Origin of the sequence: Massilia eburnea (genome assembly GCF_009720745.1) — a bacterium.
GTDB classification, from domain to species: Bacteria; Pseudomonadota; Gammaproteobacteria; order Burkholderiales; family Burkholderiaceae_D; genus Rugamonas; species Rugamonas eburnea.
Genome location: NZ_WNKX01000006.1, coordinates 55,469 through 113,139, shown reverse-complemented (window position 1 = coordinate 113,139; position 57,671 = coordinate 55,469). Strand labels below are relative to the sequence as shown.

49 protein-coding genes and 1 other RNA gene (2 of these 50 running past the window's edge) are annotated in these 57,671 nt (G+C 61.7%); 28 read left to right on the top strand and 22 right to left on the bottom strand.

Annotation, left to right across the window (positions count from 1 at the left end; translation table 11 throughout):
* On the top strand, nt 1–541 hold the 3' portion of the coding sequence (gene lgt / locus GM658_RS09790) for a prolipoprotein diacylglyceryl transferase (protein ID WP_229416844.1). 284 nt of this gene lie to the left of the window's left edge; 541 of the gene's 825 nt are visible here — the last part of the coding sequence; its start codon lies beyond the left edge, outside the window; the stop codon is at nt 539–541.
* On the opposite strand, the gene GM658_RS09785 is transcribed toward lgt, so the two are convergent.
* The 8 genes from GM658_RS09785 to GM658_RS29520 all read right to left on the bottom strand — a co-directional run bounded on the left by GM658_RS09785 (nt 506) and on the right by GM658_RS29520 (nt 4,005).
* Nucleotides 506–1,045, bottom strand: a complete 540-nt coding sequence (locus tag GM658_RS09785; RefSeq protein WP_155453830.1) for a chromate transporter — start codon at nt 1,043–1,045, stop codon at nt 506–508. The two genes, lgt and GM658_RS09785, sit on opposite strands and share 36 nt — an antisense overlap.
* Nucleotides 1,042–1,677, bottom strand: a complete 636-nt coding sequence (locus tag GM658_RS09780; RefSeq protein ID WP_155453829.1) for a chromate transporter — start codon at nt 1,675–1,677, stop codon at nt 1,042–1,044. The genes GM658_RS09785 and GM658_RS09780 overlap by 4 nt, the downstream gene beginning before the upstream one ends.
* Before the next feature lie 55 nt (nt 1,678–1,732).
* A complete protein-coding gene (locus GM658_RS09775) occupies nt 1,733–2,536 on the bottom strand; it encodes a sulfite exporter TauE/SafE family protein (protein WP_155453828.1) in 804 nt (267 codons plus the stop codon).
* Nucleotides 2,536–3,000: an EVE domain-containing protein gene (locus GM658_RS09770; protein ID WP_155453827.1), complete on the bottom strand. Its 465-nt coding sequence runs from the start codon at nt 2,998–3,000 to the stop codon at nt 2,536–2,538. The genes GM658_RS09775 and GM658_RS09770 overlap by 1 nt, the downstream gene beginning before the upstream one ends.
* Before the next feature lie 65 nt (nt 3,001–3,065).
* Nucleotides 3,066–3,246: non-coding RNA, 6S RNA (ssrS, locus tag GM658_RS09765), on the bottom strand.
* 47 nt (nt 3,247–3,293) lie between these two features.
* Nucleotides 3,294–3,596 (bottom strand): cell division protein ZapA, encoded by a 303-nt coding sequence (locus GM658_RS09760; protein WP_155453826.1) that lies wholly within the window; start codon nt 3,594–3,596, stop codon nt 3,294–3,296.
* Nucleotides 3,593–3,814: a hypothetical protein gene (locus GM658_RS09755; protein WP_155453825.1), complete on the bottom strand. Its 222-nt coding sequence runs from the start codon at nt 3,812–3,814 to the stop codon at nt 3,593–3,595. Before GM658_RS09755 ends, GM658_RS09760 begins: the two co-directional genes overlap by 4 nt.
* A gap of 65 nt (nt 3,815–3,879) precedes the next feature.
* Nucleotides 3,880–4,005, bottom strand: coding sequence for a hypothetical protein (locus tag GM658_RS29520; protein WP_267874969.1), 126 nt, complete (start codon nt 4,003–4,005; stop codon nt 3,880–3,882).
* A gap of 135 nt (nt 4,006–4,140) precedes the next feature.
* Here GM658_RS29520 and GM658_RS09750 point away from each other — a divergent pair, with 135 nt between their 5' ends.
* The 5 genes from GM658_RS09750 to pepA all read left to right on the top strand — a co-directional run bounded on the left by GM658_RS09750 (nt 4,141) and on the right by pepA (nt 9,155).
* Nucleotides 4,141–4,821: a response regulator transcription factor gene (locus GM658_RS09750; protein ID WP_155453824.1), complete on the top strand. Its 681-nt coding sequence runs from the start codon at nt 4,141–4,143 to the stop codon at nt 4,819–4,821.
* Nucleotides 4,818–6,200 (top strand): sensor histidine kinase, encoded by a 1,383-nt coding sequence (locus tag GM658_RS09745; RefSeq protein ID WP_155453823.1) that lies wholly within the window; start codon nt 4,818–4,820, stop codon nt 6,198–6,200. Before GM658_RS09750 ends, GM658_RS09745 begins: the two co-directional genes overlap by 4 nt.
* A gap of 193 nt (nt 6,201–6,393) precedes the next feature.
* Nucleotides 6,394–7,125: an N-acyl amino acid synthase FeeM domain-containing protein gene (locus tag GM658_RS09740; protein ID WP_229416843.1), complete on the top strand. Its 732-nt coding sequence runs from the start codon at nt 6,394–6,396 to the stop codon at nt 7,123–7,125.
* A gap of 5 nt (nt 7,126–7,130) precedes the next feature.
* Nucleotides 7,131–8,033 (top strand): ThiF family adenylyltransferase, encoded by a 903-nt coding sequence (locus tag GM658_RS09735; RefSeq protein ID WP_155453822.1) that lies wholly within the window; start codon nt 7,131–7,133, stop codon nt 8,031–8,033.
* Between the two features lie 300 nt (nt 8,034–8,333).
* On the top strand, nt 8,334–9,155 hold the full coding sequence (gene pepA, locus GM658_RS09730; protein WP_155453821.1) for a flocculation-associated PEP-CTERM protein PepA: 822 nt from the start codon (nt 8,334–8,336) through the stop codon (nt 9,153–9,155).
* A 72-nt stretch (nt 9,156–9,227) separates the two neighbouring features.
* Here the strand turns inward: pepA and GM658_RS09725 are convergent, their stop codons facing one another.
* Nucleotides 9,228–9,593: a PKD domain-containing protein gene (locus GM658_RS09725; protein ID WP_155453820.1), complete on the bottom strand. Its 366-nt coding sequence runs from the start codon at nt 9,591–9,593 to the stop codon at nt 9,228–9,230.
* Nucleotides 9,594–9,786: 193 nt separating this feature from the next.
* Here GM658_RS09725 and groES point away from each other — a divergent pair, with 193 nt between their 5' ends.
* From groES to GM658_RS09695, 6 genes are all read left to right on the top strand, one after another.
* On the top strand, nt 9,787–10,077 hold the full coding sequence (groES, locus tag GM658_RS09720) for a co-chaperone GroES (protein WP_028101749.1): 291 nt from the start codon (nt 9,787–9,789) through the stop codon (nt 10,075–10,077).
* 42 nt (nt 10,078–10,119) lie between these two features.
* Nucleotides 10,120–11,766, top strand: coding sequence for a chaperonin GroEL (groL, locus tag GM658_RS09715; protein ID WP_155453819.1), 1,647 nt, complete (start codon nt 10,120–10,122; stop codon nt 11,764–11,766).
* 89 nt (nt 11,767–11,855) lie between these two features.
* Nucleotides 11,856–12,596, top strand: coding sequence for a DUF6882 domain-containing protein (locus GM658_RS29255; protein ID WP_229416842.1), 741 nt, complete (start codon nt 11,856–11,858; stop codon nt 12,594–12,596).
* Nucleotides 12,597–12,807: 211 nt separating this feature from the next.
* A complete protein-coding gene (locus GM658_RS09705) occupies nt 12,808–13,275 on the top strand; it encodes a hypothetical protein (protein ID WP_229416841.1) in 468 nt (155 codons plus the stop codon).
* Nucleotides 13,276–13,278: 3 nt separating this feature from the next.
* A complete protein-coding gene (locus tag GM658_RS09700; RefSeq protein ID WP_155453818.1) occupies nt 13,279–13,908 on the top strand; it encodes a glutathione S-transferase family protein in 630 nt (209 codons plus the stop codon).
* A gap of 3 nt (nt 13,909–13,911) precedes the next feature.
* Complete coding sequence (locus tag GM658_RS09695) at nt 13,912–14,532, top strand: hypothetical protein (RefSeq protein WP_155453817.1); 621 nt, start codon at nt 13,912–13,914, stop codon at nt 14,530–14,532.
* Here the strand turns inward: GM658_RS09695 and GM658_RS09690 are convergent.
* Both GM658_RS09690 and GM658_RS09685 read right to left on the bottom strand, forming a co-directional pair.
* Nucleotides 14,510–15,745 carry an MFS transporter gene (locus GM658_RS09690; protein WP_155453816.1) on the bottom strand — a complete coding sequence of 412 codons (1,236 nt, stop codon included), beginning with the start codon at nt 15,743–15,745 and terminating at the stop codon, nt 14,510–14,512. The genes GM658_RS09695 and GM658_RS09690 overlap by 23 nt on opposite strands.
* A 10-nt stretch (nt 15,746–15,755) precedes the next feature.
* Nucleotides 15,756–16,286, bottom strand: a complete 531-nt coding sequence (locus tag GM658_RS09685; RefSeq protein WP_229416840.1) for a PadR family transcriptional regulator — start codon at nt 16,284–16,286, stop codon at nt 15,756–15,758.
* 159 nt (nt 16,287–16,445) lie between these two features.
* On the opposite strand from GM658_RS09685, the gene GM658_RS09680 reads away from it, so the two are divergent.
* Together GM658_RS09680 and GM658_RS09675 are read left to right on the top strand one after the other, a co-directional pair.
* Nucleotides 16,446–17,864: a homospermidine synthase gene (locus GM658_RS09680; RefSeq protein WP_155453815.1), complete on the top strand. Its 1,419-nt coding sequence runs from the start codon at nt 16,446–16,448 to the stop codon at nt 17,862–17,864.
* Nucleotide 17,865: 1 nt separating this feature from the next.
* On the top strand, nt 17,866–19,173 hold the full coding sequence (locus GM658_RS09675) for an NAD(P)/FAD-dependent oxidoreductase (RefSeq protein WP_155453814.1): 1,308 nt from the start codon (nt 17,866–17,868) through the stop codon (nt 19,171–19,173).
* Nucleotides 19,174–19,233: 60 nt separating this feature from the next.
* On the opposite strand, the gene GM658_RS09670 is transcribed toward GM658_RS09675, so the two are convergent.
* A complete protein-coding gene (locus GM658_RS09670) occupies nt 19,234–21,108 on the bottom strand; it encodes a glucokinase (RefSeq protein ID WP_155453813.1) in 1,875 nt (624 codons plus the stop codon).
* A 99-nt stretch (nt 21,109–21,207) separates the two neighbouring features.
* Entirely contained in the window at nt 21,208–22,815 is a 1,608-nt protein-coding gene (locus GM658_RS09665; protein WP_155453812.1) for an alpha-amylase family glycosyl hydrolase, read from the bottom strand.
* A gap of 195 nt (nt 22,816–23,010) precedes the next feature.
* Here GM658_RS09665 and GM658_RS09660 point away from each other — a divergent pair, with 195 nt between their 5' ends.
* The 9 genes from GM658_RS09660 (at nt 23,011) to GM658_RS09615 (ending at nt 34,611) form a co-directional block, all read left to right on the top strand.
* Nucleotides 23,011–24,639: a POT-type proton-dependent oligopeptide transporter gene (locus tag GM658_RS09660; RefSeq protein ID WP_229416839.1), complete on the top strand. Its 1,629-nt coding sequence runs from the start codon at nt 23,011–23,013 to the stop codon at nt 24,637–24,639.
* Between the two features lie 171 nt (nt 24,640–24,810).
* Nucleotides 24,811–25,779, top strand: coding sequence for an ABC transporter substrate-binding protein (locus tag GM658_RS09655; protein ID WP_155453811.1), 969 nt, complete (start codon nt 24,811–24,813; stop codon nt 25,777–25,779).
* 13 nt (nt 25,780–25,792) lie between these two features.
* Nucleotides 25,793–26,614 (top strand): ABC transporter permease, encoded by an 822-nt coding sequence (locus tag GM658_RS09650; protein ID WP_155453810.1) that lies wholly within the window; start codon nt 25,793–25,795, stop codon nt 26,612–26,614.
* Between the two features lies 1 nt (nt 26,615).
* Nucleotides 26,616–27,413, top strand: a complete 798-nt coding sequence (locus GM658_RS09645; RefSeq protein WP_155453809.1) for an ABC transporter ATP-binding protein — start codon at nt 26,616–26,618, stop codon at nt 27,411–27,413.
* 113 nt (nt 27,414–27,526) lie between these two features.
* The gene (locus GM658_RS09640) at nt 27,527–29,218 is read left to right on the top strand and encodes a sensor histidine kinase (RefSeq protein WP_155453808.1); all 1,692 of its coding nucleotides are present in this window, start codon (nt 27,527–27,529) and stop codon (nt 29,216–29,218) included.
* Nucleotides 29,215–30,708 (top strand): sigma-54-dependent transcriptional regulator, encoded by a 1,494-nt coding sequence (locus tag GM658_RS09635; protein ID WP_229416838.1) that lies wholly within the window; start codon nt 29,215–29,217, stop codon nt 30,706–30,708. Before GM658_RS09640 ends, GM658_RS09635 begins: the two co-directional genes overlap by 4 nt.
* Before the next feature lie 62 nt (nt 30,709–30,770).
* Nucleotides 30,771–33,506, top strand: a complete 2,736-nt coding sequence (locus GM658_RS09625) for an alpha-1,6-glucosidase domain-containing protein (RefSeq protein ID WP_155453807.1) — start codon at nt 30,771–30,773, stop codon at nt 33,504–33,506.
* Between the two features lie 26 nt (nt 33,507–33,532).
* Complete coding sequence (locus GM658_RS09620) at nt 33,533–34,045, top strand: O-acetyl-ADP-ribose deacetylase (protein WP_155453806.1); 513 nt, start codon at nt 33,533–33,535, stop codon at nt 34,043–34,045.
* 23 nt (nt 34,046–34,068) lie between these two features.
* The gene (locus tag GM658_RS09615) at nt 34,069–34,611 is read left to right on the top strand and encodes a DUF488 domain-containing protein (protein WP_155453805.1); all 543 of its coding nucleotides are present in this window, start codon (nt 34,069–34,071) and stop codon (nt 34,609–34,611) included.
* Here the strand turns inward: GM658_RS09615 and GM658_RS09610 are convergent.
* The 4 genes from GM658_RS09610 to GM658_RS09595 all read right to left on the bottom strand — a co-directional run bounded on the left by GM658_RS09610 (nt 34,574) and on the right by GM658_RS09595 (nt 41,670).
* Entirely contained in the window at nt 34,574–36,208 is a 1,635-nt protein-coding gene (locus tag GM658_RS09610) for an alpha-amylase family glycosyl hydrolase (protein WP_155453804.1), read from the bottom strand. The genes GM658_RS09615 and GM658_RS09610 overlap by 38 nt on opposite strands.
* Nucleotides 36,209–36,216: 8 nt before the next feature.
* Entirely contained in the window at nt 36,217–37,851 is a 1,635-nt protein-coding gene (locus GM658_RS09605) for an alpha-D-glucose phosphate-specific phosphoglucomutase (protein ID WP_155453803.1), read from the bottom strand.
* A gap of 77 nt (nt 37,852–37,928) precedes the next feature.
* Nucleotides 37,929–39,254: an MFS transporter gene (locus GM658_RS09600; RefSeq protein WP_155453802.1), complete on the bottom strand. Its 1,326-nt coding sequence runs from the start codon at nt 39,252–39,254 to the stop codon at nt 37,929–37,931.
* Between the two features lie 109 nt (nt 39,255–39,363).
* Nucleotides 39,364–41,670, bottom strand: coding sequence for a glycoside hydrolase family 31 protein (locus GM658_RS09595; protein ID WP_229416837.1), 2,307 nt, complete (start codon nt 41,668–41,670; stop codon nt 39,364–39,366).
* A gap of 134 nt (nt 41,671–41,804) precedes the next feature.
* Between GM658_RS09595 and GM658_RS09590 the strand changes: the two genes are divergently transcribed.
* A complete protein-coding gene (locus tag GM658_RS09590) occupies nt 41,805–43,610 on the top strand; it encodes a M2 family metallopeptidase (RefSeq protein ID WP_155453800.1) in 1,806 nt (601 codons plus the stop codon).
* A 43-nt stretch (nt 43,611–43,653) separates the two neighbouring features.
* On the opposite strand, the gene GM658_RS09585 is transcribed toward GM658_RS09590, so the two are convergent.
* A complete protein-coding gene (locus tag GM658_RS09585) occupies nt 43,654–46,386 on the bottom strand; it encodes a TonB-dependent receptor (RefSeq protein WP_155453799.1) in 2,733 nt (910 codons plus the stop codon).
* A 315-nt stretch (nt 46,387–46,701) separates the two neighbouring features.
* On the opposite strand from GM658_RS09585, the gene GM658_RS09580 reads away from it, so the two are divergent.
* Nucleotides 46,702–48,525: a glycoside hydrolase family 13 protein gene (locus GM658_RS09580; RefSeq protein ID WP_155453798.1), complete on the top strand. Its 1,824-nt coding sequence runs from the start codon at nt 46,702–46,704 to the stop codon at nt 48,523–48,525.
* Nucleotides 48,525–51,680: an alpha/beta hydrolase-fold protein gene (locus tag GM658_RS09575; protein ID WP_155453797.1), complete on the top strand. Its 3,156-nt coding sequence runs from the start codon at nt 48,525–48,527 to the stop codon at nt 51,678–51,680. Before GM658_RS09580 ends, GM658_RS09575 begins: the two co-directional genes overlap by 1 nt.
* On the opposite strand, the gene GM658_RS09570 is transcribed toward GM658_RS09575, so the two are convergent.
* The 4 genes from GM658_RS09570 to GM658_RS09555 all read right to left on the bottom strand — a co-directional run bounded on the left by GM658_RS09570 (nt 51,677) and on the right by GM658_RS09555 (nt 55,779).
* Nucleotides 51,677–53,311, bottom strand: a complete 1,635-nt coding sequence (locus GM658_RS09570; RefSeq protein WP_155453796.1) for a methyl-accepting chemotaxis protein — start codon at nt 53,309–53,311, stop codon at nt 51,677–51,679. The two genes, GM658_RS09575 and GM658_RS09570, sit on opposite strands and share 4 nt — an antisense overlap.
* Before the next feature lie 104 nt (nt 53,312–53,415).
* A complete protein-coding gene (locus GM658_RS09565; protein ID WP_155453795.1) occupies nt 53,416–53,925 on the bottom strand; it encodes a GNAT family N-acetyltransferase in 510 nt (169 codons plus the stop codon).
* The gene (locus GM658_RS09560) at nt 53,922–54,485 is read right to left on the bottom strand and encodes a GNAT family N-acetyltransferase (RefSeq protein ID WP_229416836.1); all 564 of its coding nucleotides are present in this window, start codon (nt 54,483–54,485) and stop codon (nt 53,922–53,924) included. Before GM658_RS09560 ends, GM658_RS09565 begins: the two co-directional genes overlap by 4 nt.
* The gene (locus GM658_RS09555; RefSeq protein WP_155453794.1) at nt 54,478–55,779 is read right to left on the bottom strand and encodes an amidohydrolase family protein; all 1,302 of its coding nucleotides are present in this window, start codon (nt 55,777–55,779) and stop codon (nt 54,478–54,480) included. The genes GM658_RS09560 and GM658_RS09555 overlap by 8 nt, the downstream gene beginning before the upstream one ends.
* A 175-nt stretch (nt 55,780–55,954) precedes the next feature.
* Here GM658_RS09555 and phaP point away from each other — a divergent pair, with 175 nt between their 5' ends.
* Nucleotides 55,955–56,533, top strand: a complete 579-nt coding sequence (gene phaP / locus GM658_RS09550; protein WP_155453793.1) for a TIGR01841 family phasin — start codon at nt 55,955–55,957, stop codon at nt 56,531–56,533.
* 186 nt (nt 56,534–56,719) lie between these two features.
* A protein-coding gene (locus tag GM658_RS09545; protein WP_155453792.1) for an ABC transporter ATP-binding protein crosses the window boundary here: on the top strand, nt 56,720–57,671 show its 5' portion. It continues 800 nt past the right edge of the window; the window shows 952 of its 1,752 coding nt (coding positions 1–952); its start codon is at nt 56,720–56,722; its stop codon lies off the right edge, out of view.

The following is a 57,671-nucleotide window of genomic DNA, read 5'->3' as shown; positions in this document are numbered from 1 at the left end:
GGAAGGCGGCATGAGCTACCACGGCGGCTTCCTCGGCGTGCTGATCGGCATGGCGCTGTGGGCCCGCAAGCGCAAGCGCAACCTGCTGGACGTGTATGACTTCATTGCCCCGCTGGTGCCGCTTGGTTATGCCGCCGGCCGCATGGGCAATTTCATCAACGCCGAGCTGCCGGGCCGCGTGGTCAGCGATCCCAACCTGCCATGGGCGATGATCTACCCGAACCTGCACGACAACCTGCCGCGCCACCCTTCCGCGATCTACCAGATGCTGGTCGACGGTATCCTGGTGTTCTGCATCATCTGGCCGTTCGCACGCAAGGCGCGCCCGCGCCTGGCAGTTGGCGCACTGTATGTGCTGCTGTATGGCTGCGCGCGATTCTTCACCGAATGGTTCCGCACCCCGGACTGGGAAATCAATGTGGCAGGCCTGCCGGTTACCTCGGGGCAGATGCTGTCGCTGCCGATGATCATCGGCGCCATCATCATGCTGGCGTGGGCGTACCGCTCAAACCAGCCCAATAGCGCCAGCCAGCGCACCTAAGGCAATCAGCCACAGGGGATTCAACTTGGTCGCATAGGCCGCCGCAGTGGCGGCCAGCGCCAGCAAAATGCCGCGCCATCCGGCGCCGGCCACGCTCAGGAAAGTCCAGGCGGCACCGCCCAGCATGCCGGCCGCCAGCGGCGACAACGCATCACGCAGCGCGCCCGTCCAGCGCCCTTTCCCGCCGCCATGGCGGTTGATCACCGATCCCAGGGCAAGCACCAGGCAGCTGGATGGCACGATCGCCGCCAGCGTCACCACGACGGCGCCCAGCCAGCCCTTGATCATCCAGCCGATCAACGTTACGAACAGCAGGTTCGGGCCCGGCGCCGCCTGCGCCAGCGCGTACATGGCGGCAAACTGCTCGTCCGTCATCCAGTGGTTCTGCACCGAGACATAGTGGTGTATGTCCGGGGCCACCAGCACCACGCCGCCGCCAATTGCAGTCAAGGACAGGAATGCCAGGTGCCAGGCCAGCCCGCCCAGTTTGACGTCGTCGTTCATGGCTTCCTCCAGACGAAAGCGAACAGCAGGAAGCCAATCGGCACCAGCGTTGCCACCACCGTGATCAAGCCGACCTTCGCCACGCCAAGGCCGATGAAGGCTGCCACCAGCAGTGCGACCTGCACGACGCGCCGCCAGAACACGGTGCGCGCCACGTCAAGCGCCTCGGCATTCGCGGAGCCTTCCGCAGCCGGAACAACCGCCTGCTCCGGCGCTGGGCTTCGCAACATCCCGAGCGCCAGCTTGAGTGCCGTAGCCAGGATCAGCCCTGATGCCGCAGCAGACATGCCGCGCATTGCATTGACAAAGATTGGATGATGCACCAGGCCCTGATAGGCCACTCCCATCGCGATGACGATGAAAAATGGTGCGATCAGCATTCCCGCCAGCGCGGAGAGGCCGCCGGCCACGCCGGCGTAGCGCTGGCCAACCATGACCGCGAGGTTGCAGATGGTGGGGCCGGGCAGCAATTGGGCAATGCTCAGGAGCTGGCTGAATTCGCTCGCCGTCAGCCATTTCGTGCGTTCGACCAGATGGCGATAGGCAAAGGGCAGCACGCCGCCAAATCCTTGCAGCGCCATGTGCGAGAACACCTTGAACAGCGCCCAGCACCCAACTCTTGCTTCCTGCATTGCAACCTCCAATCAGCCAGCCCGCGCAGCACAGGGCGGGCGTGCACGCATCCGCTCAAGAGAACGCGTGGTAGAACATATACCCTGCTAGCGCAAAGAGCACCGCGGCAAAGGCGCGCTTGAGCGACGCCACATCCATTTTATGTGCAGTACGCGCACCGAACGGCGCCATCATCACGCTGGCCGCCACGATCACCGCCAACGCCGGCAAGTACACAAAACCCAGGGAATACGCCGGTAAGCCCGGCTCCGCCCATCCATAATAGATATTCGACAAGGTGCCGGAGAGCGCAATCGGAAAGCCCAGCGCTGCACTGGTCGCCACCGCCTGGTGAATCCTCACATTACACCACGCCATGAACGGCACCGAAATAAAGCCTCCGCCAGCGCCAACCAGTCCCGCCACGGTGCCGATCACTCCACCCGCCGCGAACATGCCGGCGGCCCCGGGAAGTTCGCGCCCCGCCGCTGGCCTCTTATTGCGCAGCATCTGCGCCGCCGAAAACGCCACGAAGGCCGCGAACAGCAGCGACAGCGCCGAAGTGTTCATCTGCTTGCCGATCCAGGGCCCGATCCATGAGCCGATCACGATGCCCGGCGCCAGCAGCGCCACAATGCGCCATTGCACCGCACCGTGCTTGTGATGCGCCCGCACCGAAGACAAGGACGTAAACATGATCGTCGCCAGCGATGTCGCAATCGCCATGTGCACGACGAGCTGCGGCGGAAATCCATTCGCCGTGAAGATCATCGTAATGAACGGCACCAGCACCATGCCGCCGCCGATCCCCAGCAAGCCCGCCGCATAACCGCCTCCTGCCCCCATCAGCAGCAGGACGGCGACCAGACTCCAATCCATCAATCGCCCTTCAGCAGCGCCATCACATGCTTCCATTGCGCCGGCGTGACGGGAGTAATCGACAGGCGGCTGCCTTTTTGCAGGACCACCATGTCTTCCAGCTGCGGCAGCGTGCGCATTTCCGCCAGCGACAGCAGGCGCGTCTTACGCACGCCTTTCACGTCGACGGAAATCCAGCGCGGCTGCTCCTGCGTCGCCTTCGCGTCGTAGTAGTGGCTCCTGGGATCGAACTGGGTGGCGTCCGGATACGGCCCGCTCACCACTTCCGCGATGCCGGCAATGCCCGGCTCCGGGCAGGAGGAATGGTAGAACAGGACACCGTCGCCAACCTGCATCGCGTCGCGCATGAAATTGCGGGCCTGGTAGTTGCGCACGCCGAACCAGGGCACGGTCTTGCCCTTGGCGGACATGACGTCGTCGATGCTTACTTCATCGGGCTCAGACTTCATCAACCAATATTGCATGGCGCTCCTCTGGGCGTAAAAAAACGGTTGCGCACCAGGGTGCATGCAACCGCTTTCGCATGGAATGAGGCCCCGCCTGTGCCGTTATGCCGGCATCCCGAACCTTACGGTTCAAGGTGGTTGCAGTTAGTTCAACTTCGGGTTCATCAGACTAGTGACGCTCACGCCCGTCGAACAAATTTCCACAACCGATGCATGTAAATGGTTCAAGGAATATATGGCAAATCTCGAACACCGCAGGGTGACACGAAGTTTACTCCTCAAACGATTTCCGGGAAAGGCCTTTAAGACAATTAGAAGAGATTTTCTTGCGGGGTCAGTGCATTGTCGAGCACCTTGTGCATGGCGCCCAGCTTCTCCTGCACCTCCAGCATCGACGGGCCGCCGCTGGCCGATTTCGACGCGAGGAATTCCGCCGCCATGCCCAGCGCCGCCATCACGGCGATGCGGTCATTGCCCTTGATCTTGCCGGCGTCGCGGATCGCGCTCATCTTTTTATCAAGCAGGTTGGCCGCTTCGCGCAGCGCGCGTTCTTCGTCGGCCTTGCATGCCAGCTTGTAGGGCTGGCCCATGATGGTCACGTCGACATGGATCATTGGGCATCCTCAGGGGTGTCTGCTTCCGCAGCCGGGATCTTGTCCAGCAGCGCCATCACACGCGCGTGAGCTTCACCCAGGCGGCGTTGGTATTCAAGGTTATCGGCCACCAGGGCTGCATTGGCCTGGCGCAACTGAGCGTTCTCTCGACGCAAGGTGTGCGCGAGTTCCGCAAGGCGGTCGATTTTATCGGAAAGTTCTTGGTAGTCTGCGATCATCCAGAAACTATAGTGCCGCACGATTGCACGGTCAACTTGGTGTTAGACATGCCTGGGATTGTAGCTCATTTGGCGCCCCGCCCTGCAATCTTCCGCGCCGCGGCCGCGATGTCGATGCAGACGTCCTTGAATGCGCCGCCGATATCGGCCAGGTCATTGCCAAGTTCCTTGAACCAGATGCCGATGCTCATGGCCGTTCTCCCGTATGTCAACACCGCCATTACAGCAAGCGAAGATGACAGGACAGGCCACGGCTCGATTACAAAGTTGTAATCGGAAGCTCGCCGCATTGACGCAGGTTTTGACTTTCTGGAAGAATGCCGAGGATGAAAGCCCTCCTGGTAGAAGACGAACAGCGAATAGCCAGCTTTGTTTGCAGCGGATTGCGCGAACAAGGCTTCCTTGTGGACCATTGCGAAGATGGGAACCTGGGCTATGACTACGCCCTGTCACGCCAGTACGACATCATCCTGCTCGATATCATGGTGCCGGGCCGCGACGGGCTGGCGATCCTGAAAGCCCTGCGCCGCGATGGCCGCGATACGCCGGTCATCCTGCTGACAGCGCGCAATGAGCTGGACGACCGCCTGCAGGGCCTGAACCTGGGCGCCGACGATTACCTGGCCAAGCCGTTCTACATGGAAGAACTGGTGGCGCGCATCCACGCCTTGCGTCGGCGCGTCAGCGGCGAGCGGCAGAACGTGCTGTCCGCCGGTCCGCTCAAGCTGGACCGCCTGGCGCGCGTGGCCCATCTGGATGGCCGCGAGGTCGAGCTGACCAGCCGAGAATTCAACCTGATGGAATACCTGATGCGCGCTCCGGGCCGCGTCTACACCCGCACCCAGATCCTGGAGCATGTGTGGGGCTACGACTTCGACCCGCAGACCAATATGGTGGACGTCTGCATCCAGCGCCTGCGCAAGAAGCTCGCCCTGCCCGAGCATGTCGCGATCGAAGCGGTGCGCGGCGTCGGCTACCGCCTGCGCAAGCCGGACAGCGAAGCATGACGCCGGCGCGCCGCCCCTTCATCCGGTCGTTCCGCCTGCGGGTGGCCCTGACCACGGGCGGCCTGGCCATTACGGTGGTGGCTTTGCTGTTTCTCGTCGCCTCCCTGACCCTGCTGAACCGGCGTGCGGCGATCATCGACCGCATCATGTCGGCCCAGCTGGCGGGCCCCGGCTTCGGCGCTTCGCCGGTACCGCTTTGGCCAGCCATCGATGCCCACCTGAACGCCAGTTTCAGCGGCTTTGCCCCCGAAGGAAGCAATGAGCGCTACGCCATCCTGCGCGCGGTCGACCTCCAGCGCGGCGTTGTCTACCAGAGCCCCAACTGGCCCTCCTCGCTGCTGGTGCCGGAAACGGACGACAGCGAACTGCGCAGCTATTACGGCGGCGGCAGCCAGTGGCGTATCGGGCAGGTCCGGCGCGGCACGATGCTGGTGCAGCTTGGCGTCAACACCACGCTGTCGGAAGCGCAGCTGTTTGTCTCCGTCAGGCGCTTCGGCCTGTTCGTGCTTGTCCTCTGTGTGCTGGTGTTCGGCGTGGCGTGGTACCTGGCCGGGCGCGCCATGCGGCCGATCGAGCACCTGACCGGCGTGATGGAGCGCATCCGCGCCAGCGACATGCGGCAGCGCGTGTCGGCTGATGAAGAGGTGCTGGAATTCGAACGCCTGGTCACCGTGTTCAACGACATGCTGGACCGGCTGGACCGCAGCTTCCAGCAGTCGGCGCGCTTTTCCGGCGATGCGGCGCATGAATTGCGCACGCCGGTCTCGATCCTGCAGGGCGAGCTGGAGCGCGCTTTCGAACGCGCCGGCAACGACCCTGAACTGGAACAGGCGCTGGCCGATATGCTGGACGAAGTGCGGCGCCTGGATAACGTGGTGCGCAAGCTGCTGATGCTCTCTCGCGCCGATGCCGGCCAATTGCAGATTCCGATGCAGCCGCTGGACCTGGTGCCGATGCTGCGCGAACTGGCCGATGACCTGGACATGATGGCGCCCGATCGCCCGCTGCGGCTGGACCTGCCGCCGCGCATGGAAACCGAGGGCGATGCCGACCTGCTGCGCCAGGTGCTGCAGAACCTGGCCAGCAATGCCGTCAAATATGGCCTGCCGCAAGGCTGGATCGCCGTCCAGGGACGCCGCAGCGGCGACAGCTGGCAAATCGAAGTTGCGAACGCCTCAGCCGGTATCGCCTTCGAACAGCGCGAAAGGCTGTTCGACCGCTTCTACCGCGCCGACCATGCCTACAACCGCCGCGTATCCGGCGTCGGCCTTGGCCTGGCCCTGGCGCGTGAAATCGCGCGCGCCCATGGCGGCGAATTGCGCCTGGCAGAATGCACGCCGGCGCAGGTGAGCTTCAGCCTCATCTTGCCTGCCGACTAGCAAATCAGTCATATCAAGTTCACAATCATTATCTCCAAGCAGCAACAGCAGAATGAGGCCCGCCAGAGGGCGGCCTGCGCCGCCGGCAGGTCGAATGCCGGCACAAAGGCCGGCTTATTGCGAGAGCGGCTTCGTCTTGTCATTATGGATATTCGAAAGGATCACATTAGCTGACAAGCAATCCGGAGGGCATATGCTGGAAAAGCAGGCTGAACGGGCTGAGGCCATGTTTGATCGCGACGACAAGTTTCGCGATGACCGCTTGCTGGCGCAAATGCAGAACATCGTCACCGGCGAAACCAACTTCGCGATCAGGCTGGTCGATACCCCCGAAGGGCGCAACAAGGCAAGCATGCTGATCCACAAGATGTATGCCTGGCGCGGCCTGGAGGGAACCCATGCGCTGACAGACGACCCCAACCGCATCACGCTGATGGCTTATGGCAAGGACGACCCGGTCGGCACCCTGACGCTGGGCATGGACAACCCTTGCGGCATCCTGGCCGATCAATTGTTCCGCCACGAAGTGGACCGCTACCGCGCCCGCAAGCACAAGGTGTGCGAGTTCATCAAACTGGCCTTCAACATGGGCGCGCAATCCAAAGCCTACCTGGCATCGCTCATCCACCTGGCAGTCATGTATGCCTACGATATCCATCGCCACGACAGCCTGTTCATCGAAGTCACGCCGCGCCATCGCCAGTTCTACCAGCGCTCGCTGGGTTTTCGCCAGCTGGGCGAGGAAGTGGTCAACCCGCGCGTCAACGTGTCCGGCGTGTTGATGCACATCGACCTGCACTACATGAAAGAACAGATCCACCGCTACGGCGGCAAGCCCGATTCCGACGAACGTTCTTTTTATCCGCTGTTCTTCTCGCAGCGTGAGGAAGCGGGGATTATCCATCGCCTTAGAAACCTGGGATGAATGCCATGGCCGAATCCGACAATGAGCTCCGCTTTGACTACGCACAGGCCTTTTCGCGCAATATCGGCTGGGTGACCGAACAGGAGCAGCAGGTGCTGCGCCATCGATGCGCGGCGATCGCCGGCGCCGGCGGTGTGGGCGGCGTACATTTGCTGACGCTGGCGCGCATGGGCGTGGGCGCCTTCAACCTCGCCGACTTCGATACTTTCGACGTCCCCAACTTCAACCGCCAGGCCGGCGCCTTCGTCTCGACGCTGGGCCAGCCAAAGGTCGAAGTGATGGCGCGCATGGCGCGTGACATCAATCCGGAAGTGAAAATCCGCGTCTTCCCTCAGGGCGTCAACCAGGGCAACCTGCGCGAATTCCTGCAAGACGCCGACGTGTATGTCGACGGCCTGGACTTTTTCGCGTTCGAGGCGCGCAGGCAAACCTATGCCATGTGCGAGGAAATGGGCGTGCCCGCCACGTGCGCCGCGCCGCTGGGCATGGGCGTTGCGGCACTGAATTTCGTGCCCGGTGGAATGAGTTTCGAAGATTACTTCGGTTGGGGCAACCTGCCGGAACTGGAGATGGCGATCCGCTTCCTGGTTGGCCTGGCGCCGGCCGGGCTGCACCGCAGCTACCTGGTGCCGGGCGGGATCAACCTGGCCGAGCGCCGCGGCGCGTCCACTGCAATGGCCTGCCAGTTATGCTCCGGCGTCGCCGCCACCCAAGCCATCAAGATGATGCTCAAGCGCGGCAACATTCGCGCCGCCCCGCATGGATTCCAGTACGACGCCTATCGCGACAAGTACGTGCATACCTGGCGGCCTGGCGGCAACCGCCATCCGCTGCAATGGCTGGCCATTCAATTGGCCCGACGCAAAATCAATGCCCTGCTGGCGCAACAGGGTGGCGGCAAGATTTAGTTCCGGATAAATACTCACGCTTTTCTTGACTTAAATAGTCACAGAAAATGGTAAATTCCCCTAAATTTGTCATGCAAGTCATTGAATTTCCTACTTAATTTTTCAAAGTCACCTGTCGGATAAATTTACATTTGGCGTCGCATTCCGCAATGACGTGGTTTGAAAGTTAATGCTAAACAATTGTTTATTTTCCATATTTTAAAAATGGCACGCCAATTGCTTTTAGTAGGGGCATGAGCGGAACAAAAAATATGCTCACTTACCCAAGCGGATGCCAATTTTTTTCAATGGAGACTAGCAATGCAAATTCTCACATCACGGGTTCGACACCTCACAGCCTGCCTGGCAATCGGGCTCGGCGTGCTGGCGGCCGGTAATGCCGCCGCTGCCCCGATCTTCTGGGTCAACCCGAACAGCAATAACCTCGCCACGCAAGGCACCAGCTTCCAGGCTGACGCCATGAACGGCTTCTCCTCTGCCCGCATTGTGTACACGGGGGTCGGGACCGATTACACGAATGACGGCTACATATTCTTCAACGGCTTCTCGCTGAATGCGAATTCCATTTCGACCAGCGATTCCCGCGTCAATTTCGACTACGGCTTGTACGCCACCTTCCACCAGGATGTCACCTGCACCGGTATCCTGGGTCCAGGCGTGACGTGCACGACGAACGCCCTGTCCCTGCAGTTGTGGGCCGATCCGGACAACGACAACGTCTACAATTCGGCGACGCTCGGCAGTGACGCCAGCATCACCATGAATGGCAGCCAGGTGCAGCTGGCGTATACCACCGCAGCATTGAACACCACGGCCGGCATCGATAATCTGGGCGGGGTTTACCAGAACATCACCATGACCTGGTTCCTGACCACCGAGGGCAAGGATTACTTCTTCGATCCTGATCCCTTCTTTACCGCAGCGTTTTCAGCAAACAACAACACTTCCCAAGGTGTGGTCTGCGATGGCGGCCCGCTATGCGCCGGCGCCCACGTCATTGCGATCAACCAGGTAAGCAGTATTATCGATTTCAACGGCCAGGTGCCGGAACCAGGCGTGCTGGGCCTGCTGGGCATTGGCCTGCTGGGCATGGCGGGCGTGTATCGCCGCAAACAGCATTAATCGCCGGGCAAATCGCGGTCTGGACTGGCGCCTGTTCCGCAGCCGCCAGTCGCCTCCTCCGGGGCCGCCGGGTCATTCCGGGCCGGGCGCCTCTACTTCCACGCGCAGGCTGAACGACGCGCTCGCAGATTGGCCATCACGTCCCGTGGCGGTCATGGTCACCGTATGCGCGCCCTGGCTAAGCGTAGAGACGCGCAGCATCACACCAGTCCCCAGCAAGCCGTCCCGGTCCGAATACCAGGCGATGGCATCGCCCGCCAGCACGCCTTCATGGCAATCGTAGGCACTGCCCTCGAAACGCACTTGCTCCTGGACCGCCACGACGCTGCCGGGCGCCGGCGACACGACCAGCAAGTCGAGCGCCGCCTCGCAGGAAGGCTGCGCGCCATCCTCGGTGAGCAAAGCCGCCAACAGCGCAAGCATGATGGAAGTGTGCATTTACCCCTCCTCGGAAGACATATTTGCCCAGTTTAGGGAAAAATTATCACTCTTACATGATTAATATCGAATTAACGATTGAGGGATCGCAAGAAATTCGCTTGAAAAGGGAAAGTGTCGTCCCTATAATTGTTGGCACTCGTTAGCCGAGAGTGCTAACAACTGTCAATAAACCGAGTAAAAGGAGTTTTGTATGAACCTTCGCCCTTTGCATGACCGCGTCATCGTCAAACGCCTGGACCAGGAAACCAAGACCGCGTCCGGCCTGATCATCCCTGATGCAGCCGCTGAAAAGCCGGACCAGGGTGAAGTGCTGGCAGTTGGCAACGGCAAAGTTGCCGACAACGGCACCGTGCGTGCTCTGGAAGTGAAAGTGGGCGACCGCGTTCTGTTCGGCAAATACGCCGGCCAAGCCGTCAAGGTAGACGGCCAGGAACTGCTGGTAATGCGCGAAGAAGACATCATGGCTGTGGTTCAGAAGTAATCACGCCCCCTCTAGATAGACAGAATTCAGGAGAAAACAAACATGGCAGCTAAAGAAGTCATTTTCGGCGATTCCGCACGTGCCAAGATGGTCGAAGGCGTGAACATCCTCGCCAACGCAGTTAAAGTCACCCTGGGCCCTAAAGGCCGCAACGTGGTGCTGGAGCGCTCCTTCGGCGCCCCAACCGTCACCAAGGACGGCGTGTCGGTCGCCAAAGAGATCGAGCTGAAAGACAAGCTGATGAACATGGGCGCGCAGATGGTCAAGGAAGTCGCTTCCAAGACCTCCGACAACGCCGGTGACGGTACCACCACCGCAACCGTGCTGGCCCAGGCCATCGTGCGCGAAGGCATGAAGTACGTTGCCGCCGGCATGAACCCAATGGACCTGAAGCGCGGCATCGACAAGGCAGTTGCTGCCACCGTCGAACAGCTGAAGACCATGTCCAAGCCAACCACCACCTCCAAGGAAATCGCCCAGGTTGGCGCGATCTCCGCCAACTCCGAATCCTCGATCGGCGAGCGTATCGCTGAAGCGATGGAAAAAGTGGGCAAGGAAGGCGTCATCACCGTGGAAGACGGCAAGTCCCTGCACGACGAGCTGGACATCGTGGAAGGTATGCAGTTCGACCGCGGCTACCTGTCCCCATACTTCATCAACAACCAGGAGAAGCAAGTTGCCGTGCTGGAGAACCCGTTCGTTCTGCTGTGCGACAAGAAGATCTCCAATATCCGCGACCTGCTGCCAGTACTGGAGCAAGTAGCGAAAGCCGGCCGTCCACTGCTGATCATCGCCGAAGACATCGAAGGCGAAGCGCTGGCCACCCTGGTGGTGAACAACATCCGCGGCATCCTGAAGACCTGCGCAGTGAAAGCCCCTGGCTTCGGCGACCGTCGCAAGGCAATGCTGGAAGACATCGCTATCCTGACCGGCGGCCAGGTAGTTGCTGAAGAAGTCGGCCTGACCCTGGAAAAAGCCACCCTGGCAGAACTGGGCCAAGCCAAGCGTATCGAAGTGGGCAAGGAAAACACCATCGTCATCGACGGCGCAGGCGAAGCGTCCGCCATCGAAGGCCGTGTGGCACAGATCCGCACCCAGATCGAAGCTGCTACCTCCGACTACGACCGCGAAAAACTGCAAGAGCGCGTGGCCAAGCTGGCCGGCGGTGTTGCCGTGATCAAGGTTGGCGCAGCCACCGAAGTCGAAATGAAAGAAAAGAAAGCACGTGTTGAAGACGCACTGCACGCAACCCGCGCAGCTGTGGAAGAAGGCATTGTGCCAGGCGGCGGCGTTGCCCTGCTGCGTGCCCGCGCCAACCTGAACATCAAAGGCGACAACGCCGACCAGGACGCAGGTATCAAGATCGTCCTGCGCGCAATGGAAGAACCACTGCGCATGATCGTCACCAACGCCGGCGAAGAAGCTTCGGTGGTTGTGAACGCAGTGCTGGCTGGTTCCGGCAACTACGGCTACAACGCAGCCAACGGCACCTACGGCGACATGGTTGAAATGGGCGTGCTGGACCCAGCTAAAGTGACCCGTTCGGCCCTGCAGAACGCAGCGTCGATCGCTGGCCTGATGCTGACCACCGACTGCATGGTTGCTGAAGTCGTAGAAGACAAGCCAGCCGGCGGCATGGGCGGTATGGGTGGCATGGGCGGCATGGGTGGCATGGACGGCATGATGTAATATCAGGCCGGCTCCCGCCGACTCTCAAAAGCCTGCAGGGTTCACGCCTTGCAGGCTTTTTTCATATGCTCCATTAATCGCCGCTTAACATGACATCCGAAACCTTCACCTGCGCCACCCACGGCGAAATCGATCCTGCATGCGTCTGCAAGCATCTTCTCGAGAACCCTGTCCAGCAATGGCATTGCGGTTATCCCGAAGAAGACGAGCCGTGGCCCGATGCCTGGTGTTCCGCTTGCAATGAAATCTTCGAGCGCGAAGGCGAGTGGAATGAGAACAATGAGGATGAAATAAGTGTCGAGATGATTTGCGGGCATTGCTACGAAGATGGGATTGCGCGCAGCGTCGCGCGGCTGGACGATGCGGCACAGGCGGACTGGGACCGTCACTTGAATATTCAGTGCGCAGAGCTCCAAGTGAAGCAGGACGCCATGACGGCGAACCTGAAGATCAACGATTATCCGCGCTGGAACTATTACCAGGAGTCCGCGCAACTGGTCTTTTCCGGCGGCGAATTGCCCGACCTTGTGGCCGACGTTGAATTTGTGGGAACACTCTCGACGTCCAGCAATACCTGGATGTGGTCCTGGGCGAATTTCAGCCTGCTCGAGGAAGTCCGCTCCCGTATCGAAGCCGTGCGCGGCTTCGGCGAAGAACATGACTACCCTCACCTCACCGTTCCCAAATGGGCAGCCGACATGCAGGATGGCTGGCACATGACGGCCATCGCCGCCGACACCCTCGGCGCTTTGGGTGCTTACCGCGTGCCAACGGATAACGGCTTCATCTTCATGGTCATCCTGTCGGCCAAACATCGCTACCCGGCTTGACCTCGCTCCGTGTGCTGCAAACCGCAGCACAGTAAGCTCTCATCTGGGACCGTTCAGGGCGAACCCATCGAAGTAAGCCACCTGGCTGCCCAAACGATATTTGGCAGAATGGGCCAGAATTGGAATCAAAATTGCTGCCGGGCAGCGTGACACAAAAGGCGTTTTGGATCTGTTAGTATGGGCGCACTTTAACCGCTGGGGTGCGCCACGCATGTCCTCTACCCGTAAATCCGCCATCGCCGGCGCCGTTGCCGGCCTCCTGCTCGCCAGTATCGGTGCCTGGTATGTAAGCAATCACAAATCTGTGGCGGCGCCCGCGCCGGCCATGGCGCCGGCGGCGGCTTTGACGGCCGCTGCACCAGCCGCGAAAGCGACGGTGAGCCGTGAGCAGGCGGTGGAAAAGCTGATGGCGTTGCCTGAACTAAAACACTGGGCCGATGTCATCGAGAAGCGCAGCGAAGGCTTGCGCCACGGCGCCTTGATCGAAACGGATTCCAAGCCGCGCGAGGTAAACGGAAAATCGTTCTACCAGCTCACCTTCGTCGAAAACGGCGACGATATGGCGCAGGCCATGGCCAGCTTCCTGGTGTCTTACAGCGATGGCGAAATCCTGGTGGAAGACGATATCAGCGGCGACCTGCTGCCGCTCGATCAATGGCGAAAGACCGTGAAGGACTAGGGCATGTACACCCTCTACTACGGCAAGGGCGCGGCAAGCCTGGCGGTGCACGCGGCGCTGAAGGAAGTTGGCGTGCCTTACGAACTGGTCGAAGTCGACCTGGACGCCGGCCAGCAGCGCAGTCCCGAATACCTGCGCCTCAACCCGCGCGGCAAGATTCCAACCCTCATCATCGACGGCAAGCCGTTCCACGAATCGGCGGCCCTCATGCTGATGCTGGCCGATCGCCACCCGCATTCGAACCTGGCGCCGCCTGCCGGTTCGCTGGCGCGGGCGGAATGGTATGAGCTGGCGGTGACCCTGGCGAATGACCTTGGCAATAATTTCCGCCTGTGGTTTTATCCGTCCGATCTCGGCGCCAGCGACGAAGACCTGGCGTTCCGCAGCGCGATCCAGCTGCGCATCGAATCGATGTGGGCGATGCTCGACGCGCGCCTGGCCGATAACGGCCCTTACCTGCTGGGTGAAACGTTCTCCGGCGTGGACCTGATGCTGGCCATGTACATGCGCTGGTCGCGCAATATGCCGCGCCCTGCGACCGCTTGGCCGGCATTGCAGAAATATGCAGACATGATGCGCGCCCGCCCCAGCTGGCGGCACATCACGGAAACAGAAGCTTTAACTGGATGGTAAAAGATGTTCAAGAAGTTGTTTGCGGCGTTCAGCGCCAAACCAAAGATTCGCGCTGATGCGCCGTACGGCACGGAGGAATTGAACACCGTGCACAATATGCTGTTTGCAGATGATGCAGGCCAGTTGTTCGGCGATTCTCCCGATGTGCGCGTCGTGCAAGCCATTGCGCAGGACCCCAACGAAGAATCGCGAGTGCGCCTGCTGGCGGCGCAATGGCTGCGCGCCAACGGCCACATGCCGCCGTCACCGGAAGTACTGGGTGTGGTGATCGAAGTGCCGCTCGATGGCAGCATGGACACGCTCGCCGCCTACGCTGACGGGCGCGTACGCTACATCAACCAGACCGGACGCATCGCCGTTTTCGAAGGCGCCCCGCCCGACGTGGCGGAACAGGCGAAAGCACTGGTGGCGATGGCGATTCCCGCCTTCATCAAGGCAAAGCAGCCGAAGCCGGCCTTTGCGCCCGGCGCCGGCCAGTTGCGTTTTACCTTCCTCTCCCAGGATGGCAATCGCGTGACGGAAGGTTTTTTCAGCGATATCGTGCGCGACGAGCTGGCCAAGTCCGTGCTCGAACAAGGCCAGCGCCTGCTCGACCTGGTGGTCAAGCAGGGGAACGCGCAGTAAGCGCCGCGGGTGCGCCCTGCACCCGCCCGATCCACCACACCGAGAAGAACATCAGGGCGCTGGCAATCAGGCCGATGGTGTCATAGCCGAGGATGTGCCCGGCCGCATCGGTGTGCACCAGCAGCCCGCCGGCAAAGGCGCCGATGCCCGTTCCCATCTGCTGGATCGCCGCGTTCGCGCTCAGGAAGGCGCCGCGTTTCTGCGGCTCGGGAATGGTGGTCAGCAGCGCCTGCAGCGGCACGAAGCGTCCCGACATCGCCACCATGAAGAATGGGAAGAACAGCATGACCAGCAGCAGCGGCAGCTGCGGCATGTGGGTCATGAACAGGGTCGGCGCAATCGAGAACAGGGCCATCCAGCGGAACACGTACTGTTTGCCTGCGCGGTCCGACCAGCTGCCGATCAGGCGTGAACTGAACAGGGTCGCAATGCCGCCGCATAGGTAGACATAGCTGATTTGCGCCGGCGCTATGCCGAGGTTCCCCACCAGCATCGGCGAGATGAAGGGGATCACCATCATGCCGCTGACCGTGACCAGGAAGGTCAGGAGGAAGCCGCGCAGGTGAGCGCCCACCGTAAACAGGCCGAACAGCTCGGGCAGCACGCGCGCCAGCGGCACCGGTGCATTGGCCAAGTGCGCGGTCATCGAAGGAAGCGAGCGCGTTGCCACCAGCCAGACCAGCATCGACAGCACCACCAGCAGGTAGAACGGCGATTGCCAGCCGAAGTGGGCGCCCAGCATGACGCCGATCGGCACGCCGGCAATGGCCGCCATGCTGAAGGACGTCATCACGACACCGGTGGCGGCGCCACGGCGTTCCTGCGGAATCAGGTCGGCGATGATCGACATGCTGATCGCCCCCAGCACGCCGCCCGTCATGCCGGCGAAAGCGCGCGACAGCACCAGCACGTGGAAGTTCGGCGCCAGCGCGCAGGCCAGGTTGGACAGGTTGAACAGCATGAAGACCGTCAGCTGCAGCTTCTTCCTGTCGAAGCGGTCGGCGTACGTCGCCGCCAGCAGGCCGGAAAGTCCGGCGCACCAGGCGTAGGCCGATACGGCGCCGGAGACCTGGGCGGCGCTGATCGAGAAGGCCCGCATCAATTGCGGGGCGAGCGGCATCATGACCATGAAGTCCATGATCACGGTGAACTGAATGAACGCCAGCAGCCACAGGACTGTACGCTCGCGTTGAGGGGATAGTGTTTGTGTCATCAGGGTGTGATCAACTGAGTTGGTTAATGTCGTTGATTGCGCGCCTGAGGATAGCGCGAATCGCTTCAACGTGCTCGCGGCTGGTCCGCGGCCCCCGGCCACGAGTGATGACGGCGTCTTTCAAGGCATGCATCAAGGTACGCAGGTCGCCGCCATCCTCGCCGCGGGCGTTTTCCACCAGGCGCGCCATGTAGGCGTCCACCATATTGCGGTTCTCGTCGAGGAACTGCTGCCCTTCCGGCAGGATCGAATACAGCTTCTTGTTGCCTTCCTTGATGATGTCCACCTGGCCCATATCGGCCATCATCGACAGCAGGGGGTAGATCGCGCCCGGGCTGGGGGAGTAGCTGCCGCCGGTGAGGGTTTCCAGCTCCTTGATGATTTCGTAGCCGTGGCGCGGCTTGTCGGCGATCAGCTGCAGCACGACGTAGCGCATGGCGCCGGCGTCGAACATCTTCGGGCCGCGACCGCCGCCGCCGCCGCGCTGGTGATGGTGGTGTTCATGGTGCAGCCGGTGATGGCCGCGGAAAAAATGGAACATGGCTTTCTCCTCGATAGTTAAGATATATCGACTTAAGACATATCTTATTAAGACATATCTTAACTCATTTTTGAAGGAATGCAAGCCGCTTGAAATGTTAAATCACGCATGGAAGCCGAGTGAGCGGCGTCACACAATGGGCCTCACCAGGAGGTGGGGATGAATACAGATCAAAAATACGGCGCGCTGCCGGGGCGCTTGGTCATGCTCGGTTTCGGCAGCATCGGGCAGGCCGCCCTGCCGCTGCTGTTGCGCCATTTCGCGCTGGAGCCATCGCAAATCACCGTGGTGTCGCGGGTACCGGACACCAGCGGCATCGCCGAGGAATATGGGGTCGCATTCGAAGCCACGCCGCTACGGGCGGGCAATGTCGAGAGCATCCTCGACCCGCTGCTGCAGGAAGGCGATTTCCTGCTCAACCTGTCGGTGGACGTGTCGAGCCTGGACCTGATCCGCTATTGCTGGCGGCGCGGCATCCTGTACCTCGACACCTGCACCGAACCGTGGAAGGGCTTTTACGAGGACGAGCAGCTAACGCTGTCGCAGCGCTCCAATTACGCGCTGCGCGAGGCGGTGCTGGCCTTCCGCCTCGACAAACGCCACGGCGCCACGGCCGTGGCAACGCAGGGCGCCAATCCCGGCCTCGCTTCGGTGCTGGTGAAACAGGCGCTGATCAATATGGCGCGCGACCAGCACCTCGAAGTGGAGCGGCCCACCTGTTACGAAGACTGGGCCAAGCTGGCGCAAAAGCTGCAGATCAAGGTGATCCACATCGCAGAACGCGACACGCAGATCTCCCAGCGCCGCAAGGAGCGCGACGAATTCGTCAACACCTGGTCGGTGGACGGGTTTGTAAGCGAAGGCCTGCAGCCGGCGGAACTGGGCTGGGGCAGCCACGAAAAGCACTGGCCGGCAGACGCCGCGCGCCACGGCTACGGCAGCGATGCCGCCATCTATCTGCAGCGGCCAGGCATCGCCACCCGCGTGCGCAGCTGGACGCCGCTGGAGGGGCCCTATCACGGCTTCCTTGTCACGCACGCCGAATCGATCTCCATCGCCGACCACCTGACGCTGAGGGAGAACAACGAGGTGGTGTACCGCCCCACCGTGCACTACGCCTACCACCCTTGCGACGACGCCGTGCTGTCGCTGCACGAGGTGGCCGGCAAGAACTGGAAGCAGCAGAACCGGCAGCGCATCCTCGGCAAGGAAATCTGCAGCGGCATGGATGAACTGGGCGTGCTCCTGATGGGTAATCCCAAAGGCGCTTACTGGTTTGGCTCACGCCTGACCATTGAGCAGGCGCGCGCCTTGGCGCCGCACAATTCCGCCACCTCGCTGCAAGTGGTGGCGGGCATCCTGGGCGGCATGGTATGGGCGGTGCGCAACCCCGATTGCGGCGTGGTGGAGCCGGACGATATCGACGACCAGCTGGTGATGGAGGTTGCCGCGCCCTACCTCGGCGAACTGGCCGGCGTGTATGGCGACTGGACGCCACTCAAGGAACGCAGCGAACTTTTCGACGAACCGCGGGACCTGGACGATCCGTGGCAATTCGTGAATTTCCGCGTCAGCTGACATGGGCACGCTGCTGCGCAAGGAACTGGGCGTTATCGAGAACTCCTACTACGAAGCGAGCGTGCAGCGCGCGGCCGCCATGCCGCCCTTAAGAGGCAACACCAGCGCCGACGTCTGCGTGGTTGGCGGTGGGCTGGCCGGCTTGTCGGCTGCACTGGACCTGGCGGAACGCGGCTACTCCGTGGTGCTGCTGGAAGCGCAGCGCCTGGGCTGGGGCGCCTCCGGCCGCAATGGCGGCCAGGTCCTGCCCGGCTTCGGCAACGACGGCGAACAAGCCATTGCGCGCCAGCTGCCACGAGAGGATGCGCGCCGCGCCTGGGACATATCGGTGGCCGGCGTAGAGCTGCTGCGCCGGCGTATCGACAAATACAGCATCGACTGCGACTACCGGCCCGGCGCCCTGAGCCTTGCGGTCAAGGCAAACAAGATGCGCGCGCTCGAAACTTGGGGGCGGCATGTGGAAACGGCGTATGACTATCCGCTGCACTGGATAACGCCGCAGGAGATCGGCCGCTGGATCGACAGCCCGCGCTTCCATGCCGGCGTGGCGGATATGCATGGCGGCCACATTCATCCCCTCAAATACACGCTGGGCCTGGGCCGCGCCGCCATGTCGGCTGGCGTGCGCGTGTTCGAAGATTCACCGGTGTTCCTGCTGGAACGCGGCGCCACCGCACTGGTACACACCGCGCAAGGCCAAGTGGCCGCGCGATTCGTGGTGCTGGCGGCGAATGTCTATCTCGCCGAATATGGCGACCTGGTGCCGCAGGTAAGCGCGCGCATCATGCCCGTCGGGACCTATATCGTGGCCACAGAGCCATTGACGCAAGCGCATGCGGACAGCCTGCTGCCGCGCCGCAGCGCCGTATCGGACACCAATTTCGTGCTCGACTACTTTCGCTTCAGCGCCGACAACCGCCTGCTGTTCGGCGCCGGCGACAGCTACAGCGGCACGACGCCGGCCAATCTGGTGGAACGCATCCGGCGCCGCATGGTGGCGGTATTCCCGCAACTGGCGGACGTGGGCATTGAATATGCGTGGGGCGGCTTCATCGACATCAGCATGAACCGCGCCCCCGACCTGGGGCGGGTCGGGCACAACATCTACTACCTGCAGGGCTTTTCCGGGCACGGCTTGGCATTCACCGGCATGGCGGGGCTGCTGGTCGCCGAAGCGATCGCCGGCCAGGCCGAACGCTTCGACATCTTCGCAAAGGTGAAGCACGCCCCCTTCCCCGGCGGCACACTGCTGCGCACCCCGGCCCTGGTGCTCGGGATGCTTTATTACCAAATGCGGGACCTGTTTTGAAAGCCGGCGGCAGAAAAAGGGGCAGAAAAAGGGGACGTACCCCTTTTTCTGCCCCTTTTTCTAGTTATCGAGGTGGGAGATCTGCAGGCGGCGGCTTTCCTGCACCACGCCGTTGGCCTTGTGCTCCAGGACCAGCTCGGCGTTCTGCGCGTCCAGCGATATGCCGACCGACAGCACGTCGATCAGCAGCAGCTGCAGGATGCGCGAGATCATCGACAGGAAGGTGCTGCTGTCTTCCGAGTGGTCGACCGCCAGGCAGACCGTGGCTTTCTTGGCCAGCGGCGACTGGCTGCTGGTGATGGCGATTACGTCGGCGCCGGCATTGCGGGCTGATTCCACGGCTTCCAGCAGTTCCGGCAGCTTGCCGGAGTTGGAGATCGCAATCACCACGTCACCCGGTTTCAGCAACTCGGCGGCCAGCTTGAACAGGTGCGAATCGCCATACGCCGCGGTCGGGATGCGGAAGCGGAAGAACTTGTGCTGGCCATCCAGCGCCACCACGCGCGAGTTGCCCATGGCGTAGAACTCGACCTTCTTGGCGCGCGACAGCAGCTCAATCGCGCGGTCCAGCGAGTGCACGTCCATCTGGTCGCGGAACTTGAGAATGGCGGAAACGGTGTTGTCGATCACCTTGGCGCTCAGGTCGTGCGTACTGTCTGACACGCGCACCTGGCTGTGGCGCACGGGAATGGCGCCGGTCAGGCTGGAGGCGAATTTAAGCTTGAAGTCGGCCAGGCCCTGGAAGCCGAGCGAGCGGCAGAAGCGGATCACGGTCGGCTGCGACACTTCCGCCAGGCGGGCGATGTCGGCAATCGGCTCATTCAGCACCAGGCGCGGTTGCTCGATCACCAGCTGCGCCACGCGCTGCTCGGCCGGCGTCAGTTCCGATTTGAGCGACTGTACGCGTTCCATCAGTGTGTTGGCGCCGGTGCGGCCGCGCAGGTGTTCGGACAAAATGGTGGCGACGCCGTAGAACGCAGGGTTCGGCGCGGTGATTACATAGGTCGGAATTTCGGCCAGGTAGGACGAGAAGCGGCCCTTGGCTTCAAAGCGGGTGCGGAACGGCGACTCCCTGAACCATTCGCCCATGCGCGGCACGATGCCGCCGCCGATGAAAATGCCGCCGAAGGAGCCCAGCGTCACCGCCAGGTTGGCCGCCGCGCCGCCCAGCATGGCGCAGAAGCATTCCAGCACTTCGATACAAAGTTCGTTCTTGTCCTTCATCGCGCCGGCGATGATTTGCTGCGAGGTCAGGTCGCGTACATTCAGGCCGTTGCGGCGCGCCAGGGCGCGGTAGATGATTTCCATGCCGGGGCCGGAGATCAGGCGCTCGTTGGAAACGTGCGGCCAGGTTTGCCAGGCGTATTGCAGGATCGCGTATTCGCGCTCGTCGGCAGGAGCGAAGTTGGTGTGGCCGCCTTCCGAACCGAGGGTGACGAAACCGTCGGTGGTGGGGATCACGCCGGAGCAGCCCAGGCCAGTGCCGGGACCGAGCACGCCGATCACGGAATTCTGCGCCGGGGCGCCGCCGCCGACCTGCATCAGGTCTTCGGCCTTGAAGCCGGGGATCGCCATCGCCAGGGCGGTGAAGTCGTTCACCACCAGCAGGGTGTGCAGACCCAGTTCACGCCGTACTTCGTCGGTGGAGAACTGCCAATCGCGGTTGGTCATGCGAATGAAATCGCCGTGCACCGGGTTAGCCAGCGCCAGCGCGCCGTGATTGAGGCTGATGTCGCCGTGATCCGCCAGGTAGCTGCGCAGCAGAGGGACGATGCCCGTGAAGTCGTCGCATTGCAGGACGCGGACGGCTTTGAATTCACCGGGGGCCGTTTGCAGGGCCAGGCGGGCGTGAGTAGCGCCGATATCGCCCAGCAGGCGCGGTCCGTCGGCAAAGGCGGAACGGTTGGCTTTTGGGTCTGCCTCTATCTGTTTCATTGTCTTTTTACGTTTTAGATAACACCCTAAAGGCGGGAGGATACCCTAAAACCCGGAGGGCAGGGTCAGACCCAAGGGTCAGACCCAGGTTTGCCGGGTTTAAGCGGCATACCCAAACCACGCCCCATATCCCGGCAACTGCACAACACCGTCAACAACCTCACCCGGCAAGCCAGGCTGTTCCAGCTTCTGCGCGCCCTTTGCCGCTGGCAGCGCAAAGCTCACAGGCGCCGCCCCCAGGTTAAACACAGCGATCACACTGCGCTCCCCTTCCAGGTCACGGCGCAATGCCAGCACCGGCTCCGGCGCATCATAAAACACGATATCCCCGCGCGTCAGCTGCGGCATGGTCTTGCGCCAGGCAATCATACGCCGCGCAAAATTCAGCGGCGAAGAAGGATCGGCCTCCTGCACCGAAGCCGCAATCGCCTTGTGCTCCTCCGCCACCGGCAGCCACGGCGTGCCGGAAGTAAAGCCGCCATGCTCTCCATTGGTCCACGCAATCGGCGTACGGCAGCCATCACGCCCCTTGAATTCAGGCCAGAAGGTCTTGCCATAGGGGTCCTGGATCAATTCATAAGGCACGTCCGCCTCGCTGAACGCCAGCTCATCACCCTGGTACAGGCAAGGTGTGCCTTTCAGCGACAGCTGCATGGCCAGCACCAGCTTGGCGAAGGCAGCCTGGTTGCTCATGCCATTCCAGCGCGTCACTACGCGCACTGCGTCGTGGTTACCCACCGACCAGGAAGGCTGGCCATCCTTCACGCGAGCCTTGAAGTCTTCCACCTGTTTGCGGATATGGCCCGCGCTGCTGTCGGCAGTCAGCAAGTTGAAGCTGTAAGCCATATGCAGCTTGTTGCCGCCGGCAGTGTATTCGGCCATCACGGCCAGCGAATCGTCCGCTCCCACTTCGCCGATCGCGACCGCGCCGTATTCGTCCAGCAGCACGCGCAGCTTTTCCAGGAAGGCCACGTTTTCCGGCTGGCTCTTGTCGTGGATGTGGGCCTGCATGCCGTACGGATTGGCGTCGCTCACGGTGGAAGTATCGCGCACCAGGGCCGGCGGATTGCTGCGCAGCTGGCGGTCGTGGAAGTGGAAGTTGCAGGCATCCATGCGTACGCCGTCGACGCCGCGCTTGAGCCAGAAGCGCAGCGCATCCAGGTGCGCCTGCTGCACGTCCGGATTGTGGAAGTTCAGGTCCGGCTGGCTGACCAGGAAGTTGTGCATGTAGTACTGTTTGCGGCGCGAGTCCCATTGCCAGGAGGAGCCGCCGAACACGGACAGCCAGTTGTTCGGCGGGTTCCCGTCCGGCAGCGGATCGGCCCATACGTACCAGTCGGATTTCGGATTGTCACGCGAAGAACGGCTCTCCTTGAACCATGGATGGTCTTCGGAAGTATGCGACATGACCTGGTCGATCATGATCTTCAGGCCCAGGCTGTGGGCCTTGGCGATCATCTTGTCGAAATCAGCCAGGGTACCGAACATCGGGTCGACGTCGCAGTAATCGGCGACGTCGTAGCCGAAATCGCGCATCGGGGATTTGAAGAAGGGCGAGATCCAGATGATGTCCACGCCAAGCTTGGCGATATAGTCAAGGCGGTCGGTAATGCCATTCAGGTCGCCAATGCCGTCACCGTTGGTGTCCAGGTAGCTGCGTGGATAAACCTGATAAATGATTGCTTCTTTCCACCAAGGTGTGCTCATATGCCCTAATCCCCAAAAAATCTATTATGTAGATAATATACATCATGAATAGGGGAAGTTCAATCACTATGAATCCTTAAAAATCAAACACTTACAATTTTTGACGTAGTTAAACTACATGCAAGTGAAACCAGTAGTTGCCAAGCCCAACCTGTTCGCATAGCATCGCGCCCATTATTCGAAACGGGAGACCTCATGTCGACGCAAGAACTGGAACAGGGTAACGGGCCGATGCCCCGGCAAATCCCGTACATCATCACCAATGAGGCCTGCGAGCGATTCAGTTTTTACGGGATGCGCAACATCCTGGTGCCATTCCTGATCAGCACTTTGCTGCTGTTCATCCCATCGGACCAGCGTGCCGGCGAAGCAAAGCACGTGTTCCATACCTTTGTGATCGGCGTGTATTTCTTCCCTCTGCTGGGCGGCTGGCTGTCCGACCGCTTCTTCGGCAAATACAACACGGTGTTCTGGTTCTCGCTGATCTACTGCGCGGGACATGCCTGCCTGGCGCTGTTTGAGAGCCACCTGCAAGGCTTCTACCTCGGCCTGTTCCTGATTGCCTTCGGCTCGGGCGGCATCAAGCCGCTGGTGGTGTCCTTTGTCGGCGACCAGTTCGACCAGACCAACAAGAAGAAGGCGAAAGTGGTGTTTGATGCCTTCTATTGGAGCATCAACTTCGGCTCTTTCTTCGCTTCCCTGCTGATGCCGATCTTCCTGAAGGATTTCGGCGCGGCGGTCGCATTCGGTATTCCCGGCATCCTGATGTTCATCGCGACCATCGTGTTCTGGTCGGGCCGCAAGAAATACGTGCACGTGGCGCCGGAGGAGCCAAGCAAGGATTCCTTCACTCGCGTTGCCAGGACCGCGCTGGCGTCGGCGGCGCCGGGTCAATCGCGCCCAGGCCTGACGGTCGCCCTGGTTGGCGTGGCAGCCGCCCTGGTTTCGCTGGCCATGGCGCCTTCCTGGGGCTTCGTGATCGCTGCCTGCACCGCACTGGTCCTGCTGATGGCATTCGGCGGCATCGGCACCTCGATGCAACTGGAGCGCGCCCGCGGCAAACATAGCGACGAGGCGGTGGATGGCGTGCGCGCCGTGCTGCGCATCTTCATCGTGTTCGCGATGGTGACGCCGTTCTGGTCCCTGTTCGACCAGAAGGCCTCGACCTGGATCGTGCAGGCCAACGATATGGTGCACCCGACCTATGAATTCCTCGGCTGGTCGTTCTCCTTCGTGCCGGCGCAGATGCAGGCGCTGAACCCATTGCTGGTGATGCTGCTCATCCCGTTCAATAACATCGCCCTCTTCCCGCTGCTGCGCAAGCTGGGCATCGAACCGACGCCGCTGCGCCGCATGGGCACCGGCATCTTCGTCTCGGCACTGGCCTGGGTCGTGATTGGCACGCTGCAAGTGGTAATGGACGGTGGCACGCCGGTCTCAATGGCGTGGCAGATCCTGCCTTATGCCCTGCTGACCTTCGGCGAGGTCCTGGTATCGGCCACCGGCCTGGAATTCGCCTACTCGCAAGCGCCCGCCTCGATGAAGGGCGTGATCATGGCGCTGTGGTACCTGGCGGTCACCGTCGGCAACCTGTGGGTGCTGATCCTGAACGCCGGCGTGAAGAACGATTCCGTTTCGGCCTATATCGCCACCACCGGATTCTCGGTGATGGCCTTCCAGATGTACTTCTTCGCAGGTTTCGCCGCACTGGTCGCGGGCTGCTTTGCGCTGTATGCAATGCGCTACAAGATGGTGGACTTCTACCGCAAGGAGCCGGATCCAAACGTCTGTTACGGCACGACACCGGAACCTCAGAAGGCTTAAGGCGCCGCGGCGAAAATCCGCACAAGCTGTGGCGGGATTCCGGAATTTCGCCACAGCCGCTGAAGGTCCGCACAGTGGCAGACCAATAAAATCAAGCACTTGCAGCATTCCAACATTCTGGCATGGAAGCTGCTAAATGCTGGTCAAAACACCCCTACTGAGGAGACCAGCATGACCAAGCTTAAATTCGCATCCCTCGCCGTGGCCGCAGCTTTCGCCACCGCCGCCAATGCCCAGGAAGTTGTCCGCCTCGGCAACCTGAAGTTCGCGCACTACGGCGCCGTCTCGTATATCAAGGAAATCGCACCGAAGTGCGGCATCAAGGTCGAAGAACACGTCTTCGCCAAGGGCCCGGACGTGATGCAGGCCATCCTGGCGGGCGAGCTCGATGTCGGCGCCACCGCGTCTGAAGCAGCCATCCAGGGCCGCGCCAATGGCGCCCCAATCTACGTCGTCGCCGGTTTCGCCAAAGGTGGCGCGCGCCTGGTCGCGCGCCCCGACAGCGGCATCAAGTCGATCAAGGACCTGAAAGGCAAGAAGGTCGGCGTAACGCGCGGCGGCATCCATGAGGTGCTGCTGGCCGCCGAACTGTCGCAGGCCGGCCTGACCTTCTCCGACCAGCCAGGTAAAGACGTGCAGCTGGTATTCCTGGCCTTCGCAGACCTGAACCAGGCCCTGCTCGGCAAGAACCTGGACGCCATCATGCAGTCGGAACCGCAATCCTCTCAAGCCATCAACAAGGGCTACGGGGTGGAAGTCATGAAACCGTATGACACCCCGATCGGCGAGCCTGTGCGTACCATGGTGATGAGCGAAAAGTTCTATTCGACCCGCCGTGCCACCGCTGAAAAGTTCATGAAATGCTTCGTACAGGCTACCAAGACCTTCATCGACGACAAGCCGACCGCTGAAAAATACGTGCGCAACGTGATCTTCAAGGGCCAGATCACAGCCGACGATTTCCAGGATGCGATCGCCAATTCGCCATACACCTACGACATCACCCCGCAGCACATCCAGGTCACCACCGATGTGATGAACAAGAGCGGCGTGGGCAAGATGCGCAAGGCGCCCGTGGCGACCGAGTGGGTCAAGACCGACCTGCTGGACGAAGCCAAGAAAAGCCTGAACATCAAATAAGTCGAGGCACATCATGGCAAAACTCAATTTGCGCCAGCTGGCCGCGGGCTCCGTGGTGCCGGTTCTGGTGATCGCCCTGTGGCAGGCCAGCGCTTCGCTGGAGTGGATCAACCCGCAAGTGCTGCCCTCCCCCTGGGCCGTTGTGACCAAATGGGTGGAGTACCTGCTGCCGCTGCAGCCTTACGACCCGGCAGCAACTTCCTGGCTGGCGTGGGCCTTCTCCGGCGAGCTGATTGGCGACACCATCAGCAGCATGTACCGCGTGCTGGTCGGCTTTGCCGTCGGCGCCGGCCTGGCCCTGCCTTTCGGCCTGGTGATGGGTTCGAGCAAGCGTATGTACGACTGGCTCAATCCCCTGCTGCAGGTGCTGCGCCCGATCCCGCCGATCGCCTATATTCCGCTGGCGATCCTGTGGTTCGGCCTGGGTAACGCACCGGCCGTGTTCCTGATTGCGCTGGGCGCCTTCTTCCCGGTGCTGATGAATACCATCGCCGGCGTGCGCCAGGTGGACGGCATTTATGTCCGCGCCGCCCGCAACTTGGGCGTCAGCCAGCGCACCATGTTCGTTCGCGTCATGCTGCCGGCGGCTGTGCCTTACATCCTGTCCGGCGTGCGTATCGGTATCGGTACCGCCTTCATCGTCGTGATCGTGTCCGAAATGATCGCTGTGAACAACGGCCTTGGTTTCCGCATCCTGGAAGCGCGCGAGTACTTCTGGTCGGACAAGATCATCGCCGGCATGATCAGCATTGGCCTGCTTGGCCTGGCGATCGATATTGGCATGAACAAGCTGAATAACCATTTGCTGCGCTGGCACCGTGGCCTGGAGAACTGAGATGAGCGCAACCCATATCGACGTCAAGCACGTCAACAAGGTATTCAAGACCGACAACCGTGAAGTGGTGGCGCTGCGCGACATCAACCTGCAGATCCCCCAAGGGCAGTTCGTCTGCCTGCTGGGGCCATCGGGCTGCGGCAAGTCCACGCTGCTGAATGCGATTGCCGGCTTTTCGCTGCCTTCCAGCGGCGAGATCACGGCCGACGGGCAGTTGATCTCCGGTCCAGGACCGGAGCGCGGCATGGTGTTCCAGGAATATGCGCTGTTCCCGTGGATGACGGTGGAGAAGAATATCGCTTTCGGCCTCGAGGTCAAAGGCATGGCTGCCGCGGAGATCAAGCAGCGCGTGGACCAGCTGCTGTCCATGCTGTCACTGTCGGATTTCCGTAACCGTTATCCGAAGGATCTGTCGGGCGGCATGCGCCAGCGCGTGGCGATTGCGCGCGTGCTGGCGCTCGATTCGCCGATCATGCTGATGGATGAACCGTTCGGCGCCCTGGATGCACTGACGCGCCGCAACCTGCAGGACGAATTGCTGCGCATTTGGTCTGAGCTGAAGAAGACCATTATCTTCGTGACCCATAGTATTGAAGAGGCGATTTACCTGGCGGACCGGATTGTGGTGATGACTTACCGTCCAGGTACGGTCAAGCGCGACATGATTGTGGAGTTGCCACGTTTGCGTGATCCGGCTTCGGCGGAATTCAATGCGCTCAAGCGCGAGTTGGGTGCGTTGGTGATGGAGGAGCAGCAGCGGCACCATAACGATGAGATGCGCATGGCTGCGGTTGACTAAAACCGGTAAACCAGTGTCCGACCCGCAGGGTCAGACACCTGATACGCGGCGGCCGCAGACCAGTGTCAGACCCTGCGGGTCTGACACTGCTTTACCGGTTTAAAATGACGCCTATGCGCAAACCCCACCTTCTGCTCTATCCCGCCGCCACCATCATCATCGTGTGCGCCTATCTGCTCGGCGCGCACCGCGCCGGCAACGAGCAGCTGGAACAAGGCCAGCGCCAGCTGCAACTCATGGCGCCCGAACTGCAATCCGTCCTGGAGCGCTTCGAAACCCTCCCCTTCGTGCTGGCCCAGCAACCCGACCTGCCCAACGCCCTGGCTCACCCGAACGACCCGCAAGCCATCGCGCGCCTGAACCAGACGCTGCAAACCATCCAGCAGCAAGCCAAGGTCGGCGCGCTCTACCTGATGGACCGCAACGGACTGACACTGGGGGCCAGCAACTGGGACCAGCCCCTCGGCTTCGCCGGCAAGAATTTCTCCTACCGTCCCTACTTCCAGGCCGCGCTGCACGGCGACGCAGGCCGCTTTTACGGCATCGGCACCAGCACCAGCGAAGCCGGCTACTTCATTGCGCAGCCAGTACGCCGCAACGGCGCCATCGACGGCGTGATCGCGGTCAAGATCAGCCTCGCCGAACTGGAACGCAACTGGAACAGCAGCGAAGACCCGATCGTGCTGGCAGACCGCCACGGCGTCATCTTTCTTGGCAACCGTCCCGCATGGCGCTACCACAGCCTCGGGCCGCTGCCGCCGGAAGCCTTGGCGGAACTGGCCAGCACGCAGCAATACACCGGCCGCAACGTGACACCGCTGGCGCGCAACCCCGGCCCGCGCGTGACGCAGGAAGTGGGCCGCCTGGGCTGGCAGCTGATGATCTTCCCGAACCAGTTGCGCGTGGTACGCAGCGGTATCAACTGGGCGCTGGCCGCCGCCTTGCTGCTTGCATGCGGCGGCGTTTCATATTGGGCCATGCACCAGCAACAGCGACGCCGCGAAGAACGCCAGGCCTTCGACCGTGAACTGGAATCGCGGATATTCCAGCGCACGCAGCAACTGAGCGAAACCAACCGCATCCTGCGCACCACGCAGAATGAGCTGGTGCAGGCCGGGAAGCTTGCCATGCTGGGCCAGATGGCCGCCGGCATGACGCATGAACTGAACCAGCCCTTGGCGGCCATCCGCGCCTTCGCCGATAATGCGCGCACTTTCCTGGAACGCGGACAGCCGGAACAGGCAGCCAGCAACCTGGGTCATATCGGCGACGCCAGCGCGCGCATGGGCGCCATCATCAGCCAGCTGAAGGGGTTTGCACGCAAGGACGAAACGGTCGGCCCAGTGGAACTGGGGCGGGCTGTGCGCAGTTCCGCCTTCCTGCTGGAGAGCGAGTGCAAGCGCTGCAACGTCGTGCTGGAAATCGACACCAGCGCCGCGCCGCTCACGGTGGCGGGCGATACGGTACGCATCGAGCAAGTGCTGATCAACCTGCTGCGCAATGCCCTCGATGCCGTGGAAGGCAGGCCGCAGCCGCGTGTTTCAGTTGTGCTGTCGCGCGAAGGAACCGACGGCGTGGCACGCATCAGCGATAGCGGCCCTGGCATTCCGCAAGAAGTGGCGGCCCACCTGTTCGAGCCGTTTTTCACCACCAAACCTGCAGGGCAAGGCCTGGGATTGGGGCTGGCGATTTCCTCGTCCATCGTGCAGGCGATGAACGGCCGGCTGAGCGCGCACAACATGGACGGCGGCGGCGCGCAGTTTGAGTTACGCTTACCGCTAATTGAAGAAGGAGCAGCGCGATGAAGGCGCTATTGGTTGAAGACGAGGCAGCACTGCGCCTGGCCACCTCGCAAACATTGGAACTGGGCGGCTTCGCCGTGCAGGCTTGCGCCAGCGCCGAGGAAGCGCTGTCCTTGCTGCGCCCCGACTATCCCGGCGTCGTGGTTACCGACGTACGCCTGCCGGGCATTTCCGGCCTGGATCTGCTGTTGCGCGTCGCGGCACTGGATGCCGAACTGCCGGTGATCGTCGTCACCGGTCACGGCGACGTGGACATGGCCGTCGCCGCCATGCACGCAGGCGCTTACGATTTCATCGAAAAACCCTTCTCTTCCGAACGCCTGATGGACGCCGTCAGGCGCGCGCAAGAGCGCCGCAGCCTTGTGCTGGAAAACCGTCACTTGCGTGCCGAGCGCGCGCAGCATCCCGACATGCCGGATCTCGTCGGCCGCTCGGAAGCGATCGAACATTTGAAGGTCGTCATGCGTAACGTGGCGCCGACCGGCGTCGACATCCTGGTCAACGGCCAGACCGGCACCGGCAAGGAAGTCATGGCGCGCCTGATCCATGCCGCCAGCGGCCGCAAGGGCAACTTCGTCGCCATCAACTGCGGTGCGCTGCCGGAGTCCGTGTTCGAAAGCGAAATTTTCGGCCACGAAGCCGGCGCCTTCACGGGAGCGCAGAAGCGCCGAATCGGCAAGCTGGAATTCGCCAACGGCGGCACCGTGTTCCTCGACGAGATCGAGAGCATGCCGCTGGCCCTTCAGGTCAAGCTCCTGCGGGTGCTGCAGGAACGGCGGCTGGAGCGCCTGGGCGGGAATGAATCGGTGGCGCTGGATTGCCGCGTGATCGCGGCCAGCAAAGCCGATCTGCTGGCCCTTTCCGCGCAAGGACTGTTCCGCGAAGACCTGTATTACCGCATTGGCGTGATCAGCATCGATCTGCCGCGCCTGCGCGACCGGCGCGAGGATATCCCGCTGCTGCTGGCGCACTTCGTCGCCGAGGCGTCCCAACGCTACCAGCGCCCGGTACCGCGCTGGACGCCGGAACAGATGGCATCGTGGCAGGCGGCGGATTGGCCGGGGAATGTGCGCGAATTGCGAAATTTCGCCGAGCGCCTTACCCTCGGCCTGGTTCCCGCAGCGGGCGCGGTGAACTACGCCGGGTCGTCTGCGCCGGCAAGTGCGTCGACCGGCGCGGGCATTTCAGCGCCGGCCGGCCTGGCGACGGATGCCGGACTTGAATGGGCCGCCGGCGCGGGATCTGCCGGCAGTGCCGCCATGTCGGCCGGCGCCGCGTCCGCGAGCGGCGTCGCCACCGCTGCGGGCGCGCCAATGGCCGGCGAGACGGAACAGCCTTCGCTTTCGCAGCAAGTCGACGCTTTCGAGCGCGACCTGATCCTGCGTGCGCTGGCCGCCGCCGACAACAACGTGGCGCTGGCTGCCGACCGCCTGCTCCTGCCGCGCAAAACGCTCTACGACAAGCTGAAAAAGCACCAGATCCAGCGCGAGTGAAATGTAGTAGAGCTACATAATTTAGGGTAAGATTTCTGTAGCATCACTACTACGGAGACATCATGAAGCAGCGCACCCTCGTCGCGGCCCTCCTGCCGGCCCTTGCCGCATTTCCCGCCGCAGCGGCGCCGACCACCGCCCTTAGCGCCGCGCCGACCGCATCCACGCCGCCAACGCTGGCCTCCTGCGATGCCCCGTTTGAAACGGTGCTCGCTCCTACCCAGGGTTTCGATGCCCGTGCCTTATGGCTCGATGGCCGCCTCGCCAAATGGACCGGCATCCAGGCGGAAGGCAGCTTCAAACTGTATTACGCCAACGCCGCCGGCATCAGCGCGCCCCTGGGCGGCGCTGTCAGCGGCGCAGAAGGCGCCCTGCCGATGTCAGTGGCGACGGCTGCACCGCCCGCTGCGCTGGCCGAGCGCTTCAAATACACCGGCGACGGAACGCTGCTCGCGCTATCGGACGCTGACCGTGCGCGCCTGCCTGCGCTGCTGGCAAAGCAGCTGGTGCTGGTGCAGGAAAACCAGGACGGCACGGTGCGCGATGCGACAGCGCTGCAAGTGCCGGGCGCCCTGGACCAGATTTACGCCGCCGCAGAACAGGCAACTGACCTTGGCGCCACCATCGCCCAAGGCAATACAACATTCAAGTTGTGGGCGCCAACCGCACAGCGCGTCGCCGTCTGCCTTTATGACACCGGCAGCGGCAAGCCAAAGTCCATCGCCACCATGCACGCCGATGCGAAGACAGGTATCTGGTCCGCCAGCGCACGTGGCGACCTGTTCAGCCATTACTACAAATACGTCGTGGACGTGGTGGCGCCGAAAACCGGCCTGGTGCGCAACCTGGTGACCGATCCTTATTCCGTCAGCCTGACAACCGACTCCGCCCGCAGCTACATCGCCGACCTGGCCGATCCACGCCTGGCGCCACCCGGCTGGAGCAAGGACCAGCCGCCCCCTACGGTCAAGGCCCAGCCCGACATGTCGATCTACGAATTGCACGTGCGCGATTTCTCGATCAATGATTTGTCGGTCAGTGCGCCGAACCGCGGCAAATACACCGCCTTCCGCGAAACCGGCTCCAACGGCATGAAGCACTTGGCCGCACTGGCCAAAGCCGGCCTGACCGACGTCCACCTGCTGCCGGTGTATGACCTTGGCAGCGTGCCGGAAAAGGGTTGCATTGCACCCGTCGTGCATGGCGCCCCGGACAGCGACCAGCAGCAGAAGATCATCAGCGACAATGCCCAGAAGGACTGCTACAACTGGGGCTATGACCCATGGCATTACAACGCGCCCGAGGGCAGCTACAGCACCGACGCTTCCGATGGCGCGCGCCGCATCATTGAATTGCGCGAGATGGTCATGGCCCTGCACAAGACCGGGCTGCGCGTTGGCACGGACGTTGTCTACAACCACACCTTCCGCGGCGGCCAGCAGGAACGCTCGGTACTGGACCGCATCGTGCCGGGCTACTACCAGCGCCTCAACCTGAAGGGCGACATCGAGAATTCGACCTGCTGCTACAACACGGCCACGGAAAATCGCATGATGGCCAAGCTGATGATCGACTCGGCCGAGCTGTGGACCAGGCATTACCACATCGACTCCTTCCGCTTCGACCTGATGGGCCACCAGCCGCGCGCGGCGATGGAGGCCCTGCAGGCGCGCGTCGACAAGGCGGCCGGACGGCATGTGAACCTGATCGGCGAAGGCTGGAATTTCGGCGAAGTGGCAAATGGCGCGCGCTTCGTTCAGGCTTCGCAATTGTCGCTGAACGGCAGCGGCATCGGCACCTTCAGCGACCGCGCACGCGATGCAGTGCGCGGCGGCAGTGCCGGCGACTCCGGGCAGCAGACGATCGCGCAGCAGGGCTACGTGAACGGATTGGTGTATGACCCGAATGCCGGCGCAGGCTTGCGGCCCGTAACCGATCTGCTGGCGGCTTCGGACCTGGTGAAAGTCGGCCTGGCCGGCTCCATCCGCAGCTACCGCATGCAGACGTTTAACGGCCAGACCAGGGAGCTGCAAGCCATTGTCTATGGCGGCAACCAGCCGGCAGGCTATGCCAGCCAGCCGGGCGAAGTAGTCAACTACGTGGAGAACCACGACAACCAGACGCTGTACGACGCCAATGTCTTCAAGCTGCCGCTATCAACCACCAGCACCGACCGCGCGCGCGTGCAGATGCTGGCGGCGGCCATCAATGCTTTCTCGCAAGGAGTGGCCTACTACCACGCCGGTTTCGATATCCTGCGCTCCAAGTCGATGGACCGCAACAGCTTCGAATCGGGCGACTGGTTCAATCGCCTGGACTGGTCGTACCAGACCAATAATTTCGGCGTGGGCTTGCCGCCAGCCGCGGACAACGGCAAGGACTACGCGCTGATGCAGCCGTTGCTGGCCAATCGCGCTTTGCAGCCGGCACCTGCCGATATTGCGTTCGCTCGCGACACCTTCCGCGATCTGCTGCGCATTCGCGCCAGCAGCACCCTGTTCCGCATGCGCACGGCGGAAGATATCAAACAGCGCCTGCATTTCCTGAATACGGGCCCCGACCAGGTTGCTACTGTCGTGGCGGCGCGCCTGGACGGCAGCGGCTATGAAGGCGCCCGCTTCCGCACCATCGCCTACTTCATCAACGTCGATAAGGTCGAGCAGGCCATCGTTGCAAAGAGCGAGGCAGGTAAAGCATACCGCCTCCATCCCGTCCAGGCCGGGTCGCCCGGCCGCTACGACGCTGCGACGGGCAGCTTCACCATTCCGCCCCGGACGGCTATAGTATTTGTTGAATAAACTCCAGGGTCGAATTCCACTTACTCATGTCAACCATTCTTCGCGCGATTCAAGGCGACATCACGACGCTTACTGTGGACGCCATCGTCAATGCTGCAAACTCATCGCTGCTCGGCGGCGGCGGCGTTGACGGCGCGATCCATCGCGCCGCCGGGCCGGAGTTGGTGCATGAATGCCGTCTCCTCGGTGGCTGCAGAACTGGCCAGGCGAAGCTGACAAAGGCTTACCGCCTTCCGGCGAAGTATATTATTCATACGGTCGGACCGGTCTGGCGCAGCGGCACCAACGGGGAGCCTGAGCTTCTGGCGGCGTGCTATCGCAACAGCGTGGAACAAGCATCCAGGAGCGGCGCTGTAACCTTGGCATTTCCCAGCATTAGCACGGGTATCTATGGATATCCCATAGAACTGGCCGCCAAGCTGGCTGTATCGACGGTTCGTGCAGCAGCGGAAGAATTTTCGGTAGTTGAGGAAGTCATCTTCTGCTGCTTCTCACAAGCCGATCTTGTCATCTACAAAGGAATTCTCGAGCAAACTTAGGAACTGCTATCGCGGAGACTCACATGGCTTCGGAACTCGTCTGCACCATCGGCCATTCGAACCGCACAATCGAGGAATTTATTGGATTGCTACGGCAGAATGGCATTGCATGCCTGCTCGACATCAGGACGGTGCCGAAGTCGCGGCATAACCCGCAGTTCGGGCAGGACGAGCTCGCGGCGTCATTGAAAAGCGCGGGAATCGAGTACCGCTACATGCGCGGGCTTGGCGGCCTGCGCCACCCGCGCAAGGATTCGCCAAACACCGGCTGGCGCAACACATCGTTTCGCGGTTATGCCGACTACATGCAGACTGAAGAATTTGCCGCCAACGTCGACCAGGTTGTCGAACTTGGCCGCAGCAAGGCCTGCGTGTTGATGTGCGCGGAAGCGGTACCGTGGCGCTGCCACCGTTCCCTGGTGGCGGACGCCTTGCTGGTGCGCGGCGTACGCGTCGACGATATCATCGACGCGCGCCAGAGGCGCCCGCATAAGCTGACGCCCTTTGCCAGCGTAGATGGCTTGCGAATTACTTATCCGCCGGAAGACGAGCCAGCAAAACCGTAGAACTCTTGCCGCTGGTATGCACAACGCCGTCCTTCACCGTGTACGACGCGCCTGAATAGGCATCCTTCACCCTCGCGCCATCGGCAAACATCCCGCCGACGGAAATATCGACCGGCTGTCCTGTCTTCACATCCAGCGCCACGACAACCTTGTCTTCACCCCGCACGCGGCTGAAGGTGTACGGCGCGTCGGCCAGCTTCTTGTGTTCGCCGGCGCCGATGGCGGGATGCATTTGCCGGAACGCGCCCAGCTTCGCCCAATGCGCGCGCACCTTTGCGTTGGCCTTCATATCGCCCCAGTTCATGAAGGAGCGCAGCTTTGCATCGCCCTTCGCGTCGGCCACGTCGAGACGACGTGAAATTTCGTCGCCGTAGTAAATCTGCGCCACGCCAGGCGCCAGCAGCAGCTTGCTGGCCGTTTCAAACGGCTTCTCGCGCGCCGGATCATAAGGATTGCCATCATCGTGGGAGCCCATGTAGTTCAGCACCGTGTGCCCTTTCAGCGGCCCCGCCAGCTGCGTGGCGTACTTGCTGAAGATCGACTCGTAATCGCCCTTTGCATCGAACACCATGCCGAAGTTGATCAGGGCATCAAAGCCATTGGCATAGTAGTTCGCCTTCGCGCCACCGCCGATATCGAAATCCTGTCCATGCGCGATATTGTAGTTGTACACCTCGCCCAGCATGAAGAAACGGCCATCGCCCAGTACCTTCTTCGGATTCAGGCTTTTCCATTCATCGTGCGCGGCCAATGCGACCTTGTGCAGCTCCGCCCAGACGGCAGGTTCAACGTGCTTTGCCGTATCGGCGCGGAAGCCGTCGACACCGTACTTGCGCACCCAGTCGGCATGCCATTTCATCAGGTAGTAGCGCGGCGCGCGCGGGTAGCCGGTGCGGGCGAAGAACTGTTCCAGCTCTTTTACTTCGCGCTCGTAGCGCCCTTCTGCCTTCCACTTTTCAACCAGGGCTGCAGGCAGCTCCACCGGAGCATCGCTCTCGGTGCGAAAGTCCGGCAGGTTCTTCACCAGGGTGCAGCTGACCGTTGTCGGCGCGTCCTTGTATGTGCACTGCGGCTCGGTGCGCACCCAGCCTTCAGGCCAGACTGGATCGCTTTGGGTCACCGGACCGGTATGATTCATCACCACATCCAGCAGAACGCGGATCCCTCGGGCGTGGGCGGCTTCGACGAAATCGCGGAAGTCCTTCTCGGTGCCAAGATTGGCATCCATCGCAGTGAAGTCGCGCGCCCAGTAACCGTGGAAGCCGTAGGATTTTCCTGTGCCTTCATCCGTGCCGGCGTGAATTTGTTCGACCGGCGGCGTAGTCCAGATCACGTCCACGCCCAGGTCGTCGAAGTAGCCTGACTTGATCTTCGCCGTCAGCCCCTTGAAGTCCCCGCCCATGAAACCGCGCAAGGGCGCCGCATCCGCCTTGCGGCCGTATTCCAGGTCGTTGGCCTTGTCGCCGTTGGCGAAGCGGTCGGTAATCAGGAAGTAGACAGTCGCATTCTCCCAAAGGAAAGGCTTGGGCTGCGCCGCCAGTGCGCTGTGCGCGCCAGTGGCAAGCATGAGGGAAAATGCAAGGGATGAAAGTTTCATTCGCTTTCCTATGTGATGACGGTTGGATTGGTGCGGCCTGTATGCATGACGATGCTCGCCACGCTGTCTGCAATGGCAATCAGCCCTGCCAGGGCTTGCTGCGTTGGGATATGGTGCTGTGCCGGATCGGCTTCAAAACGTTCGAGGTAGACGCGCAAGGTTGCGCCTTCGGTGCCGGTGCCGGACAGGCGGTACACGATGCGCGAGCCGTCCGTCATCATGATGCGGATGCCCTGCTGGCTGGCGTGCGAACCGTCCACCGGATCGGTATATTCGAAATCGTCTGCCGCCTGCACTTCGTAATGGTTCAGCTTCTGGCCCGGCAGGTTGCTCAGCTTGATGCGCAAGTCCTGCATCAAGAGGTGCGCCGCATCAGCGTCAATGGCTTCGTAATCGTGGCGCGAATAGTAGTGCCGGCCAAAGCGTTGCCAATGAGCGGTGACGATATCGCGTACCGAACCGCCCCGCACTGCCAGCAGGTTAAGCCAGAACAGCACTGCCCACACGCCGTCCTTTTCGCGGATATGGCGCGAGCCGGTGCCGTAGCTCTCCTCACCGCACAGCGTGGCCTTGCCTGCATCGAGCAAGGTGCCAAAGTACTTCCATCCTGTTGGCGTCTCGTAGCAGGGCACGCCCAATGCATCCGCCACGCGGTTCGCCGCGCGCGAAGTTGGCATGGAGCGCGCAATGCCGGAAATGCCGTCTGCATAGCCCGGCGCCACCGTGGCATTCGCCGCCAGCACGGCGAGGCTGTCGGACGGTGTCACGACAAAATCGCGGCCCACGATCATGTTGCGGTCGGCGTCGCCGTCGGAGGCAGCGCCAAAATCCGGCGCGGCATTGGCGCACATGATGTCAATCAGTTCTTCAGCAGTGACCGGATTCGGATCGGGGTGCAGGCCGCCAAAGTCTTCCAATGGCACCCCGTTAATCACCGTGCCGGCGGGCGCGTCCAACATGCCTTCCAGGATGGCGTGCGCATAAGGGCCGGAAACAGCGTGCATGGCATCGAAGCGCATGGTGAAGCCAGCGGCGAACAGGCGGCGGATGGCGTCGAAGTCGAACAATTGCGACATCAGCTCCGCATAGTCGGCAACTGAATCGATCACTTCGACCGTCATGCCCTCGATCTTCACGCTGGCGCCGGCCCTGTCGATGTCGACGTCCGGCGCATTGCTGATGCAGTATTGAGAGAGCGCCAGCGTGCGCTGGTAGATTGCCTCGGTCAGCGCTTCCGGTGCAGGGCCGCCGTTTTCAGCGTTGTATTTGATGCCGAAGTCACCATCCGGGCCACCGGGATTGTGGCTGGCGGACAGGATGATGCCGCCGGATGCGCCATGCTTGCGGATAACGCAGCTGGTAGCCGGCGTCGACAGGATCCCGCCCTGCCCCAGCAGCACGCGGGCATAGCCATGCGCCGCAGCCATCTTCAGGATGACCTGGATCGCGTTTCGGTTGTGGAAACGGCCATCCCCGCCCAGCACCAGAGTTTTGCCGGCGGCATCACCCAGGGTATCGAACAGGCCCTGGACGAAGTTTTCGAGATAGTGCGGCTGCTGGAAAACTGCGACTTTCTTGCGCAGTCCCGAAGTCCCCGGACGTTGCCCGGGGATGGGAGTAGTTGCTACCGTCTGCATTGCCATATTCGCTCCTCATGGGTCTACGTCGCAGAGGATATTTTTACCGCGAATGGCGCGTTCGGTGCGCGCCGCTGGATGGCTCAGGCTTCTTTCTTCGCCGAATCGCTCACGATCAGGGTCAGGATGCCGCCAATCGCCATCGAGACGCCGCCAAGAACCAGCACGTTGACCGAATGGCCGCCGAACAGGTGTTTGATGACGGGGCCGAGCACCAGGTTGGCGACGATTTGCGGCAGCACCACGAAGTAGTTGAACACACCCATGAAGTAACCCATGCGCTTGGCCGGCAAGGCGCCCGCCAGGATCGCATATGGCATGGTCAGGATGCTGGCCCACGCAATGCCCACCCCGATCATCGGCAGCATCAGCACGTTCTTGTCGTGGATGAAGGCGATGCTGATCAGGCTCAGGCCACCAATCACGAGGCAAAGCATGTGCACGAATTTACGGCTGGTGGCATGCGCCAGCTTAGGCAGCACGAAGGCGACCAGCGCGGAAACGCCGCCATACACGGCGAACAGGTTGCCGACCCAGTTGCCCGCTTCCTGGAAGATGGCCGACTTGCCATCGACCGTGCCGAAGACGTTTTCCGCCACGGCTGGCGTGGTAAAGACCCACATGCCCATCAGCGAGAACCAGGTGAAGAACTGCACCAGCGCCAGCTGCACCATGGTCTTCGGCATGTGCACGAAGCCGCCAAATACCTCCTTCAGCGAGTAGATCAGGCCTCGGCGCTGGGCTTTCTCCATGCGGAATTTCTCCATATCCTCCGGCGGCAGTTCGTCGGAAGACAGCACGGTCCACAGCACTGACAGGAAATAGGCGGTGCCGCCAGCATAGAACGAGTAGCGTACGGAATCCGGAATGGCGCCGTTCACCACTTCATTACTGACATGCAGGTAATTCGTGAAGATCATCGGCAGCAGCGAAGCAATCACGCCGCCCAGGCCAATGAAGAAGGTCTGCATTGCAAAGCCGGCTGTCTGCTGTGATTCATCCAGCTTGTCGCCGACGAAGGCGCGGAACGGCTCCATCGAGATATTGATGGAGGCATCCATCAGCCACAGGACCAGGATCGCCATCCACAGGGCCGTCGAATTGGGCATCAGGAACAGCGCAATGCTGGCGAGCAGCGCGCCAATGAAGAAGAAAGGACGGCGGCGGCCCCATGTTGCGTGCCAGGTGTTGTCGCTCAGGTAGCCGATGATCGGCTGCACCAGCAGGCCGGTAACCGGCGCGGCGAGCCAGAACAGCGGCAGTTCGTCCGGGGTTGCACCCAGGGTGGAGAAAATGCGGCTGGTATTGGTGTTCTGCAGCGCGAAACCAAACTGAATGCCGAAGAAGCCGAAGCTCATGTTCCACAACTGCCAGAAGGTCAGGCGCGGTTTGCTGATGATCGAATGCATTTGCATTTCTGTCCCCGAGTAATTTGTAGCAAAATAACACGGTGATTTAGGGCTGTCAATGCACAGACAGCCCGTAAACACTCAGTTTTTACGACATTTTGTAGTCATGCTACAGAATCACTGCCAATTTTGCCTTCATTGCACTACGGGCTGGCAGGACCACTTGCAGGGTCCGGCTTTGGGCATCCCAGCGTGACGCCACGTCCTTGCCATCGCAACGCACGCTGCGTGGGCGGCTCGCTACGTTATGCACCTTGAGCGTATAGGTGCGCACCACGGGCTGCCAGGATTTGCCTACTTCGGTCTCGATGCCGATTTCGAGACTCGCAGCCGTCGCAGCGCCGCTGAAATGGGCGATTTCATATTTGCCTTGCTGGTAAGCGTTGGCGGTGGCGCCATCGTCTTCATACAGCTTGCCGTTGGTGGCGCCGGCATTGGCGTCGTAGTAGTAATTCAACGCGATTTGCCTGGTGCTGTAGTCGCGCGTGGTCTGCACCACGTTCGCCATCGGCACGAAGGCGCCAGCACGCACGAAGACCGGAATGTGCTCGGCCACCACCGGCACCACCTCATTGATGCCGCCTTTGTGCGCCGCGCCCGTGTAGAAGTCAAACCACGTCCTGGCCGACTTGGGGAAGTTCACTTCCTTGCGCTGGGCGCCCGGCTCCGTAATAGGCGCAACCAGGATGTCGCGGCCCCACAAATAGGTCGAGGACCCGCCGTTTTCGCTGTCTTCGAACATGAGCGGCCGCATCAGCGGCAGGCCGGTCTGGCTGTTATCGAAGGCCGCGCTGTAGTTATACGGCAGCATGGCGTAGCGCAGGCGGATCGCATCGCGCGCCAGCGACTTGGTGTGTTCGGTGCGGAACACTGGCTCGGCCGGCACCTCTTCCTGCGCGTGCGGGCGGAACACCGGCTGGAATACGCCGTACTGCAGCCAGCGCACATACAGCTCGTCGTCCAGCATTGGCGAGGCAAAGCCGCCGAGGTCGGAGTGCATATAGGCCAGGCCTTGCATGCCCATTTGCAGCGCGATCTCCATTTGCGACTGCAGGCCGCCCCAGCTGCGCTGCACGTCGCCCGACCATGGAATCATGCCGAAGCGCTGCGAGCCCGAATAACCGGCGCGCATCAGGATGAAAGGGCGCTCGTTCGGGAAGTCCTTCTGGTAGCCTTCCGCGATCAGGCGCGCCCAGTCGTGGCCGTAGATATTGTGCACCTGGTCGGCGCCCAGTTGGCCGTTGCTGCCGTGGCGCAGGGCGGCCGGATGCACTTCCGGCTCGCCCAGGTCACCCCACCAGCCGGCCACGCCGCCGGCTTTCAGGTCCTTGTAGATATTCCAGAACCATTCGCGCCCCTCTGGGCGGTACAAGTCCACCAGGCCCGTATGTCCGAAGTAGAAGTTGTATGTGAACGGCGCGCCAGCCGCATCGGTAGCCAGCACTTTCCTGTCGACCGCTTCCTGCCAGCGGCTGGAAGTGGTCAGCACGAAAGGCTCGGTGATGACCACCGTTTTCACGCCTTTCGCGGCCAGGTCGGCCATCATGCCTTGCGGGTTCGGGAAGCTCTCCTTGTCCCAGGCCAGGTTGCCCATGGTGCCTTTGACGGTCTTGCCGAACCAGTACAGGTCCAGCACCACCGCGTCGACCGGGATCTTGTCGGCGATGAACTTGTCGACCACGGCGCGGGTTTCAGCCTCTGTGTGGTAGCCGAAGCGGCTGGCGAAATTGCCGAAAGCCCAGCGCGGCGGCAGCGGCTGGCGGCCGGTCAGGCTGGTGTAATTGGCCACCACGTCTTCCCACTGCTCGCCCGCGATCACCTGGTATGTCTTGCGGCCGCCGATGGTTTCGTAAGACAGCGTGCCGTCTTTCTTGCTGTCGAAGTCCAGGTAGCCGGTCTGCGGATTATCAAAATGCAGTGCGTACTTCTTCGACGACAGCGCCATCGGGATCGTAAAGTTCAGCAGCTGCGAACGCGCTTCGTAGCCGTAGTGGGCGCGGTTGTACAACTGGAAGCGGTTGCCGCGGCGGTTCATGCCAACTGCGCGCGCGCCGGCGCCGTACAGGGCCTCGTCGCCATCCAGCGCAAATTCAATGGCCTCCAGCTTGCCTTCATGGAGGTAGCCGCGCTTTTCCGCCACCAGGGGCTGCCCCTTGTAGGCATAGCTGATACGGAATGGCTGCTTTTCAACGCGCACGGTGATGCCGGGCGTAGCGAATTCCAGCACGCCGCCCTCGTCGCGTAGCGTAGTTGCCACAGTTTCCGGCGCCATGATGACCGCGTGGGATACCGGATCGGCCACTTCCCCTTTCGGGATAAAACTGGTCTCCACCACCGCCGCGGAGTACGGTTTGATGATGTAAATGCCATCGTTTGTGCGGATTTCCAGCGCATTGCCCTTGTTTGCGGCAGACATGAAATGGCGATCCGCGTTCTGCGCCAAAGCCGCCTGGCTAATAAGGGCCAATATTGCAAATTTAATTAGTTTCATAGGGTGATATATTACCGAGCAGTTTTATCTGAGAGGAGAATGAATTGATTAAAACGACTATGAAAAAGCCATTGGCACTGGCGCTGGGCCTGGCCCTGGCGGCAGGTTTTGCCCACGCCGCACCAGCCCAGAAAAAAGCCAAAGGCACTCCGGCCGAGGCGAAAAAATTCATCGCGCAGACCGAGGAGAAATTCGACAAGCTGGGCAACGACGCCAACAAGGCTGCCTGGGTAGCGCAAAACTTCATCACCGACGACACCGAAGCGCTGACCGCCTACTTTGGCGAGCAGCAGCTGGATGCGGCCGGCCAGGCCGCGCTGGAGGCCCGCCGCTTCAACGGCGTGAAACTGCCGGACGATGAAGCGCGCAAGATCAAGCTGCTGCAGCTGACGCTGATGCTGCCGGATCCAAAAGAGCGCCAGGCCTACGCCGACGACAACGCCAAACTGAATGGCGCCTACGGCAAGGCCAAGTACTGCCCTGGCGAAGGCAAGCCATGCCTGGCGCTGGGCGACCTGGAAAAGACCCTGGCCACCAGCCGCGATCCGAAAGTCCTGCTGGACGCATGGAACGGCTGGCATATGCAATCGCCTTCCTACAAGAAGCTGTATAGCGAATACATCGAGCTGTCCAACAAGGGCGCGCGCGAAATGGGCTATGCCGACACCGGCGCCTTGTGGCGCTCGGGCTACGACATGAAGCCGGAAGAATTCTCGGCCGAGATGGAGCGCATCTGGCAGCAGGTGAAACCGTTGTACGATTCCCTGCACACCTACGCCCGCTACAAGCTGCGCGAAACCTACGGCCCTGACGTCGTGCCGCTGACCGGCCCGATCCCGGCCCACCTGTTCGGCAATATGTGGAGCCAGAGCTGGGAAAACATCTACCCGATCCTGATGCCTGCCAGCGGCGCGTCCAAGTTCGACCTGACCAATGTGCTGGAAGAGAAAAAGACCACGGCCAAGGAAATGGTGCAATACGGCGAGCGTTTCTACACCTCGCTGGGCATGCCGAAGCTGCCGGAGACCTTCTACCAGCGCTCCCTGCTGGAAAAGCCGCGTGACCGCGACGTGGTGTGCCACGCCTCCGCATGGCAGCTCGATGGCAAGGACGATGTGCGCATCAAGATGTGCATCCGTCCGACCGAAGAAGAATTTGCCGTCATCCACCATGAGCTGGGCCACATTTATTACGACCTGGCTTACAAGAACCAGTCCAACCTGTTCCGCAACGGCGCCAACGACGGCTTCCACGAAGCCATCGGCGACACCATTGCCCTGTCCATCACGCCCAACTACCTGAAGAAGGTCGGCCTGATGAACGAGAACCCGGACCCGAACGCCGACATCGGCGTGCTGCTCAAGCGCGCACTGGCCAAGGTTGCCTTCCTGCCGTTCGCCTACTCGGTCGACAAATGGCGCTGGGACGTTTATGCCGGCAAAACCAAGCCGGCCGACTACGACAAGAGCTGGTGGCAGCTGCGCGAGCAGTACATGGGCGTGAAACGCCCGTCGCCGATGCTGGCAGACGGCTTCGACGCCGGCGCCAAGTACCACGTTGCCGCCGACGTGCCGTACGCACGCTACTTCCTGGCCCACCTGCTGCAGTTCCAGTTCCACCGCGCCCTGTGCAAGGAAGCCGGCTTTACCGGTCCGCTGCACCAGTGCTCGATCTACGGCAGCGAAAAAGCCGGCAAGAAGCTGTGGTCCATGCTGGAAATGGGCACCTCCAAGCCATGGCCTGAAGAGCTCAAAGTGGCCACCGGCGAAGACCGCATCGACGGCCAGGCCCTGCTGGACTACTTCGCCCCGCTGAAAGTCTGGCTGGACGAGCAAAACAAGCAGCTGGCCGCCAAGGCCAAGTAAAAAAACGGGGGCCGCGGCCCCCGTTTTTATTGCTACTGGATGCTTAGAACTTGTAGTTCGCGCCCAGCAGGATGGTACGGCCATACTTCTGGTATTCCAGCTGCTGGTTGTGGTTGCCGTTGTAGGTCTCGTAGGCGGCGTTACGCAGGTTGTTCGCCTGCAGGACCAGGCCTACGCCCTTGAACATGCCCTCGTTGAAGGTGTAGCCAATCTGGAAGTCCAGGATGTTTTCACCAACAACGTAGCGCAGCGAACGCTCGCCGGCGAAGTTGCCGATTTCACCCACGAAGTCCGAACGGCGACGGTTGCTCAGGCGGGTCTCGAAACCATTCTTCTCGTAATACACGGTCAGGTTGCTGGTGTTCTTCGACAGGCCTGGCAGCATGATGTTCTTGCCCAGGCTGGAGCTTGGCTCCTCGATGGTGATCTTGCTGTCGTTGTACGAGTAGCTGCCGCTCACGCCGAAGCCGTCCAGCACCGGGGTCAGCATGTTCAGTGGCAGGGAAGCGGTCAGCTCCACGCCCTTCAGGTTGCCGCCTTTGCCGTTGTATGGCGCGGAGTAGTTACCAAACGGGGTAATGGCTTTGGTACCTGGAATCTGGGCCGAGAAGTCGTGCTGCAGAGTCTGGGTGTAGATGTAGGTATCCAGCTTCTTGTAGAAGTACGCCAGTGCCACATATGCCTTTTTGCCGAAGTATTTTTCATACGACAGGTCGAAGGCCTTGGCGCGCCATGGATCCAGCTGGGCGTTGCCGCCGCTGCCGCTTGGCTTGAAGTCGTTGGTGCCGACGTTGAAGTCCAGGGCGGAACGCAGCTGGTCGACACGTGGACGAGCGATCTGCTTGGCCAGCGCCATACGGATGGTGTGATCGTTCGGCAGCTGGAACGCCAGGTTCAGGCTAGGCAGCACGTCGGTGTAGGTCTTGCCGTCGTGGACCGGCTTGACTTGCTGGCCGGCTGGAGCGGTGCCGTCCCAGTAGTTGGAATCGGACGACTGGTCGGTGTGCTGGATCTGCACGCCAACGTTACCGCGCAGGCTGACATCGCCCATTTCGTGTTCGATGTTGGCTTTAGCGAAGGTGGTGGTGATCTTCTCTTTCACCGACCATGCCTTGGCGATCAGGTAGTCCTTGTCTTCAGTCGGAGCGAAGGTCATGTACTTGGCCACAACGCCAGGCACGTTCCACGCAGGGATGGTGCCCACGCCAGCCCAGCCCAGGTCGACCGGGTTGTACAGCAGGTCGGACGAAATGGTGGACGGAGCGCCTGCCAGGTTGATGTTGCCTTCCGGCTGGTGCTTGACCTTGCTGCGGTCGGAACGGTGGATACCGAAGTCGAAGCTCGAGAAGTACTGCTCAAGCGCGCCGGATGCCTGGATATTGGCTGCCAGCTTGAAGCCGTTCAGCGCATCTTCGACGTGCGGGGTCTTGCCGTAGCCGGAACCGTAGATGGTGTTACGCACGTACAGGTTGGCTGGGTTGCTGTAATCGCGGCCCGGGTCCATGGTCGGGAAAGCGCCGCTGCGCAGCGCCAGCGCTACGGAATCCAGGTATGGATTGCCGGCTGCATCGCTGATCTGCAGGTTGTTTTCCAGGTTGGTCTCATCTCGCTTGGCAGTGGAGCGGCTCACGTCAGCCACTACCGACCAGCCGTTCTGGCGCCATTCGTTGTTCCAGCCAATTGCGCGGATCTCGTCCTTGCGCTTGTCGTACATGCCGCGTACCAGTGGGTACACGTTGTTTGCCGTACCGGTGGCAAATGCGCCGTCGGCAGTGGTGACGTTGGTGAACAGCAGGTCAGGCTTGTTGCCGCCGTTGTAGCCGCCAATGTGGACTTCAAACTGGTTGGCAGTGTCTTCATGCTTGAATTGCGACGCGTACACGTCGATCATCGAGGTGAAGTTCTTGTTTGGACGGTATTGCAGCACGCCCATCAGGCCGTCGCGCTTGTTGTAGCCGCTGCGTTCCAGGGACTTGATGCCGTCGGTGACGTTGGTACCGGCAGGCACGCCGGCACGCGATTCGTTCTTCCATGGCTCGTACAGGCCGGTTTCCTGGTCCAGCACAGGGGAGTCCAGGTGGGCAAAGCCCAAGGCCACGCCAATGGTGCGGTCCGCAAACTGGTCGATGTAGCTGAAGCTGAAGCGGTTGCCGGTCGACTTGGTGTCGGCGATCTTGCCCAGCGAGTTCTTTTCCATGCGGGCGTTCATGGACACGGTGCGGCCGCCGAAGGCCAGCGGACGCACGGTCTGCAGGTCCAGGGTGCCGGACAGGCCCTGGCCAACCATGCCAGCGTCCGGGGTCTTGTAAATGGTGACGCCGCTGATCAGTTCCGATGGATACTGGTCGAATTCAACGCTGCGGTTATCGCCGGTCGACACTTGCTCGCGGCCGTTCAGCAGGGTGGTCGAGAAGTCAGGCGACAGGCCGCGCACCGAAATGTTTTGCGCACGGCCGGCAACGCGCTGGGCGGCCAAGCCTGGCAGGCGGGCGATGGATTCTGCGATGGAGGTGTCTGGCAGCTTGCCGATGTCTTCTGCGGAGATGGCCTCGACGATGGAAGTGGCGTTCTTCTTGACGGAGATCGCATCTTCAATACCGCGGCGGATGCCCGACACGGTCACGGATTGGATCGGCGCAGCATCTGCGGCCTGCTCGGCGGTGGTAGTCTGCGCGTAGGCAGAGCCCGCGAAGGCGGATACGAAAACAGCACACCCGGCCGCAACCGGACTCAGTCGGAAAGCGGTATTGCCTCGCTTGTTGGCGAAGATAGTCATCAAAGTCCCCTCACTCATATAAACATTCTTTCCCGCAACCTACACTGACCGGTTTATTTCGACTACACGGGAATCCTTGGAAAGCGAACGCTCTTACGGACGCTCTGAGGCGGATTCTGTACTAAAACTAGATTTGGTGTCAATGAATGACCATCATCACAAACGTGTATTTCTGCCTTCCGCTACGGGCTCCCTCTGGGAAATAATGAGCTCGCGTTGTATTTCGGCTACAAATTTGGACGGACCGACGTGTAGTAGAACTACAGTCAAATTGGGTGTATTGTCGGGCCCAAAGACATTTCGACCGGAGAATCGATGAAGAAGACCGCTTTGGCCGCCTTCCTGGCCGCTACCATTTTGACAACAGCATCTGCCGCACCGGCGGCCGTGGATCATATGGAACCGCCCTTCTGGTGGGCAGGCATGCAGAATCCCAAGCTGCAGCTGATGGTGAACGCGCCAAACCTGGCGGACCTGGATCCTTCCATCGACTATCCGGGCGTGCGCATCGGCAGCGTGACCCGCGTCGCCAACCGCAATTACCTGTTCATCGACCTGGTGCTGGCGCCGGACGTGGCGCCGGGCAGCTTCGACATCCGCTTCTCTGCGCCCGGCAAACCCGACCTGACCTACAGCTACCGGCTGCTGGCGCGGACGCCTGGATCGGCGCAGCGCCAGGGCTTCAACAGCGCCGACGCGATTTACCAGGTGATGCCGGACCGCTTCGCCAACGGCAATCCGTCCAACGACAACTTGGCGGGTATGCCGGACAAAGCCAACCGCGCCAATGGCAATAGCCGCCACGGCGGCGACCTGGCCGGCATGGCCGCGCACCTGGACTATGTGAAAGACCTGGGCTTTACCCAGATCTGGCCAACGCCGCTGGTGGAAAACAACCAGGATAGCTACTCCTACCACGGCTACGCCGCCACCGACCATTACAAGATCGACGCGCGCTACGGCAGCAACGAGGAATACCGCGCCTTCGTGGCGCAGGCGCGCGCACGCGGCATCGGCGTGATCCAGGACGTGGTGCTGAACCATATTGGCAGCCATCACTGGTGGATGAAGGATATGCCGATGCCGGACTGGCTTGGCTACGACGGCAAGTACACACCTACCGCGCACCACCGTGTGGCCAACTTCGATCCATATGGCAGCAAGGAGGATGCGCGCAACTTCACCCAGGGCTGGTTCGGTCCGCATATGCCGGATATGAACCAGAATAATCCCTATGTGGCGAACTACCTGATCCAGAACAATATCTGGTGGGTCGAATACGCGGGCCTGTCCGGGCTGCGCGTGGATACATACGGCTATTCCGAAACGCCCTTCCTCACCGAATGGTCGAAGCGGGTACTGGCGGAATATCCCCACCTGAACATGGTGGGTGAGGAGTGGAGCCCGCGCATTCCTGTCGTGGCGCGCTGGCAGGCGCTGAATGCGCCGAGCATGATGGACTTCCCGCTCAACGACGCGTTGCGCAAGGCGCTCGGCGATACCGACGGCACTTACCGCCTGTATGACGTCTACGAGACCCTGGCCCAGGATTACCTCTATCCGAACCCATCCAACCTGGTGCTGTTCGAAGGCAACCACGACCTGGCGCGCAGCTTCAGCGTCGTCAATGGCGACCCGGCCCTGCTGCGCATGGTGCTGGCGTTCACCTTCACCGTGCCGCGCATCCCGCAGTTCTACTACGGTACGGAGGTGCTGATGCCGAGCACCGTCAAAGGCCGCGACGATCCATCCTACCGCCGCGACATGCCGGGCGGCTGGGCAGGCGACAAGGTGAATGCCTTCACCGGCGAGGGACTGAACGCCGAACAGCGCGAGATGCAGGCCTTTGTGAAAAAACTGGTCAACTGGCGCAAGACCTCCAGCGCCGTCCAGCATGGCAAGATGATGCAGTTCGGCCCTGAGCAGGACACCTACGTCTACTTCCGCTACGACGACAAGCAAAAGGTGATGGTGGCGCTGAACAAGAACGATAAGGAAATGACGCTTGACGCCGGCCGCTTCCGCGAAATGCTGGCTGGCGTGCGCAGCGGCACGGACGTGATCACCGGCCGCACTATTCCGCTGGCAGGAAAGTTCACCCTGCCTGCTCGTTCGGTACTCGTGATGGAGGTCAGATAATGCGGCGCCTTCCAGGGCGGCAGGCGCTGGCGGCACTGCTCGCCGCAGCGCTCGCAAGCACCGCCAGCTTCGCACGCGCAGGCGCCGCTGTCGATCTTCCCTTCGGCAGCTACAAAGCCAGCTTTGCGACGCCGGATCCCCAGGCCGCGCTGCGCAGCTACACGCAAACGACGACGATGCCGCTGCGCGACGGCGCCCCGCAGTCGATCACCTACACCGAGCAAGCCGGCCTGCCCCAGGTCCGCAGCGGCAACCTTGCCTTCGATGCGTTGTTCGCGCTGGCGATCGCGGAGATGAGGCAGGATTCGGTGCAGGCCATCCGCGACGGCAGCTACAACGGCGGCGCCCCGATCGCCTGCGAATGCTTCGAAACCGGCGAGAAATGGCACTACGTCTGGACCCGCGACCTGTCGTACGCGGCCAGCCTTGGCCTCGCCATGCTCGACCCTATACGCACACGCAACTCGCTGCAATTCAAGCTCTCCGGCTACCGTGGCGGCAAACCGCCGCTGGCAGCCGGCAGCGACGACGGCCTGCAAATCGTGCAGGACACTGGCAGCGGCGGCAGCTGGCCAGTCAGCACCGACCGTGTCAGCTGGGCCTTTGGCGCTGAACAAACACTCAACGCCCTGCCGCCGGAGGAGCGCAAACAGTTCGCCGCCATCGCCCTGAAAGCCCTGCGCAACACCATCGAGAACGACCGCATCGCCGCCTTCGACCATGCCAGCGGCTTGTACAACGGCGAGCAGTCCTTCCTCGACTGGCGCGAACAATCGTATGCAGCCTGGATCCCTGGCGACCTGTCCAGCATGGCATCGTCCAAAGCGCTGTCCACCAACGTCGCCCACTACAAGGCGCTGACGCTGGCAGCGGAACTGGCCCAGCAAAGCGGCGAGCATGACGCTGCAAAGCGCTACGCGCGCTGGGCAGCGGACCTGAAGATTGCCATCAACGACCGCCTGTGGCTCAAGGATGCCGGCATGTACAGCAGCCTGACCGCAGGCCACTTCGACGGTGCGGCCACGCACAAATTCGATTGGCTTGGCCAGTCGCTCGCCATCGTCACCGGCGTGGCGGATGCCGAACAGGCGCAATCGATACTCGCGCGCTATCCGCATGGCCCGCTCGGCGCGCCGGTCATCTGGCCGCAGCAGCCAGGCGTGCCGGTGTACCACAATCGCGCCCTTTGGCCCTTCGTTACCGCCTACGGCTTGCGAGCGGCGGCCCAGTACGGGAATGTGGCTGTGGCGGATGCCGCCTATGCCAGCTTGCTGCAAGGCGCTGCGCTCAACCTGTCGAATATGGAGAACATGGAGTGGCGCAGCGGGGATCCGTCTGCGCCAGCCATCAATTCGCGCCGGCAGCTTTGGTCGGTAGGCGGATTCCTGGGCATGGTGGTGCAGCAGGTCTTCGGCATCAGCGCTGACACCGAGCGCTTGCACGTAAGCCCGTTCATTACTTCCCGCTTGCGCCGCGAGTGGTTTGCCGGCAGCGGCGTGATCGAGCTGTCAGGACTGACATTGCACGGCAAGCGGCTGCACCTGAAAATCAAGCTGCCCCCTGCGGAAGCGCGCGACGGCTACTACCTGCCCATTGGCGGCAAACTGAATGGCAAGGATGCCGGCGGGTCAGCCGCGTGGAACGAGCTGGCTGAGGACAATCTGCTGGAAGTTGAAATGGGGCCGCTGGTGGAGGGACGGCAGCAGATTACCCTGGCGGGCAGCGAGGCCGCCTCGACCGCGCCGCCAGAACCCGTCCTCCAGCAAAAAGCGCCTTCCGGCGGCGCGAAGCGCGACAGCTGGGCGGCCTTCCGCATTGAGCCGGGAGCGGGGACATCGCCGGATGCGCGCTTTACTATCTACCGCGATGGCAAGCTTGCCGCCGCCGGCGTCGCAGCAGGCGATTGGACGGACCGGGCCATGCGCACAGCGGCGCCATGCTATGCAGCCGAGGCGATCTATCCTGCCGCCGGAACGCGCAGCCACCACTCGCAACCAGCCTGCCTTGCGGACGCCAGCAGCACTGGCGAAGCGGTCAGCGTTGCGCGCGACGGCCGCTATCACGTCCAGCTGCGCTACAACAACCACGCCCACCAGATCAACCTCGGCATCACCAACGCCGTGCAAATGCTGCGCTTGCGCGACCAGCAGGGAGCGGTGGCGGCTGAGGGCATTGTCCAGATGCCGCACAACGCCCCCGCCAACGGTCCCGCATGGTCTACGCCTTTGACGGCGCATTTGAAGCGCGGCAGCTACCGCCTTGAGCTGCAGCCCTTCTACAATATGAGCACCCTGCAAAGTAACGCCAGCTACGCCGACGCCGGCGGCGCAAGCGGCGCCCGCAACAGCGCCGAGGTGCTGGGTGTGCGCCTGCAGCCCGCACCAGCGGCCGCCGCGCCGCCACGGCACGGCACCCTGCAGCTGGTCGAGAATTTCAAGTCTCCCCAACTGGGCAACGAGCGCACGCTGCGCATCTACCTCCCGCCCAGCTACGGCAGCGACACCAAACGCCGCTACCCCGTGCTCTATATGCACGACGGCCAGAACCTGTTCGAGCCGAAAACCGCCAGCTACGGCACCGAATGGAATATCGACGAAGTGATGGACCGCCTGGAACGGCAAGGCGAAATGGAAGAAGTGATCGTCGTCGGCATCGACAACACCAGCGATCGCATTGGCGAATACACTGGCAGCAGCGATCCAAAGTACGGCGGCGGAAAACTCGACGCCTACGCCGCGTTCGTCGCGCAAACGGTGAAGCCTTGGGTAGACAGCCAATACCGCACCAAGCCAGGCCGCGAGCACACGGCGGTAATGGGCTCATCGCTCGGCGGGCTGGCCTCGATCGGCATCGCACAACGTTATCCGCAGCTGTTCTCGATGGCCGGCGGTTTTTCCAGCTCCTTCTGGTGGAACGGCCAGGAAGCGCTGAAACATCCGCCGCTGCGGATGCCCGTCAGGTTCTACATCGATGCGGGAACAGTCAACGACGGCCTGGAAGAAAGCGAAGCATTCCGCCAGGCCATGGTGAAACAAGGCTACCGCGAGGGCCGCGACCTGCTGTTCCTGGCCGACCCGGGCGGGCGCCATAACGAACAGTCCTGGGCCAGCCGCGTGCACGTCGCGCTGGCCTGGTTCTTCGGCAAGAAGCCTTAAGCCGGCAAGGCCCGCAAGCTGCGGTTTGCGGACAGCTGCATGCGCCCGGCGCCAGCGCCGGTCTCGCGCAGCCGGAACACGGAAACCGCTTCCGTCAGGCTGGCGGCCTGCTGCTGCAAAGCTTCGGCAGCCGCTGCCGCTTCCTCCACCAGTGCGGCGTTCTGCTGCGTCACGCTATCCATCTGCGTGATGGCATCGCTGATCTGCTCGATGCCTTCGCGCTGCTCGCCCGTCGCAACGGCGATCTCGCCGATGATGGACGTTACGCGCCGCACGCTGTTGACCACTTCGTCCATCGTCACGCCAGCCTCGCCGACCAGGCGGCTGCCCTGCTCCACCCTCTCGACGGAATTGCTGATCAACTCCTTGATCTCCTTTGCCGCCGCAGCCGAGCGATGCGCCAGGTTGCGCACCTCGCCCGCCACCACGGCAAAGCCGCGTCCCTGCTCGCCCGCACGCGCAGCCTCCACCGCCGCGTTCAGGGCCAGGATATTGGTCTGGAACGCAATACCATCGATCACGCCGATGATGTCGACAATCTTGCGCGAGGACTCGTTGATCGCCCCCATGGTCTGCACCACTTCCGACACCGTCGCGCCACCGCGCACGGCGACATCGGACGCCTCGTCGGCCAGCTTGCGCGCCTGCGTTGCGTTCTCATTGTTCTGGCGCACGGTGCTGGTCAGCTCGGTCATCGAAGAAGCGGTTTCTTCCAGCGAACTGGCTTGCTGTTCGGTGCGTGTTGACAAGTCCATGCTGCCGGTCGCCACCTCGCTCGAGGCGCTGGCAATGGTTTCCGTGCCTACGCGCACGCGGCTCACGATGTCGGACAGGTTGCCGCTCATCTGCTTCAGCGCCCCCAGCAACTCGCCCACTTCATCCCGGGTCTTGACTTCGACATCGCGGCTCAAGTCGCCAGCCGCCACAGTCTTGGCGATATCGATCGCCTGGTCCAATGGGCGCGTAATGCCCTGCACGATCCACCACACGATGACAGCACCAACGGCCGTTGTCACCACCAGCACGATCAACAGCGTGATGGTGGCCGAACGGGTCGTCGCATCGGCAGCCGCAGCCGCCTCCGTCACATTCTTTTTCGACAGCCCATCGATGAGTTCGACGATCTCATCGATCTTCCTGGTCGGTGGACGGTCCATGCCCGACACCGCCTTGTCGACGATCTTGTAGCTTTCCGGATTGGCCGTATCGAATTGCTTGAGTGCGGCTAGATAGTTCTTGCCCAGGTCCTCATGCATCTTGATGGCTTCATCATCAAGGTTGGTCTGGACATGCAGTTTGTTGAACAGTCCAGCGAGCTTCTTCAGCTCGGCATTAGTAGCCTGCGAACTCTTTGTGAATGCAGCCGTATATTTTTCCAGCTGGGCCGGATCATGGCCACGGATGAGGATGTTCTTCCACTCCTGCACCTGGATCTTGAATTCAACCTGCGCACTGCGCGCAGTATCGACAGCCTGGGTCAGGTCGACCGAGCGCTGCATGCTCTGGGCGTTATTTGCCTTGATGGAACTGATTGCGCTCCAGCCCTGGTAGCCGACCGTTAGCAGGGCCAACATGAAGAAAGCGCCCAGCAAGCCCAGGCGCACTCCGATCTTAAGATTGCCGAAGTTCATGATTATTTTCCCTAGGTAAAAAGGCGATGTTATGCCTTCAGGACTGCAATCTTCATCATGCGCCCTAAAGTACTAAAAGCCAAGAAACCTGTACTAACTACAATCTAGCTGTGGCGCAGGGGAAACTCGATACGGTAAAGATCCGTATCCTTCTCTGTTGCGAGGCGCTCGACATAGTTCATGCCAAGCTTTTTCAACAGTTCCGAAGAAGCGGTATTGTCGGGCGACACGATGCCCAGCAAGCGCGGCAGGCCGACCACGTCACGCCCATAAGCCATTGCCGCCGAGGCAGCTTCCCAGGCATAGCCCTGGCCCCAGTAGGCTGGCAAGTAGGCATAGCCTATATCGGTATCGGGCAGCGTGTCGCGCTTGATCAAGCCGCACATGCCGATGCAGGCGCCATCTTCCTTGCGCGTGACCATCCACAGCGAATAGCCAAGCTCCAGCTGCATGGCCATCGGGCCGGCCAGCAAGGCAGCGCGCGCGCCCTCCAGGTCGCGCACGCCCTTGTCGCCGATATTGGCGAGGAAGGACGGCTCGTTTACCAGACGCAGGTAGAAAGAGGCATCGTCAAGAGTCAGGGGACGCAGGGTCAGTCGTTTGGTATCGATCATTGCTCCGGCCAATCGTTAGGGTCGGCCAGGAACTTGTACATCACATACACGTCAACAAAACCGAGCTGCTGGTGCCGATAGGCGCGCGGCAGCGTGCCTATCACTGAAAAGCCGAGCCGCTTCCACAGCAGCACGGCGGAGACATTAGTACTGACAACGTAATTGAACTGCATGGCGAGATAGCCGTCGCGCCGCGCCTGTTCTAGGCAGTGGCGGCCCAGCATCTTGCCGATGCCCACGCCTTGCGCAGCGGGGCTGACCATGAACGAAGCATTGGCAACATGCGAACCGCGATCGAGCTGGTTGGGCAGCAGGCGGTACATGCCGAGCAGGCGGCCAGTGCTCAGCACCGCCACCCAAGACTTGATGCCGCGCCCGAACCAGAAGGCGTGGCAATCCTCGCGGCTGGTATCGGCCGCAAAGTAATAGGCATCACCGCTGGCAACCAACTCCTGGAAAATGGTCCACATCGCGTCGAAATCGGCTTCCCCGGCGGGGCGGATGACAATGTCTTTCAAAGCTGCTCCCAACGGCAGAAATGATGATGAATTTTCATTCATTTTCCATTGCAAGTCCAGCCGGCGGGGCCAAGCGGAAATCGACCTGCGCAGGGCGCCCCGGCAAATCCAGGCGCGCTACCGCTGGAGGAGATTCCGCCACAATGCGGCCACGGCGCAGCACCAGCAGCCGCGCTGCGCGCAGGCGGATCGCTTCCACCGGGTCGCCCGCATCGAGCAGCACCAGGTCCGCGTGGCAGCCTGGCTGCAGGCCATAGCCTTCCAGCCCGAGGATTGCGGCCGGCGTTTCGGTCACGGCGCGGAAACAGGCACGCATGGCATCCTGCCCCGTCATTTGCGCCACGTGCAGGCCCATGTGAGCCACTTCCAGCATATCGCCCGAGCCCAGGCTGTACCACGGGTCCAGCACACAGTCGTGGCCGAAGGCGACGGGTATGCCGTGCGCCAGCATTTCCGGCACGCGCGTCATGCCGCGCCGCTTGGGATAGGTGTCGTGGCGGCCCTGCAGGGTGATGTTGATGAGCGGGTTGGCGATGGCCGCTACGCCGGCTTCCTTCATCAACGGCAGCAGCTTGCTCACATAATAGTTGTCCATCGAGTGCATCGAGGTCAGGTGCGAGCCGGCCACCCGGCCGTGCAGGCCGAGGCGCTGGGTGTGGAAGGCCAGGGTTTCTATGTGGCGCGAGAGCGGATCATCCGACTCGTCGCAATGCATGTCGACGCGCAGGCCTTGGTCGGCCGCGAATTCGCACAGGATGCGCACGGATTCGGCGCCCTCCGCCATGGTGCGTTCAAAGTGCGGGATGCCGCCCACCACATCGACACCGAGGGCGAGCGCGCGCTTGAGGTTTTCCAGTGCGCCTGGGCTGCGCAGCACGCCATCCTGCGGGAAGGCGACCAGCTGCAAATCAAGGTAAGGCGCGACGCGGCGCTTGACCTCCAGCAGCGCCTCCACCGCCAGCAAGCGGTCGTCGCACACATCGACATGGCTGCGGATGGCAAGCAGGCCGCGCGCCACGGCCCAGTCGCAATACTGCAAAGCGCGCGCCACGAGGGCTTCCTGGGTCAGCTGCGGCTTCAGTTCGCCCCAAAGCGCAATACCCTCCAGCAGGGTGCCGGACTGGTTCACGCGCGGCAAACCATAGCTGAGTGTGGCATCCATATGGAAGTGCGCATCGACGAAAGGCGGGCTCACCAGCTTGCCCGCCGCATCAATCTCACGCGCACCCTTCGCTTGCAAAGAAGGAGCAACTGCCGCGATGCGGCCATTCTCGATTGCCAGGTCGACGCCTTGGCGGCCGTCCGGCAAGGCGGCATTGCGGATGACAAGGTCCATCAAAGTGCTCCACTCGTAGGCGATGGCCGATTGTAGGCAAGGCGCGCAGCGCCCGCAATGTTGCAGCGCATTACTTCTACTTCAAAAGCCGGCAAAAATGTCTTTCCAATACATTATTTCGTCGCTAGAATGGGTTTATTGCAGCGCACCATTTCCCATCGATCCAGGAGAAAATATGTTTTCGAATCCCGAGCAATTTTCCGCAGCTACCAAGTCGCAGCTGGAAGCGCAGCTGAAAATCCTCAACAATTTCGCCACCACGGCCTTCGAAGGCGTGCAAAAGGTGATCGCCCTCAACCTGAGCACCACCAAAGCCAACGTCGAGAAGAGTTCCGCCGCTGCGCGCGAACTGCTGGAAGCGAAAGACCCACAAGAATTCTTCGCCAAGAGCACCGCCCGCGTGCCGAACTTCGACGGCCTGTTCGCCTACAACCGCGAGCTGTTCAGCATCGCCAGCAAGACCCAGGCCGAACTGTTCCAGGCCGCGCAAGAGCAGCTGAAAGAAGCCGGCAAGCAAGCGGTGAAAGTGCCAAAGCTGGCCTCGCCCGTAGCTGCGCCAGCGCCTGCCCCCGCACCGGTTCCTGCACCGAAGGCCGGCAAAGCCGAAGCCAAGCCAGCCGTAAAAGCCGAAGCCAAGGTCGAAGCCGAAGAAAGCAAGCCTGAAGTGAAGGCCGAAGCGAAAGCCGCCAAGCCAGCCGCCAGCTTCCCCGACCCGAAAGCCCCAAGCGCCAACGGCGCCAAGGCCCACAAGTAATTTAAAAGTCGGGGTCAGGAAAAAAAGGGGACGTAACACATTAATCGCAGCGCGATTAATGTGTTACGTCCCCTTTTTTTCCTGACCCCGACTTTCATCTTCGCAGGCGCTGGGTGGCGGCTCCGGCGAAAAATTCTGCCCTGAGGTATCCTTGCAGGCTCTTGGCAGCATTTTTCTTCTAAGCATATGAGTTTATCGCGCCTGATCGGTGGCTTCGTCCGTAGCCATTGGCGTTCTTACGCGGCAGCCGGCGCCATGCTGGCCGGCGTTGCGGTCATCGGTATCTGGATTCCGCGCCAGATCGGCTTGATGGTCGATGGCCTGGCGTCGGGCAAACTCGGCCGTGATTCGCTGTGGCAGCCCATCGGCCTCCTGCTCTTGCTTGGCGTGGCGAACTATGGCTTGCGCGTGGCCTGGCGCATGAAGCTGTTTTCGGCTGCTTACATGCTGGGCGTGGAATTGCGCACGCGCTTTTACCGCCGTTTGTCGCTGCAAGGCCCGCAATTCTTTCAGAAGCAGCGCACCGGCGACCTGATGGCGCTGGCCACCAACGATATCGATGCGATCGAGATGGCTGCCGGCGAGGCGATGCTGGCCGGCTTCGATGGTTCGCTGACCCTGCTCCTGGTGCTGGGCATGATGCTGGTTGGCGTGGACTGGCGCCTGGCGCTGTTTGCCCTGATTCCGTTTCCCTTCATGGCTTTTGCCTTCTGGCGCATTTCTTCCCATATCCATACCGCTTCCGCCGATTCATTGAAGCGTTTCAGCGCGCTGAACGATCATGTGCAGGAGACCCTGTCCGGTGTGCGTACCTTGCGTGCACTGGGCCTTGAACAACGCAGCAGCACGCGCTTCGGTGAACTGGCCGGGGCGGCCGCAGGTTCGGCCCTGACCGCGCAGCGCTGGGAGGCGGCTTATGAACCTGCCGTAGGCTTGACGCTGACCGCGGCGACCGGACTGTCGCTGGGCCTGGGCGGTTTCCTGGTGTGGCGCAACGAGCTGACCATCGGTGAACTGACTTCCTTCAGCATGTACCTCGGCCAGTTGATCTGGCCGATGTTTGCGGCGGGCTGGGTGCTGTCCCTGATCGAGCGCGGGCGCGCGGCTTACGCGCGCTTGCAGCCGATGCTGGATCAAC

Excerpts from the sequence above, each read along its gene's own strand:
- phaP (WP_155453793.1), top strand. The coding sequence starts at position 55,955 with ATGTTTTCGAATCCCGAGCAATTTTCCGCAGCTACCAAGTCGCAGCTG.
- GM658_RS09700 (WP_155453818.1), top strand. The coding sequence starts at position 13,279 with ATGTACACCCTCTACTACGGCAAGGGCGCGGCAAGCCTGGCGGTGCAC.
- GM658_RS09660 (WP_229416839.1), top strand. The coding sequence starts at position 23,011 with ATGTCGACGCAAGAACTGGAACAGGGTAACGGGCCGATGCCCCGGCAA.
- GM658_RS09755 (WP_155453825.1), bottom strand. The coding sequence starts at position 3,814 with ATGATCGCAGACTACCAAGAACTTTCCGATAAAATCGACCGCCTTGCG.
- GM658_RS09590 (WP_155453800.1), top strand. The coding sequence starts at position 41,805 with ATGAAAAAGCCATTGGCACTGGCGCTGGGCCTGGCCCTGGCGGCAGGT.
- GM658_RS09750 (WP_155453824.1), top strand. The coding sequence starts at position 4,141 with ATGAAAGCCCTCCTGGTAGAAGACGAACAGCGAATAGCCAGCTTTGTT.
- GM658_RS09625 (WP_155453807.1), top strand. The coding sequence starts at position 30,771 with ATGAAGCAGCGCACCCTCGTCGCGGCCCTCCTGCCGGCCCTTGCCGCA.
- GM658_RS29255 (WP_229416842.1), top strand. The coding sequence starts at position 11,856 with ATGACATCCGAAACCTTCACCTGCGCCACCCACGGCGAAATCGATCCT.
- GM658_RS09585 (WP_155453799.1), bottom strand. The coding sequence starts at position 46,386 with ATGACTATCTTCGCCAACAAGCGAGGCAATACCGCTTTCCGACTGAGT.
- GM658_RS09675 (WP_155453814.1), top strand. The coding sequence starts at position 17,866 with ATGGGCACGCTGCTGCGCAAGGAACTGGGCGTTATCGAGAACTCCTAC.
- GM658_RS09570 (WP_155453796.1), bottom strand. The coding sequence starts at position 53,311 with ATGAACTTCGGCAATCTTAAGATCGGAGTGCGCCTGGGCTTGCTGGGC.
- GM658_RS09595 (WP_229416837.1), bottom strand. The coding sequence starts at position 41,670 with ATGTCTGCCGCAAACAAGGGCAATGCGCTGGAAATCCGCACAAACGAT.
- GM658_RS09780 (WP_155453829.1), bottom strand. The coding sequence starts at position 1,677 with ATGCAGGAAGCAAGAGTTGGGTGCTGGGCGCTGTTCAAGGTGTTCTCG.
- GM658_RS09670 (WP_155453813.1), bottom strand. The coding sequence starts at position 21,108 with ATGAAACAGATAGAGGCAGACCCAAAAGCCAACCGTTCCGCCTTTGCC.
- GM658_RS09620 (WP_155453806.1), top strand. The coding sequence starts at position 33,533 with ATGTCAACCATTCTTCGCGCGATTCAAGGCGACATCACGACGCTTACT.
- GM658_RS09725 (WP_155453820.1), bottom strand. The coding sequence starts at position 9,593 with ATGCACACTTCCATCATGCTTGCGCTGTTGGCGGCTTTGCTCACCGAG.
- GM658_RS09645 (WP_155453809.1), top strand. The coding sequence starts at position 26,616 with ATGAGCGCAACCCATATCGACGTCAAGCACGTCAACAAGGTATTCAAG.
- GM658_RS09695 (WP_155453817.1), top strand. The coding sequence starts at position 13,912 with ATGTTCAAGAAGTTGTTTGCGGCGTTCAGCGCCAAACCAAAGATTCGC.
- GM658_RS09565 (WP_155453795.1), bottom strand. The coding sequence starts at position 53,925 with ATGATCGATACCAAACGACTGACCCTGCGTCCCCTGACTCTTGACGAT.
- GM658_RS09665 (WP_155453812.1), bottom strand. The coding sequence starts at position 22,815 with ATGAGCACACCTTGGTGGAAAGAAGCAATCATTTATCAGGTTTATCCA.
- GM658_RS09760 (WP_155453826.1), bottom strand. The coding sequence starts at position 3,596 with ATGATCCATGTCGACGTGACCATCATGGGCCAGCCCTACAAGCTGGCA.
- GM658_RS09775 (WP_155453828.1), bottom strand. The coding sequence starts at position 2,536 with ATGGATTGGAGTCTGGTCGCCGTCCTGCTGCTGATGGGGGCAGGAGGC.
- GM658_RS09575 (WP_155453797.1), top strand. The coding sequence starts at position 48,525 with ATGCGGCGCCTTCCAGGGCGGCAGGCGCTGGCGGCACTGCTCGCCGCA.
- GM658_RS09685 (WP_229416840.1), bottom strand. The coding sequence starts at position 16,286 with ATGTTCCATTTTTTCCGCGGCCATCACCGGCTGCACCATGAACACCAC.
- GM658_RS09705 (WP_229416841.1), top strand. The coding sequence starts at position 12,808 with ATGTCCTCTACCCGTAAATCCGCCATCGCCGGCGCCGTTGCCGGCCTC.
- pepA (WP_155453821.1), top strand. The coding sequence starts at position 8,334 with ATGCAAATTCTCACATCACGGGTTCGACACCTCACAGCCTGCCTGGCA.
- GM658_RS09655 (WP_155453811.1), top strand. The coding sequence starts at position 24,811 with ATGACCAAGCTTAAATTCGCATCCCTCGCCGTGGCCGCAGCTTTCGCC.
- GM658_RS09740 (WP_229416843.1), top strand. The coding sequence starts at position 6,394 with ATGCTGGAAAAGCAGGCTGAACGGGCTGAGGCCATGTTTGATCGCGAC.
- GM658_RS09735 (WP_155453822.1), top strand. The coding sequence starts at position 7,131 with ATGGCCGAATCCGACAATGAGCTCCGCTTTGACTACGCACAGGCCTTT.
- groES (WP_028101749.1), top strand. The coding sequence starts at position 9,787 with ATGAACCTTCGCCCTTTGCATGACCGCGTCATCGTCAAACGCCTGGAC.
- GM658_RS09555 (WP_155453794.1), bottom strand. The coding sequence starts at position 55,779 with ATGGACCTTGTCATCCGCAATGCCGCCTTGCCGGACGGCCGCCAAGGC.
- GM658_RS09615 (WP_155453805.1), top strand. The coding sequence starts at position 34,069 with ATGGCTTCGGAACTCGTCTGCACCATCGGCCATTCGAACCGCACAATC.
- GM658_RS09680 (WP_155453815.1), top strand. The coding sequence starts at position 16,446 with ATGAATACAGATCAAAAATACGGCGCGCTGCCGGGGCGCTTGGTCATG.
- GM658_RS09785 (WP_155453830.1), bottom strand. The coding sequence starts at position 1,045 with ATGAACGACGACGTCAAACTGGGCGGGCTGGCCTGGCACCTGGCATTC.
- GM658_RS09770 (WP_155453827.1), bottom strand. The coding sequence starts at position 3,000 with ATGCAATATTGGTTGATGAAGTCTGAGCCCGATGAAGTAAGCATCGAC.
- GM658_RS09640 (WP_155453808.1), top strand. The coding sequence starts at position 27,527 with ATGCGCAAACCCCACCTTCTGCTCTATCCCGCCGCCACCATCATCATC.
- GM658_RS09690 (WP_155453816.1), bottom strand. The coding sequence starts at position 15,745 with ATGACACAAACACTATCCCCTCAACGCGAGCGTACAGTCCTGTGGCTG.
- GM658_RS09650 (WP_155453810.1), top strand. The coding sequence starts at position 25,793 with ATGGCAAAACTCAATTTGCGCCAGCTGGCCGCGGGCTCCGTGGTGCCG.
- GM658_RS09635 (WP_229416838.1), top strand. The coding sequence starts at position 29,215 with ATGAAGGCGCTATTGGTTGAAGACGAGGCAGCACTGCGCCTGGCCACC.
- GM658_RS09560 (WP_229416836.1), bottom strand. The coding sequence starts at position 54,485 with ATGAATGAAAATTCATCATCATTTCTGCCGTTGGGAGCAGCTTTGAAA.
- GM658_RS09600 (WP_155453802.1), bottom strand. The coding sequence starts at position 39,254 with ATGCATTCGATCATCAGCAAACCGCGCCTGACCTTCTGGCAGTTGTGG.
- GM658_RS29520 (WP_267874969.1), bottom strand. The coding sequence starts at position 4,005 with ATGAGCATCGGCATCTGGTTCAAGGAACTTGGCAATGACCTGGCCGAT.
- groL (WP_155453819.1), top strand. The coding sequence starts at position 10,120 with ATGGCAGCTAAAGAAGTCATTTTCGGCGATTCCGCACGTGCCAAGATG.
- GM658_RS09580 (WP_155453798.1), top strand. The coding sequence starts at position 46,702 with ATGAAGAAGACCGCTTTGGCCGCCTTCCTGGCCGCTACCATTTTGACA.
- GM658_RS09745 (WP_155453823.1), top strand. The coding sequence starts at position 4,818 with ATGACGCCGGCGCGCCGCCCCTTCATCCGGTCGTTCCGCCTGCGGGTG.
- GM658_RS09605 (WP_155453803.1), bottom strand. The coding sequence starts at position 37,851 with ATGGCAATGCAGACGGTAGCAACTACTCCCATCCCCGGGCAACGTCCG.
- GM658_RS09610 (WP_155453804.1), bottom strand. The coding sequence starts at position 36,208 with ATGAAACTTTCATCCCTTGCATTTTCCCTCATGCTTGCCACTGGCGCG.